44 protein-coding genes, 3 tRNA genes and 1 pseudogene are annotated in these 51,343 nt (G+C 64.2%); 26 read left to right on the top strand and 22 right to left on the bottom strand.

The features are described from left to right. Window positions 1–195, top strand: a 195-nt coding sequence (locus CCR94_RS25675) for a hypothetical protein (protein ID WP_206605810.1), incomplete at its 5' end; no start/stop codon positions are given. After that, window positions 192–2,015, top strand: coding sequence for a DUF4422 domain-containing protein (locus tag CCR94_RS10120; protein WP_104507742.1), 1,824 nt, complete (start codon window positions 192–194; stop codon window positions 2,013–2,015). The genes CCR94_RS25675 and CCR94_RS10120, both read left to right, overlap by 4 nt. 66 nt (window positions 2,016–2,081) lie before the next feature. Here CCR94_RS10120 and CCR94_RS10115 read toward each other — a convergent pair whose 3' ends face one another. Genes CCR94_RS10115 through CCR94_RS10105 form a run of 3 tightly spaced genes read right to left on the bottom strand, consistent with a single transcriptional unit; the run spans window position 2,082 to window position 4,596 of the window. After that, window positions 2,082–2,891, bottom strand: coding sequence for a glycosyltransferase family 2 protein (locus tag CCR94_RS10115; RefSeq protein WP_104507741.1), 810 nt, complete (start codon window positions 2,889–2,891; stop codon window positions 2,082–2,084). A gap of 5 nt (window positions 2,892–2,896) precedes the next feature. After that, window positions 2,897–3,802, bottom strand: coding sequence for a hypothetical protein (locus CCR94_RS10110; RefSeq protein ID WP_104507740.1), 906 nt, complete (start codon window positions 3,800–3,802; stop codon window positions 2,897–2,899). Next, a complete protein-coding gene (locus CCR94_RS10105; RefSeq protein ID WP_104507739.1) occupies window positions 3,802–4,596 on the bottom strand; it encodes a glycosyltransferase family 25 protein in 795 nt (264 codons plus the stop codon). The genes CCR94_RS10110 and CCR94_RS10105 overlap by 1 nt, the downstream gene beginning before the upstream one ends. A 265-nt stretch (window positions 4,597–4,861) precedes the next feature. Between CCR94_RS10105 and CCR94_RS10100 the strand changes: the two genes are divergently transcribed. Beyond that, a complete protein-coding gene (locus CCR94_RS10100) occupies window positions 4,862–5,605 on the top strand; it encodes a glycosyltransferase family 25 protein (RefSeq protein ID WP_158254701.1) in 744 nt (247 codons plus the stop codon). 75 nt (window positions 5,606–5,680) lie between these two features. Here CCR94_RS10100 and CCR94_RS10095 read toward each other — a convergent pair whose 3' ends face one another. Then, on the bottom strand, window positions 5,681–6,544 hold the full coding sequence (locus CCR94_RS10095; RefSeq protein WP_158254700.1) for a lysophospholipid acyltransferase family protein: 864 nt from the start codon (window positions 6,542–6,544) through the stop codon (window positions 5,681–5,683). Window positions 6,545–6,897: 353 nt separating this feature from the next. On the opposite strand from CCR94_RS10095, the gene CCR94_RS10090 reads away from it, so the two are divergent. The 6 genes from CCR94_RS10090 to CCR94_RS24520 all read left to right on the top strand — a co-directional run bounded on the left by CCR94_RS10090 (window position 6,898) and on the right by CCR94_RS24520 (window position 18,012). Beyond that, complete coding sequence (locus CCR94_RS10090) at window positions 6,898–8,433, top strand: efflux transporter outer membrane subunit (protein ID WP_104507736.1); 1,536 nt, start codon at window positions 6,898–6,900, stop codon at window positions 8,431–8,433. Between the two features lie 52 nt (window positions 8,434–8,485). Further along, the gene (locus tag CCR94_RS10085; RefSeq protein WP_104507735.1) at window positions 8,486–9,871 is read left to right on the top strand and encodes an efflux RND transporter periplasmic adaptor subunit; all 1,386 of its coding nucleotides are present in this window, start codon (window positions 8,486–8,488) and stop codon (window positions 9,869–9,871) included. Between the two features lie 8 nt (window positions 9,872–9,879). Continuing rightward, a complete protein-coding gene (locus CCR94_RS10080; protein ID WP_104507734.1) occupies window positions 9,880–13,005 on the top strand; it encodes a multidrug efflux RND transporter permease subunit in 3,126 nt (1,041 codons plus the stop codon). A gap of 217 nt (window positions 13,006–13,222) precedes the next feature. After that, window positions 13,223–16,525: an efflux RND transporter permease subunit gene (locus CCR94_RS10070; protein WP_104507748.1), complete on the top strand. Its 3,303-nt coding sequence runs from the start codon at window positions 13,223–13,225 to the stop codon at window positions 16,523–16,525. Window positions 16,526–16,618: 93 nt separating this feature from the next. Then, window positions 16,619–16,708: transfer RNA gene (locus tag CCR94_RS10065), tRNA-Ser, on the top strand. 296 nt (window positions 16,709–17,004) lie between these two features. Further along, window positions 17,005–18,012, top strand: a complete 1,008-nt coding sequence (locus CCR94_RS24520) for a hypothetical protein (protein WP_146089944.1) — start codon at window positions 17,005–17,007, stop codon at window positions 18,010–18,012. 232 nt (window positions 18,013–18,244) lie between these two features. On the opposite strand, the pseudogene CCR94_RS10060 reads toward CCR94_RS24520, so the two are convergent. Both CCR94_RS10060 and CCR94_RS10055 read right to left on the bottom strand, forming a co-directional pair. Next, a pseudogene (locus CCR94_RS10060) lies at window positions 18,245–18,535 on the bottom strand (transposase); the annotation flags it as partial. A gap of 201 nt (window positions 18,536–18,736) precedes the next feature. Beyond that, window positions 18,737–18,810: transfer RNA gene (locus CCR94_RS10055), tRNA-Cys, on the bottom strand. A 169-nt stretch (window positions 18,811–18,979) separates the two neighbouring features. On the opposite strand from CCR94_RS10055, the gene CCR94_RS10050 reads away from it, so the two are divergent. The 7 genes from CCR94_RS10050 to CCR94_RS10020 all read left to right on the top strand — a co-directional run bounded on the left by CCR94_RS10050 (window position 18,980) and on the right by CCR94_RS10020 (window position 27,576). Next, a tRNA-Asn gene (locus CCR94_RS10050) sits at window positions 18,980–19,055 on the top strand. Between the two features lie 513 nt (window positions 19,056–19,568). Next, complete coding sequence (gene kdpF / locus CCR94_RS10045) at window positions 19,569–19,670, top strand: K(+)-transporting ATPase subunit F (RefSeq protein ID WP_193938424.1); 102 nt, start codon at window positions 19,569–19,571, stop codon at window positions 19,668–19,670. A gap of 18 nt (window positions 19,671–19,688) precedes the next feature. Beyond that, window positions 19,689–21,398, top strand: a complete 1,710-nt coding sequence (gene kdpA / locus CCR94_RS10040; protein WP_104507731.1) for a potassium-transporting ATPase subunit KdpA — start codon at window positions 19,689–19,691, stop codon at window positions 21,396–21,398. A gap of 9 nt (window positions 21,399–21,407) precedes the next feature. Then, complete coding sequence (gene kdpB / locus CCR94_RS10035) at window positions 21,408–23,531, top strand: potassium-transporting ATPase subunit KdpB (RefSeq protein WP_104507730.1); 2,124 nt, start codon at window positions 21,408–21,410, stop codon at window positions 23,529–23,531. Window positions 23,532–23,602: 71 nt separating this feature from the next. After that, a complete protein-coding gene (gene kdpC, locus CCR94_RS10030) occupies window positions 23,603–24,202 on the top strand; it encodes a potassium-transporting ATPase subunit KdpC (RefSeq protein ID WP_104507729.1) in 600 nt (199 codons plus the stop codon). A gap of 3 nt (window positions 24,203–24,205) precedes the next feature. Beyond that, window positions 24,206–26,890 (top strand): sensor histidine kinase, encoded by a 2,685-nt coding sequence (locus tag CCR94_RS10025; RefSeq protein WP_104507728.1) that lies wholly within the window; start codon window positions 24,206–24,208, stop codon window positions 26,888–26,890. Beyond that, window positions 26,887–27,576 carry a response regulator gene (locus tag CCR94_RS10020; RefSeq protein WP_104507727.1) on the top strand — a complete coding sequence of 230 codons (690 nt, stop codon included), beginning with the start codon at window positions 26,887–26,889 and terminating at the stop codon, window positions 27,574–27,576. The genes CCR94_RS10025 and CCR94_RS10020 overlap by 4 nt, the downstream gene beginning before the upstream one ends. Window positions 27,577–27,632: 56 nt before the next feature. On the opposite strand, the gene CCR94_RS10015 is transcribed toward CCR94_RS10020, so the two are convergent. The 4 genes from CCR94_RS10015 to CCR94_RS10000 form a co-directional block, all read right to left on the bottom strand. After that, window positions 27,633–28,271 (bottom strand): NrsF family protein, encoded by a 639-nt coding sequence (locus tag CCR94_RS10015; protein WP_104507726.1) that lies wholly within the window; start codon window positions 28,269–28,271, stop codon window positions 27,633–27,635. Further along, a complete protein-coding gene (locus tag CCR94_RS10010; RefSeq protein WP_104507725.1) occupies window positions 28,268–28,840 on the bottom strand; it encodes a sigma-70 family RNA polymerase sigma factor in 573 nt (190 codons plus the stop codon). The genes CCR94_RS10015 and CCR94_RS10010 overlap by 4 nt, the downstream gene beginning before the upstream one ends. A gap of 286 nt (window positions 28,841–29,126) precedes the next feature. Beyond that, the gene (locus CCR94_RS10005) at window positions 29,127–29,969 is read right to left on the bottom strand and encodes an SDR family oxidoreductase (RefSeq protein WP_104507724.1); all 843 of its coding nucleotides are present in this window, start codon (window positions 29,967–29,969) and stop codon (window positions 29,127–29,129) included. A 17-nt stretch (window positions 29,970–29,986) separates the two neighbouring features. Continuing rightward, window positions 29,987–30,772, bottom strand: coding sequence for a DODA-type extradiol aromatic ring-opening family dioxygenase (locus tag CCR94_RS10000; RefSeq protein WP_104507723.1), 786 nt, complete (start codon window positions 30,770–30,772; stop codon window positions 29,987–29,989). A 97-nt stretch (window positions 30,773–30,869) separates the two neighbouring features. On the opposite strand from CCR94_RS10000, the gene CCR94_RS09995 reads away from it, so the two are divergent. Then, entirely contained in the window at window positions 30,870–31,778 is a 909-nt protein-coding gene (locus CCR94_RS09995; RefSeq protein ID WP_104507722.1) for a LysR family transcriptional regulator, read from the top strand. 189 nt (window positions 31,779–31,967) lie between these two features. Here CCR94_RS09995 and CCR94_RS09990 read toward each other — a convergent pair whose 3' ends face one another. Then, window positions 31,968–32,837, bottom strand: coding sequence for a polysaccharide deacetylase family protein (locus CCR94_RS09990; RefSeq protein ID WP_104507721.1), 870 nt, complete (start codon window positions 32,835–32,837; stop codon window positions 31,968–31,970). 182 nt (window positions 32,838–33,019) lie between these two features. Here CCR94_RS09990 and CCR94_RS09985 point away from each other — a divergent pair, with 182 nt between their 5' ends. The 3 genes from CCR94_RS09985 (at window position 33,020) to CCR94_RS09975 (ending at window position 35,060) form a co-directional block, all read left to right on the top strand. After that, the gene (locus tag CCR94_RS09985; RefSeq protein ID WP_104507747.1) at window positions 33,020–33,865 is read left to right on the top strand and encodes a glycoside hydrolase family 25 protein; all 846 of its coding nucleotides are present in this window, start codon (window positions 33,020–33,022) and stop codon (window positions 33,863–33,865) included. Between the two features lie 335 nt (window positions 33,866–34,200). Beyond that, window positions 34,201–34,434 carry a hypothetical protein gene (locus CCR94_RS09980; protein ID WP_104507720.1) on the top strand — a complete coding sequence of 78 codons (234 nt, stop codon included), beginning with the start codon at window positions 34,201–34,203 and terminating at the stop codon, window positions 34,432–34,434. A gap of 182 nt (window positions 34,435–34,616) precedes the next feature. Beyond that, complete coding sequence (locus tag CCR94_RS09975) at window positions 34,617–35,060, top strand: nitrogen fixation protein (protein ID WP_146089943.1); 444 nt, start codon at window positions 34,617–34,619, stop codon at window positions 35,058–35,060. A 27-nt stretch (window positions 35,061–35,087) separates the two neighbouring features. Here CCR94_RS09975 and CCR94_RS09970 read toward each other — a convergent pair whose 3' ends face one another. Further along, entirely contained in the window at window positions 35,088–35,876 is a 789-nt protein-coding gene (locus CCR94_RS09970) for a YdcF family protein (protein ID WP_104507718.1), read from the bottom strand. A 5-nt stretch (window positions 35,877–35,881) separates the two neighbouring features. Continuing rightward, window positions 35,882–36,148: a DUF3253 domain-containing protein gene (locus CCR94_RS09965; RefSeq protein WP_104507717.1), complete on the bottom strand. Its 267-nt coding sequence runs from the start codon at window positions 36,146–36,148 to the stop codon at window positions 35,882–35,884. 151 nt (window positions 36,149–36,299) lie between these two features. On the opposite strand from CCR94_RS09965, the gene CCR94_RS09960 reads away from it, so the two are divergent. The 3 genes from CCR94_RS09960 (at window position 36,300) to fabI (ending at window position 38,495) form a co-directional block, all read left to right on the top strand. After that, on the top strand, window positions 36,300–36,716 hold the full coding sequence (locus CCR94_RS09960; protein WP_104507746.1) for a rhodanese-like domain-containing protein: 417 nt from the start codon (window positions 36,300–36,302) through the stop codon (window positions 36,714–36,716). A gap of 36 nt (window positions 36,717–36,752) precedes the next feature. After that, the gene (locus CCR94_RS09955; RefSeq protein ID WP_104507716.1) at window positions 36,753–37,421 is read left to right on the top strand and encodes a glutathione S-transferase family protein; all 669 of its coding nucleotides are present in this window, start codon (window positions 36,753–36,755) and stop codon (window positions 37,419–37,421) included. 246 nt (window positions 37,422–37,667) lie between these two features. After that, a complete protein-coding gene (gene fabI / locus CCR94_RS09950) occupies window positions 37,668–38,495 on the top strand; it encodes an enoyl-ACP reductase FabI (protein WP_184421275.1) in 828 nt (275 codons plus the stop codon). On the opposite strand, the gene CCR94_RS09945 is transcribed toward fabI, so the two are convergent. Beyond that, entirely contained in the window at window positions 38,496–38,699 is a 204-nt protein-coding gene (locus CCR94_RS09945) for a hypothetical protein (RefSeq protein WP_104507715.1), read from the bottom strand. 95 nt (window positions 38,700–38,794) lie between these two features. Then, window positions 38,795–40,168 (bottom strand): (Fe-S)-binding protein, encoded by a 1,374-nt coding sequence (locus tag CCR94_RS09940; protein ID WP_104507714.1) that lies wholly within the window; start codon window positions 40,166–40,168, stop codon window positions 38,795–38,797. Between the two features lie 102 nt (window positions 40,169–40,270). Between CCR94_RS09940 and CCR94_RS09935 the strand changes: the two genes are divergently transcribed. After that, window positions 40,271–41,389, top strand: a complete 1,119-nt coding sequence (locus CCR94_RS09935; RefSeq protein ID WP_104507713.1) for an Mrp/NBP35 family ATP-binding protein — start codon at window positions 40,271–40,273, stop codon at window positions 41,387–41,389. 48 nt (window positions 41,390–41,437) lie between these two features. On the opposite strand, the gene CCR94_RS09930 is transcribed toward CCR94_RS09935, so the two are convergent. The 6 genes from CCR94_RS09930 to clpS all read right to left on the bottom strand — a co-directional run bounded on the left by CCR94_RS09930 (window position 41,438) and on the right by clpS (window position 48,954). Next, window positions 41,438–41,659: a DUF6489 family protein gene (locus CCR94_RS09930; RefSeq protein ID WP_146089942.1), complete on the bottom strand. Its 222-nt coding sequence runs from the start codon at window positions 41,657–41,659 to the stop codon at window positions 41,438–41,440. 96 nt (window positions 41,660–41,755) lie between these two features. Beyond that, on the bottom strand, window positions 41,756–43,501 hold the full coding sequence (locus CCR94_RS09925) for an acyl-CoA dehydrogenase family protein (RefSeq protein WP_104507711.1): 1,746 nt from the start codon (window positions 43,499–43,501) through the stop codon (window positions 41,756–41,758). A gap of 144 nt (window positions 43,502–43,645) precedes the next feature. Further along, window positions 43,646–45,280, bottom strand: a complete 1,635-nt coding sequence (locus tag CCR94_RS09920; RefSeq protein WP_104507744.1) for an acyl-CoA synthetase — start codon at window positions 45,278–45,280, stop codon at window positions 43,646–43,648. A 122-nt stretch (window positions 45,281–45,402) separates the two neighbouring features. Then, window positions 45,403–46,038, bottom strand: coding sequence for a hypothetical protein (locus CCR94_RS09915; protein WP_146089941.1), 636 nt, complete (start codon window positions 46,036–46,038; stop codon window positions 45,403–45,405). A 170-nt stretch (window positions 46,039–46,208) separates the two neighbouring features. Continuing rightward, window positions 46,209–48,596, bottom strand: a complete 2,388-nt coding sequence (gene clpA / locus CCR94_RS09910; protein ID WP_104507709.1) for an ATP-dependent Clp protease ATP-binding subunit ClpA — start codon at window positions 48,594–48,596, stop codon at window positions 46,209–46,211. Between the two features lie 10 nt (window positions 48,597–48,606). Further along, window positions 48,607–48,954, bottom strand: a complete 348-nt coding sequence (gene clpS / locus CCR94_RS09905) for an ATP-dependent Clp protease adapter ClpS (protein WP_244594021.1) — start codon at window positions 48,952–48,954, stop codon at window positions 48,607–48,609. Window positions 48,955–49,334: 380 nt separating this feature from the next. Between clpS and CCR94_RS25670 the strand changes: the two genes are divergently transcribed. Next, entirely contained in the window at window positions 49,335–49,541 is a 207-nt protein-coding gene (locus CCR94_RS25670) for a hypothetical protein (RefSeq protein WP_146089940.1), read from the top strand. Between the two features lie 105 nt (window positions 49,542–49,646). Here CCR94_RS25670 and CCR94_RS09900 read toward each other — a convergent pair whose 3' ends face one another. Then, window positions 49,647–49,994 carry a phasin family protein gene (locus tag CCR94_RS09900; protein ID WP_104507708.1) on the bottom strand — a complete coding sequence of 116 codons (348 nt, stop codon included), beginning with the start codon at window positions 49,992–49,994 and terminating at the stop codon, window positions 49,647–49,649. Window positions 49,995–50,328: 334 nt separating this feature from the next. Between CCR94_RS09900 and CCR94_RS09895 the strand changes: the two genes are divergently transcribed. Beyond that, a partial coding sequence (locus CCR94_RS09895; protein ID WP_146089939.1) for a D-alanyl-D-alanine carboxypeptidase family protein occupies window positions 50,329–51,343 on the top strand: 1,015 nt, incomplete at its 3' end.

Here is a 51,343-nt window from a genome sequence, read left to right as displayed (position 1 = left end):
GGCGGGCGGGCTCCTCCTCGTGTGTGGCGCCGACAGGACATGCAGCGCGAAGACAATTTCTATTCATCTGGGTTGTTGCTTTACACCGACCGCGTTAGATCATTGCTCGGCAAACAACACCCGCGAAAATTGATTGGTGGGGCCGCCCCTGATATGGACATAAGCCTTACGTATTATTGGGATAAACATAGATGATTGACGCAACAACTCGTAAGTATGCGTTTTTCGTTTGTCATCATAAATCAGGTCAGATTTATCGTGACGACATATTTAGACCCATACATGTCGGAGCCGCCACGGCATCGCGTGAGCTCGCCGACTGCGTGCGCGACGATACCGGCGAAAACATATCGCAAAAGAACGCATCCTTCTGCGAACTTACTGCGCTTTATTGGATGTGGAAGAATGTCGACGCCCAATATTATGGGCTTTTTCATTATAGACGACTGTTAAATTTCAAGAGGCTCCATTCGCGCACCCTGCACTTCCACGATTTCTCGTCGAAGCAACTGGAAGAGCTCGGCTGGAACGATTCCGCGATCTCGGCGATATGCGGGAAATACGACATTGTGACCTCGCCGCGATGGAACGTGCATCCCGTCGGCCTCAATCGCATGATCATGACCAATTACGAATTTTACGCCAGGGAGCATCATATTGGCGATCTCGACATTGTCCTTGAACTTGTCAAGGAACAGTCGCCAGACGTCTATCCTTACGTATTGCGCTACGTTCACGGCAAACAATGCACGTTCGCCAACATCGCGGTCATGCGCAAGGATTACTTCGAGCAATATGCCAGTTGGCTGTTCCCCATTCTGTTCGCCGCCGAACAAAAGATCGACACCTCCTCTTATGATCCCCATCAGAAACGCGTCTTCGGCTTCCTGTCTGAGCGTCTATGTGGAGCCTATATCGATTATCTCCAAGCAACGCAAAACGCGCGCGTGACCCAACTCGGCGTCGCGTTCGGCGCGTTCGCCAAGCCTGTCACGGATGGCGCTTTGGTGCTGAACACTATCGCCGAGCAGGTCGCGCGGGCGCAAGAGCTTCTGATTGCCGAGCGGGTGCATGTCACCTTCGCGATCGACAACAATTACGCGCCGCACTGCGGCGCGGCCATCGCTTCCCTGATCGGCGCCATTCATCCGCGACAGCCGTTGACGATACATATCCTGCACGACGACAGCCTGTCCGAGAAGAACCAGCTCCGGCTCGCGTCCCTGACGAGGGAGACGGCGGCGACCGTCGAATTCGTCGATGTTGATTCGCGCAGCCTCGAAATCTTTCCCGACAATCGCGCGCATATCTCGCGCGCGACCTATTTTCGCCTCATGCTCCACAAGCTTTTGCCGGAAACCGTGGAAAAGACCATCTATATCGACGCGGACGTGATCCTCGCGGATAACATCTGCAAAATCTGGCTCGACCTGGACGATCGCTTCGCCGCCGCCTGCGCTGACGAGGGCGGGGTGTTGCAGTCGCGCCGGCTGGGCTTGCCGATAACGCACAGCTACTTCAACGCCGGCGTCTGCGTTTTCAACCTCAAGAAATTGCGCGGCATCGACGCCGATGCGCTCTACCTGACGGCCTATCTTGACAACAAGGCGTTGATCACCCTGCAGGATCAGGACATCCTGAACATCGCATTCCGCAACAGCGCCCTTGAGCTGCCCTTGCGCTGGAACGCCAATGCGCGCCTCTACCGGTGGAACGACCTGGACTACCGCTATTCCGAGGAGGAGGCTCAAGCGGCCGCGCTCAAGCCCGGCTTGATCCACTTCACCGATTCGTCCAAGCCGTGGCATTCGCATTGCCAACACCCGCTGGCGCCGCTCTACTGGCAATGGCGCCAAACGACACCCTGGGCGCGCCGGGGCGTTCAGAACATCAGACTGTTTTCCGTCCGGGCGATGATTGACAGGATTCTGTCCGCCGGTCGGCGGTTGGAGCAAGATTTCCGGCCCTATCTCAAGGCGCTGAAACTCCGGTTCCAGGAAAAGCAAAGACGTTGAAGCAAAATCGCTAAACCCTTGGGGAGCCGGAATACTTCGAGGCGATCCGGTCGCACCCGAGCCTCGTCAAACTGGAAACGCTTTTTTTGAATTTTTCTTCTTTTCCCGCGCCATCTGGAAATGCAGGGCCTCGGCGATGAAGGAATAGATCGCGCCCGTCAGGGCGTGGATGAAGCCCGGCGCGCCACACAGATAGACCCGCCGCAACACGAAAATCCGGAAGAAATACATCGGCGGATTGAACACCAGCTTCAGCACGCTCGGCTTCTTGCCGGCGGCGATGCGCTGCTCCGCCTTGAGCCGGGCGTAGAGAATTTCCTTGGGCAGTTGCGCGTCGAGACGCAGACCGCGCTCATGGCGCAGCAGGCCGTTTTGGGCGTCGCGGATTTCGCCCTCGACCACCAACCCCTCATGCACCAGCACGGACTCGTCGAATCGCGCCCGGCCGCCTCGCACCAGCCGCAAAATATGATCGGGTTTGACGGCGGGCGGCGGCGGTTCGGTCTCGCCATAGAGCGTCAGCACGCGCGGCAGCCGCCAACCCCCGACCTCGGGCGGCGCTTCGAGAAGACGCGGCAGGTCGGCGCGCAGGTCGGCGTCGAGCCATTCGTCGGCGTCAATGCTGAGCACCCAGTCCTGTCGGGCCTGTTCAAGCGCAAATTGCTTCTGTCTGGCGTAGCCGGGCCAGTCGCGCCGAATCAGGTTGACGGGAAAGCCCCGGGCGGCAAAATCCTCGACGATCGCCAGCGTCCGGTCATTGGAGCCGGAATCGACCACCACGATCTCCGCGCAATCGGCGAGGCTGGCGAGACAGGCGCCGATGCAGTCCTCTTCATTCTTGCAGATGATGGTCGCTGTGACCGGCAGTGCCAGCATCGTCTCTACTCATGTCCGGCGGAATCCGCCACGCGGCGCAGTTGCGACAATTGCGGTCGCAGCATCAGTTGCCGCCGGATGATCTTGAATATGTTGCCGAAGGGGGGTTCCTGCATGCGCAGCTTGCGGTGAATGCGCATATACGCCCACGCCATGCGCAAGGCCAGCGGGCCGAGCCCTTCAATTCGACGCCCCTGATCGTCGATCGCCGCGTAAAACAGCGGACGATGCCGCCCGGTGAGGCCATAACAGGCGCGCAGCCGCTGTTCCTCGTCCTTGGCGCCCACGCCTTGTTTGGCCATATGGCCGCGCAAAACCCGGCCGATCGGGCGGGTGTGGCGGATGGGGATGCTGTCGAGGATGGCGGCGCGCCGGCGCGGGTCCTCCGAGAGCCGGCACCAGACGTAATCGAGACCGAAGCCGCTCATGGTGTGGGCGAATTCGGGCAGGATTTTCTCCAGCACCTCGCGGCGCAGGCAGGGGGCCATGATCTCGACGAAATTCACATAGCGCAGCGTGAAGCCGGGGCAGGCCAGCACCGAGAAATGCGAGAAATAGCTGTCCCAGCTCAGCGCGGGCTGCGCCACGTCGAGGTCGTGGCGGCGCATGGCGGCGAAAATCGCCTCGATATCCTGGCCGGTCATGTCGAGATCGTCGTCGGGCAGCAGGATATAGTCGTAGCCGTCGAGCGCGCCCTCCTCCGCCAGCACGGCGTGGAGGCCGTCCCATTTGCCGCCGGGGCGCAGCACGGCGCGCACGTCGGGGCCGTGGTCGAACACGGCTTCGGCATCGTAGAGACTGACGATCAGATCCCAGTTGCGCGACTCCGCGCCGGCGAGCCAGCGCGGATGCAAGGAGGTTTTCCCCGCGCGCACCACCACGAGGTTGTTTCGTCCCGTGGGCGAGGACATCAGCCGTGGCCCGTCATCTGCTCGCGAAGCCGGCGCACGGCGCGGCGACCGTCGGCGCGCGCCTGGAACAATTGCACATTGTAGTCGAACTGGTAGCGCAGATTGGCCATCAGCCGGTCAACGGGGCCGACATTGGCCTGCGCCGCCGCCGCCTGCCGCGATGGGCTGATGCAAGAGCGATGGCCGAGTTCTCCGATGCGCAGCGGCGGCGGATCGACCACCAGCACGGGCAGGCCGAATTCCCACCAATGCTTGATGTCCATGTCGAGCGGACGGCTGAACGGCAGCGCGTTGGCGAGCAGCATTTCGGCGGCGGTGCGGTCGAGCGCGTAGCCCAGCGTCAGTCCGGGCACCCGGTTGGGGGCGACCAGCCGCCGCTCCCCGCGCATCGACGCCACGGTGACGCCCATCACCGGCTTGCGGGAGAACAGTTTGACCAGCGCGCCGGAGGGAGGGGCGGACTGGATCTCCTCCACGACCTGCTTGAAGTCATCGTCGGCGTCGAAATCATCCTCGAGAATCACGGCGCCGTCGAGGTTCTGCTCGACGATACGCGTCCACAGCGCGTGATGACTGAGATAGCAGCCGATTTCCGGGAGGGAGAGCGGGCGCTTGTACTGGCGGGCGTTCCTTTCGGAATCATAGACCGCCGCGACAACCGCCGCGCCGAGGCGCGTTCCATCGATCGCATCGAAAAACGCGAAGGGCATATTCATTGAGTCGAGCTCACGCTCGCAGGCCGCGCGGCGCTGCGCCGCACGTTGAAGCGAAATGACGTAAACTGGCCAAGCCAAAAGCCTTACTCCAAACGCCGTTCGCCCTTAACACTCCGCCACACGACACAACCGTCCTGTGGAAAAGCCTTGGGTCATACGTCGTTCATACATCAAATCGCGCGCGCGCGCCACTGGCGGACGCCCGATTGACCGAAGCCGCGAATCTGTTTTGACCTTACGTCATCAATGGTATCCAAAAGGTTGATTGTCAAGCTTCGCTCGTCCCCCCGTGACAAATATTCAACCCACAGCTACAACGGAAAAAAATCAACGGGGCGCGTTCTTGTCCGACTGCAAGGCCTTCATACTGCATCTCGAACGGGCGCGCCCAAGGCGGGCTCAGGTGGAGAAGCTTTGCGCCGCGCTTCCCATGCCGGCCGAGATCCTGCAGGCGGTGGACGGCTCCTCGCTGAGCGAGGCCGAAGTCTCCCGCATCTACGCCCGACATATTCACGCGCCCCGGTTTTATTTCGGCCTGAACCGAGCCGAGATCGGCGCCTTCCTCTCGCACCGCGCCGCCTGGCGGCGCATTGTCGATGAGGGACTGGATTACGCCGTCGTATTCGAGGACGACGCCGGCGTCGATCCGGCGCAATTCGCGCGCACCTGCGCCTTCGCCAAGGCCTCGCGGGCGCAGTGGGATTATGTGCTGGCGCCGGCGATGAATCGCGGCTTGCTCCGCACGCGGTCCGCGGGCCAGAGGGTCGCGCTGCACCATCCCAGCGCGCCGCCGCTGCGGGCGCTGGCGCAATTCGTCTCCAACGCCGCCGCGCGGCGGCTGCTGGCCGCGACAGAGCAATTCGACCGGCCCATCGACACCTTCCTGCAAATGAGTTGGGTGACGGGCGTGGAATTGCTCACGTTTCAGCCGTCGGGCGTGCATGACGCCTCCGGCGCGCTCGGCGGCTCAACCATCCAGCGGCCCAGCAAATCGACGCGGGAAAAGATCTGGCGCGAGCTTTCGCGCCCGCTTTATCGCGCGCAGGTGCGGCTGTATTACGCCCTGGCGCCCCGGCCGTCCGACTGATCGCGACTCTCGCGCAGCAAGCCGCCGAAGCGGAGCATCCGGCGGCCAAATTGCGCCATGCCGCGCCCGACCCGCTCACTTCCAGCGGTCGTGCGTCCACATCCATTGTTCCGGATGTTCGCGGATGGTGCGCTCCAGTCCCGCCTGCATGGCCGCGGTGGCGGCGAAAATGTCGGCGTTGCGGTCATTGGTGTGCGGTACGTCGATGGTCCGCGAACGCACGCGAAAATGCACGCCGGGCAGGCGCTCGGCCATGATCAGCAACAACGGAATGCCGCATTGCCGCGCCACCATGGCCGGAAAGGGCGTGCTCTGCGCGGGACGGCCGAAGAATGGCGTCTGCAAGCCCATATGCACCTGCTGGTCGACCAGGAAGGCGATGCAGCCGCCCTGGCGCGCATAGCGAATCATCGCCAGCGGCGTTTCCGGATCGCGCTTGGCCATCAGGCCGCCCGCGTAATATTTCAGCCTTTTGTCCAGCATATGGCGATCGACCAGCGCATTGCTGAACGGATGATAGACCCCGAGCGGCTTGAAGCCGAACTCCGTCAGAACGGCGCCTGCGCCCTCCCAATTGGCGTAATGCGCGCTGCACAACACCACGCCCTTGCCGGAATGGGCCAGGGCGCGCAGACCCTCGGGATCGCTCACCTCGACGCGGTCGCGGGCGATTTCCTCGAGATGGAAGAATTCGCCGAGCACGAAGCCGAGATTGCGCCAAACCTCGACCGCGAGCTTTTCCGCCTCTGATTCGCTCAATTCCGGCAGCGCGGTCCGAATGTTGCGCAACAGGCGGGGATGGCGCTTCTTCGATTTCGGCCCGAGCCACGCGACCAGCGCGCCGCCGAATTTCGACGCGGCTTCCACCGGGAGGACCGAAAACAGCAGGCCCATCACGCGAAAACCGGCGAATTCGAGCCAATGGCGAATCTGACGCATTCTTGTTGCCATTGCGCCATGCTCTCCTTGATTGGAGCGACGGCACCGTCGCCGACGCGCGTCCGCCGCCGACAGGAGATGTCCCGGACGATTGCGAACCCGCCTCTAGTCCATCGTCCGCGCGGGCGTCAAGCCGTGTCATCGACGCGGGCGCAGTTCGTCGTCCGCGTGAGCGCAACGACGCAGTTGCGATGGTGGATCTGGATTTTTGTTAATTTTCCGTTCATGTCCGGCCCGAAATAAGATGATATGAGTCGGCGCGACAACCGAGTCCCGCGCCGACTCGCTTTCAGGCATGTCCCGGGCTAAGGAACATTTCGTGTCCGCGGCGGCGGACGGATAAGGAAATTCGAATGGCCGCGCGCGCGCCGAGAGACGATGCCGACCCAACCGCCTTCGCGACGCGCCGAGGCGGGATCTTCGGGTTTGCGGTCAAAAGTCTCGCGTTGCTGGCGGCGGCGGGCGTGTCGGCTTGCACCGTCGGCCCGGATTACCTGCGCCCGGAGGCGCCCGTTTCGGCTGGTTTCAAGGAACTGAAGGGCTGGAAGCCGGCGCATCCGAGCGACGCCATGGAAAAGGGCCGCTGGTGGGCGATCTTCCGCGATCCCGAACTGGACCGGCTGGCCTCCCAGGTCGAAGTCACCAACCAGAACGTCGCGTCGCAACTCGCCGCCTACGAACAGGCCCAGGCGCTGGTGCGCGAATCGCAGGCCAGCCTGTTTCCCTCGCTGTCGGCGACCTGGAGCGGCCAGCGCAGCGGCGATGGCAAGGCGCTCTCGGGCGTGGGCCGGACCTTGGCCTCGGGCGTGTCCTATCCGCAGGGAAACGTCAGCTGGACGCTGGATGTCTGGGGCAAGGTGCGCCGCCAGATCGAGAACAGCGCGGCGAGCGCGCAATCCGATCTCGCCACGCTGGAAAACGCCAAGCTTTCCGCCCAGGCCCAGCTCGCCATCGCCTATTTCAACCTGCGCACCCAGGACATGCTGCGCGCGCTGCTCGCCCGCACCATCACGGCCTACCAGGAAACGCAGCGGATCACCCGCAACCAGTACAACAGCGGCACGGTGTCCCAGGCCGACCTGATCACCGCCGAGACGCAGGTGCTGGCCGTCCAGGCGCAATATGAAGCCGCCGCCGTCAGCCGGGCGCAATACGAGCACGCCATCGCCGCCCTGATCGGCCGCCCGCCCGCCGATCTCACCATAAAGACCGGCGGGTTGCCGCATCTGCCGCCCGCCGTTCCCGCCACCCTGCCCTCGACCCTGCTCGAACGCCGGCCCGACATCGCCGCGGCCGAGCGAACCATGCAGGCGCAGAACGCCTTGGTGGGCGTGGCCGTCGCGGCTTATTATCCCGAGATCAGCTTCAGCGCCGGCGGCGGGTTCCAGGGCGCCAACGCCTTTCCTTTCACCGCCGCCCATCTGATCTGGTCGATCGGCGCGCAGGCGACCGACCCGATCTTCGACGGCGGGCTGCGCGCCGCCCAGACCGAGGCCGCCCAGGCCTCCTACCGCATGGCCGTCGCCAATTACCGCCAGACCGTCCTGACCGCCTTCCAGCAGGTCGAGGACGAACTGGTGGCGCTGCGGCTGATGGCCCGGGAGCTGAAACTCCAGGAACAGGCGCGCGACAAGGCGGCCGAGGCGGTCAAGGTCTATCTCAACCAGTATCGGGCGGGCACGGTGGCCTTCACCACGGTGGTGGTGGCGGAGGCGACCCTGCTGTCCGACGAGGAATCGGTTCTGACCACACGGCAGTCGCTTTTTAACGCCACCGTCTATCTGATCGAATATCTTGGCGGCGGTTTCGACGCATCCGAACTGCTCGCGGAACAGCCGCCGCCGCTCACGGAGGCGGTGGCCCGATCGCTGCCGATTCCGCCGCAATGACGCGCCGCCTCCGCGCGACCAGGGCGGCGGCCTGCGAAACGGGAATTTATATATGACGACCGAAGGTCTGGACCAAAATCTCGCGCCCGAACGCAAGGGGTACCCTGGCGTAGACGCGCCGGTCAAACCGCAGCCGGCCCGCGTGGGCCGGCGCCTGCGCGTCCTCCTGGTCGGGATCGTCGTGCTGGCGGGGCTGGCGTTGGGCCTGCGCTCCTGGCTGGGATCCCGAAACAGCCAGCCCCCCGCTGCTATCGACGCCGCGCAGACCTCCAGGAAAGGCGACCGCGGCGCCGCGCAGCCCGTCGGGGTCGCGACCGTCGTCCGGCGCGATGTCCACGTCACCCTCAACGCGCTGGGAACGGTGACGCCGCTCGCCACGGTCACCGTGGTCAGCCAGATTTCCGGCGTGTTGCAGGAGGTCGGCTTCGTCGAGGGCCAGAAGGTGAAGAAGGGCGACTTCCTCGCCCAGATCGACGACCGGCCCTATCGCGCCCAGAAAGCGCAATACGAGGGCCAACTCGCCCATGACCAGGGCCTTCTTGCACAAGCGCGCTCCGACGACGCGCGCTACCAGCAATTGCTCAAGCAGAAATCCATCGCCAGCCAGACCGCCGAGAACCAGAAATTCGTGGTCAGTCAATATGAGGGCACGGTGGCTTCCGATCAGGCGCTGATCGACGCCCAGGCGCTCAACATCGCCTATTGCCATATCGTCGCGCCGGTGGAGGGCCGCGTCGGCCTGCGCCAGGTCGATCCCGGCAATTACGTGACGGCCGGAGCCTCCTCGTCGAGCACGGGTCTGGTGGTGGTGACGCAGACCCAGCCGATGTCGGTGCTGTTTTCCATCCCCGAGGATTCGCTGCGCCGCGTCGCCCCGCAATTGCGGGCCGGGCAGACCCTTTCCACCGAGATCTACGACCGCGCCAACACAAAACTGCTGGCGAAGGGCGAAACCCGCGCCATCGACAATCAGGTCGATTCCACCACCGGCATGGTGAAATTGCGCGCGGTCTTCGACAATGGCGACGAATCGCTGTTCGCCAACCAGTTCGTCAATGTGCGGCTGCTCGCCAGCACGCTGACGCAGGCGCTGGCGGCGCCGATCTCGGGCATTCAGCACGGCGCGCCCGGCGATTACGCCTGGGTGGTCTCGCCCGAGGGCGCGGTCTCCGTCCACACCGTCAAGCTCGGCCAGGCGGACGGCGATGTGGTGCAAATTCTGACCGGCCTGAACGAGGGCGACCGCATCGTGGTCGATGGCGCCGACCGTCTGCGCGACGGCGGCCAGGTCCGCGTGGTCGCCGGCGATGAAGCCGCCGCGCCGGCGCAAAAGGCTGGCGAGCCGGACGGTGCCGGCGAGGAGCGGCGCAAGAAGGGACGCGAGCGAAAGACCCAGCAGGGGGCCGACTCGCCGACTCCCGCTGCGACAAAACCGTAAGGCGCGGGATGAACGTCTCCGAACCCTTCATCCGCCGGCCGGTGGCGACCACGCTTCTGATGATCGCCATCATTCTGGCGGGTCTATCGGCCTTCCGCTTCCTGCCGCTGTCCACCCTGCCCTCGGTCGATTATCCGACCATCCAGGTGCAGACCTTTTATCCCGGCGCCAGCCCGGAGGTGATGACCTCGGCTGTGACGGCGCCGCTGGAGCGGCAATTGGGGCAAATGCCCGGCCTCGCCGAAATGACCTCGTCGAGTTCGGCGGGCGCCTCGATCATCACCCTGCAATTTGGCCTGTCGCTGGCGCTGGACGTGGCCGAGCAGGAGGTGCAGGCGGCCATCAACGCCGCCAACAGCCTGCTGCCCTCCGACCTGCCGGCGCCGCCGATCTACGCCAAGGTCAATCCGGCCGACGCGCCGGTGCTGACGCTGGCGGTCACGTCGAAAACCCTGGCGCTGACCACGCTGCGCGACATCAGCGAGACAAGGCTGGCGCAAAAGATTTCGCAACAGTCGGGCGTCGGCCTCGTCAGCATCGCCGGGGGCCAAAGACCCGCCGTGCGGGTAAAACTCAACCCGTCGGCGCTGGCGGCTTACGGCCTCAATGTCGATGACATCAGGACCATTCTCGCCAACGCCAATGTCAACACGCCCAAGGGCAGTTTTGACGGGCCGGCGCAAAGCTCGACCATCATGGCCAACGACCAGATCACCGACGCCGCGCAATATGGCGAAGTGGTGGTCGCCTACCGCAATGGCGCGCCGGTCAGGGTCAAGGACATAGCCACCGTCGTCAACGGGACGGAAAACACCAGGCTCGCCGCCTGGGCCGACCGCACGCCCGCCATCCTGCTCAACATCCAGCGCCAGCCCGGCGCCAATGTCATCGCCACCGTCGAATCGGTGCGGCAACTGCTGCCCAAACTGCTGGCGGACCTGCCGGCGGGCATGGACGTGGCCGTGCTGACCGACCGCACCACCACCATCCGCGCCTCCGTCGCCGATGTCGAATTCGAGCTGATCCTGGCGGTGGCGCTGGTGGTGGCGGTGATCTTCCTGTTCCTGCGCACCCTGCCGGCCACGCTGATTCCCTCGCTGTCCGTGCCGCTGTCGCTGATCGGCACGTTCGGCGTGATGTATCTGCTCGGGTTCAGCCTGGACAATCTCTCGCTGATGGCGCTGACCATTTCGACCGGATTCGTCGTCGACGACGCCATCGTGATGATCGAGAACATCGCGCGCTACGTCGAGCGCGGCGACAGCCCGATGGAGGCGGCGCTGAAGGGCTCGGCGCAGATCGGCTTCACCATCATTTCGCTGACCGTGTCGCTGATCGCCGTGCTGATTCCGCTGCTGTTCATGCAGGAGGTGGTCGGCCGGCTGTTCCATGAATTCGCGCTCACGCTGGCCGTCACCATCATCATTTCGGCGATCGTGTCGCTGACGCTGGTGCCGATGCTGTGCGCCCGGCTGATCCGGCACAAGCCCGATTCGGAGCGCACGCGTTTCGATCTGGCGGCGGAGGGATTTTTCAACCGGACGATCGCCGGCTACGGGCGGCTGCTCGACGTGGTGCTGCGCCACCAGTTCGCGACCCTGATGGTGGCGCTGGCGACGATGGCCATCACCTTCGGCCTTTACGTCGCCATCCCCAAGGGCTTCTTTCCGTCGCAGGACACCGGCGTGATCCAGGCCATGTCGGAGGGGCCGCAGGACGTCTCCTTCCCCGAAATGGTCCGGTTGCAGGGCCAGCTGGCGGAAATCCTGCTCAATGACGGGGATGTGGCCTCGGTGTCCTCGTTCGTGGGGGTCGACGGCGACAATCTCACGCTCAATTCCGGCCGATTCCTGATCAATCTGAAACCGCGGGCGCAGCGCGGCGACGACATCGGCGAGATCATCCGCCGGCTGACCAAAGCCGCCGCCGAACTGCCGGACGCAAGGCTCTACATGCAGCCGGCGCAGGACCTCACCATCGACGCCAGCGTCACCCGGGCGCAGTACAAATTCGTGCTGGAAAACGCCAATTCAAAACTGTTCGCCGAATGGGCGCCAAAACTCACGGAACGCCTGCGCCGGGCGCCCGAACTGGCGGATGTCGCCAATGACATGCAGCAAGGCGGCGCGGCGCTCGATCTCGTCATCGACCGCGACACCGCCGCGCGCTTCGGCGTGACCACCGCGAGCATCGACAATGCGCTCTACGACCTGTTCGGCCAGCGCATCGTCTCCACCATTTACAGTCAGTCCAACCAATACCGGGTGATCCTCGAAGGCGACGAGTCCGTGCGCGGCTCCATCAAGGGGCTCGATCAGGTTTACCTGCCCTCCAACGCCTCCTCGACCAACCGGCAGACGCCGCTGTCCGCGCTGGTGACGCTGAAGAAACGCAACGGGCCGCTGGTGGTGACGCATCTCGCCCAGTTCCCCGCCACCACCATTTCATTCAACCTCGCCAAGGGGGTTTCGCTCGGCGAGGCCGTGACGGCGGTGGACAACGCCGCCAAGGACATCGGCCTGCCCGAGTCCTTCCTGGTGGCGTGGCAGGGCGCGGCCAGCGCGTTCAAGTCGAACCTGACCAACCAGTTGCTGCTGATCGCGGCGGCCATCGCCACCATGTATATCGTGCTCGGCGTGCTCTACGAGAGTTTCGTTCACCCGGTGACGATCCTCTCCACCCTGCCCACGGCCAGCGTCGGCGCGCTGTGGACCCTGCTGCTGTTTGGCTACGACCTCGACATCATCGCGGTCATCGGCATCATTCTGTTAATCGGCATTGTGAAGAAGAACGCGATCATGATGATCGATTTCGCGCTGGAGGCCGAACGCGAGGAGGGTTTGCCGCCGGTGCAGGCGATCCGGCAGGCCTGCCTGTTGCGCTTCCGCCCGATCCTGATGACCACCATGGCCGCCATTCTCGGCGCGCTGCCGCTGATGCTCGGGTCGGGCGTCGGCCATGAACTGCGCCAACCGCTCGGCTACGCCATCGTCGGCGGCCTCGTGGTGAGTCAGGTGCTCACCCTGTTCACCACGCCGGTGATCTACCTCTATTTCGACCGGCTGGCGCACCGACTCGGCGGCGGTTCGCGCCACGAACCGAGCGCGCGCGCGCTGCCGGAGCCTTTGGCATGATCAGGGAGCTTGACGCCGGCGCCGATGGCCGCGCGCACGTTCGGGGCGCCTGCCTTCTCCCCTTGCGGGAGAAGGTGGCTCGCGCCCGACAGGGCGCGAGACGGATGAGGGACTCGTCGCCCGGAGGCGCCCCCTCATCCGGCGCGCTTCGCGCGCCACCTTCTCCCGCAAGGGGAGAAGGAAGCCACGCCGCACGGATCGAGTGGGCGCGGCGCCCATGAACATATCCGCGCCCTTCATCCGCCGTCCCGTCGCGACCATCCTGCTCACGCTGGGCATCGCGCTGGCGGGCGCCATCGCCTTTTATCTGCTGCCGGTGGCGCCGCTGCCGCAGTTCAACATCCCCACCATCACCGTCAACGCCTCCCTGCCCGGTGCCAGCCCGGAAACGGTCGCCAACAGCGTCGCCTCGCCGCTGGAGCGTCACCTCGGCCAGATCGCCGACGTCACCGACATCGTCTCGCAATCGAGCCTCGGTCAGGCGCGCGTCACGCTGCAATTCAAGCTCAGCCGCGACCCCGACGGCGCCTCGCGCGACGTCCAGGCCGGCATCAACGCGGCGCGCGCCGACCTGCCGACCAGCCTGCGCTCCAATCCCACCTATCGAAAATTCAATCCCGCCGACGCGCCGATCCTGATTCTCAGCCTGACGTCGAAAACCCTTACACGCGGCCAACTCTACGACATGGCGTCGAATGTGCTGCAGCAGCGCATTTCGCAAATTCCCGGCATTGGCCAGGTGATGATCGGCGGATCGGCGCTCCCGGCCGTGCGGGTGGAGCTGAATCCGCAAGCCTTGTTCAAATATGGCGTCGGGCTGGAGGACGTGCGCGCCGCGCTGGCCTCGGCCAACGCCAACGCGCCCAAGGGGGTGATCGAGCAGGGCGAGCGCGCCTACCAGATCTACACCAACGATCAGGCCTCCCATGCCGAGGATTACCGGCCGCTGGTGATCGCCTATCGTAACGGCAATGCCGTCAGGCTGTCCGATGTGGCCAATGTGGAGGATTCGGTCGAGGATTTGCGCAACGCCGGCTTCGCCAATGGCGAGCCGTCCATTCTCGCCATCCTGACGGCGGAGCCCGGCGCCAACATCATTTCCACCGTCGATGCGGTGAGGGCAGAATTGCCTCACCTCGAAGCCGCGCTGTCGGGCGATGTGGAATTCCGCTCGGCGATGGACCGCTCGATCACCATCCGCGCCTCGCTGCGCGATACCGAAATCACGCTGGTCATTTCGGTTATCCTTGTCACCTTCGTCGTCTTTTTCTTCTTGCAGAACGCCCGCGCCACGGTGATCCCGAGCATAGCCGTTCCCGTGTCGATCATCGGCACCTTCGGCGCCATGTACATGCTGGGCTACAGCCTCAACCTGCTGTCGCTGATGGCGCTGACCGTCGCCACCGGTTTCGTCGTCGATGACGCCATTGTGGTGCTGGAAAACATCGAGCGTCACCTCGACGAGGGCATGACGCCGCCACAGGCGGCGCTGCTCGGGGCGCGCGAGGTCGGCTTCACCGTTCTCTCCATCACCGCTTCGCTGGTGGCGGTGTTCGCGCCGATCCTGTTCATGCCCGGCATCATCGGGGCGTTCTTCCGCGAATTCTCGATGACGCTGACGGTGGCCATTGTCATTTCGCTGGCGATCTCGCTGACCACCACGCCCATGCTGTGCGCGCTGCTGCTGCGCCGGCGCCAGCCGGCGCGCGCGGGGGCGGTCTCGCGCGCCCTGCGGCAGGCCTTCGCATCGACTCAGGCCCTTTACGGCCGCACATTGAAAGTGGCGCTGGGCCATCCCGTGCTGACGCTGCTCAGCCTGGTCCTGGTGATCGTGGCCAACGTCCAGCTTTACAAGCACATTCAAAAAGACCTGTTCCCGCAGCAGGACTCAGGCCGACTAATGGGCAAGCTGGAAGCCGACCAGAGCACGTCCTTCAGCGCGATGAGCGTGAAGCTGGAGGAGTTGATCCGCGTGGTGAAGGAGGACCCGGACATGGAAACCGTGGTCGGCTTCACCGGCTCCGGCAGCGGCGGCGGCTTTGGCTCGACCAACACCGCCACCGTGTTCGCGGCGCTGAAACCGCTTGGGCAACGCCACGCCACCGCGGAGCAGGTGATCGCGCGTCTGCGGCCCAAACTCGCCCATGTGCCCGGCGGACGGCTGCTGTTCTTCGCGGCGCAGGATCTTTCGCGCGGGCCGCGCAGCTCCTCGTCGCAATTCCAGTACACGCTGGGCGCCGACGACACCGCCCTGCTCCAGGACTGGTCGCGCAAGCTGGTGGACCAGTTGCAGAAGCGCAACCGGCTCAAGGACGTCACCTCCGACCAGCAGACGCAGGCGCTGGAAACCGATCTGGTGATCGACCGCGACGCGGCCTCGCGGTTCGGAATCACCCCGGCGATGATCGACAACACGCTCTACGACGCCTTCGGCCAGCGTCAGGTCTCGGTGATCTTCGCCGCCATCAACCAGTACCATGTCGTGATGGAGATCGACCCGCGCTACACCCAGCGCCCGTCCATGCTGGATGAAATCTACATCTCGACCTCGGGCGGCGGCGCCAATGGCACGGCGACGACCAACATGCCCTCGGGCGCGGTGACCAAAGCCGGGAAGACGACGACGACCGCCGGCTCGGCGAGCCTCGATTCGGCGCGCAACGCCGCCACCAACGCGCTCGCCGCCTCCGGCCGAAGCTCGGCCTCCTCGGGCGCGGCCGTCTCCACCGCGCGGGAGACCATGATTCCGCTCTCGGCCATCGCCCATTACGAGCGCGGCAACACGCCGCTTTCGGTCAACCACCAGGGCGGTTTCGTCACGACGACCATCAGCTACAATCTCGACATCGGCGACAGCGAATCGGGCGCGGCCGAGGAGATTCGCGCGGCCTCGGCGGAAATCGGCATGCCCTCGGGCGTCCATGAGGTGACGAACGGCGGCAACGCCATGTTCGCCGAGAGCTTTTCCAACATGCCGCTGCTGCTGGTGATCGCGATTCTCTCGATCTATATCGTGCTGGGCGTGCTCTACGAGAGCGCGATTCATCCCATCACCATTCTCTCGACCCTGCCCTCGGCGGGCCTGGGCGCCCTGCTCGGCCAGATGGCGTTCGGCATCAAATTCACGGTGATCTCGGCCATCGCCGTGGTGCTGCTGGTCGGCATCGTCAAGAAGAACGCGATCCTGATGGTGGATTTCGCCATAGACGCGCGGCGCGCGCGCGGGCTGTCGCCGTTCGACGCCATTTATGAAGCGTGCCTGATGCGCTTCCGCCCGATCATGATGACGACCTTCGCCGCCGTGCTCGGCGCCGTGCCGCTGGCGATCGGCTTTGGCGACGGCGGCGAGGTGCGCCAGCCGCTCGGCGTCTCCATCGTGGGCGGCCTGCTGGTGTCGCAACTGCTGACGCTCTACACGACGCCGGTGGTCTATCTCTATCTCGACCGGTTCAGCCTGTGGATGGAGCGCAAGCGGTCGCGCTGGGGTCGCCGGCGCGCGCCGGCGGCGGAGACCGCGTGAAGGCGCCAGTTTTTGGAACAAGGCTCTTGCGCGGCCATGCGTGCGACCTTTATAGGCGAAGGTCCGCAGCCGGCGCTTGAGCGGTGGCGGCGTGGAAGGGTGGCCGAGTGGTTTAAGGCAGCGGTCTTGAAAACCGCCGTGGGCGCAAGTCTACCGTGGGTTCGAATCCCACCCCTTCCGCCATTTTATTTCTTCGAACCCTCGGAGAGTTAGAAAATTCTAAGCAGAAAGCTTAGCTTTTCTGGCATTTTGATTTTTTAGAGATGTGCCTCTTTGGTTGGTTTTTTGGCAAAATAAATCGTTTTTTCTCCAAGCATGTTTCCTAGGAGATTTCAGGCGCCTTAAAAATATCATTATTTTTCAATGATCCGTTTTTTGGCATTACGAATTTAGATTGGGTGACCAATTGCAATCTACAAATAATCTCTTTGGAAAAGATTTTGATAAGGCTAATTAAATCAAAAGACAGGATAGAAAATATGAGAGAAGCTTTTTTAAAAATTGGCAAAGGCCTTATAAAAAGCGCTCTCATTCTTGCGCTAGTTTGTGCACTCCTTGTAGGGCTTCCAATTTTGGCGTTCGTTGGCTTTCATATAGCCAATGAGAAATGCGAAGTTAAGACGGTGGGGACATCAGATTCACCCAATGGTCAATGGAAATTAGTGCGCGTGCAAAAATTCTGTACGAGTGACGAAGCTGTACCCCCAGAACAATTTGCACTGCTAAAACCCGGCCAAACTTTTAGCAAAAGCTCTGTCTTTTTTGTGGGAAGTTCTGATCCTGATTTTGATCATCATACTATTCTTGGTAAGTGGCAAGATGCCTCTAATATTCTAATTTCTTCTCCTGCATCGTATGATTTTAAAGCTGCACCTAAAGAATTCAACGGGATCAATATCCATTACGATGTGTATTCACATAGTCCGGAGATAGCACGAAATACGCAATCACATCATGTAATAAACAAGCCTATCACTCTTCAATTTCGGTTAGAAAAAAACGATGGAATTGGGCAACCTGGATTAGGTTGTGATCTTTGGGCTGAAGGAAATGATGGCGATTATCTCGGAAAATTATCCCTTCGCTTGTCTTCAAGTAAGGTATTTGCGGCAAAAGCATGGAAAGGGGCACAACTTGTTCCTACACCTGAATTTGAGAGCAGCGGGGCACTTATAACTGCCGATAAGGAAATCAAGAAAACCACTAGTTATGTAACGAGCGCTCAAGTTGAGAATTTTTCTCTAGATCATAGGGAAGGTTGGGAGCGTGATGATAATTACAATCACGCATGGCAGCTACTAAACCGGATAGAACCAACAGATATTCAGACAGCAATTACAAAACTAAAAGCCGGAGGGCTAAAAATTAAAGTTGGCTTTTGGCTCGACAATATAGAAGTAATTTACACTAGTGTACCCACTAAGGATTTAAAGCCCATTCAAGATTTTGAGCAATGTTTGGCAGTACAAAAAAATTCCACTCATTGACCGGTTGTAAGTTAACTTTGTAATTACCTATAAAAGTAGGTGGCGTGAAGTAAGAAGCTAGGAATTCTGCGCCGGAGACACTTCCGGCAGTCCACACATCTGCTCCGCCAGATAGCTTGTGACAAACCGTCTCACAGCGTCTCAACTCAACAACCACCGGCTAAAGCCGGTGGTTGAGTTTTACGGACTGAAAGGCTGGATACGCGTCGCCTAAACGACGCGTCTGCTCCGGCTCCATCTTGAAGTTATCGTTCGGATTTGGCGCGAAGCGATGCTCTAGACGTTGTTTGATCATCTCGTCCGTCATCTGGCCAACCGTCGCACAAATGCGCCCCCGCGCCCAAAAATGCCGGCCCCGGCACCTCTTCTTCAGATGCGGAAACTCGTCGAATCGCTTGCTGGCCGTTCGCCCCGTGATCCGCCTCATAATCTCGCTCGGCGCCGTCTCCGGCGGAGCGCTGACCAGTTCACGAACTCGTACAGCAACATCTCCAGTCAGAACTTCATAGCGATATTTCTCAATTCAAACAAAATGATACGCGATATGAAATACCGTGTGGCCGCCGAATCGATAGTCCATCGGCGACCCCTCCAGGCCGCATCTTGAGGCTAAAGCTGACCGGCTGAAAGCCATTGGTTTGAACCCTGGGATGGCGAATCACTGGCAAACCCTGAAGACGATTGCTCCAGAGCTTTACCTAACCCTTTGAAATTATGGATTTTTTGGAGGCCTCGCCCGGAATCGAACCGGGGTGCAAGGATTTGCAGTCCTCTGCGTAGCCACTCCGCCACGAGGCCGCCGTGCGGCATGACCGCGCGGACGCATCGCCTATATCAGCAGATGCCTCCGCGCCGCAAGCCATGGAAGGCGTTTCCCTACACTTTCTCCGCGCTGTCGTGAAAAGTTCGTTTGGGGGGTTTTCAATCCGATTTCACGCTGCTATACGCCCTTCACCGCGAGGCGTGATCCCTGATAGCTCAGTTGGTAGAGCAAGCGACTGTTAATCGCTTTGTCGCAGGTTCGAGTCCTGCTCAGGGAGCCACTTTCTTTCAAGGGCTTGGCGCGAAAATTCGCGACTCTCGCGGTTTTCGTTTTTTCGTCAGGGCAAGGTATCGGGCGACGCTTTTGCGTTTCACATCCCCACCCTGAAAGTCTTCGGCGCGGACGCAAAAGACGGCGGCGCAAGCCGGCCGGCGTAAAACAGCGACGCTCGCCAGAAATCTCCCACCGGAACACTAAGAATCGCCCGCCAGGGACAAGCTGACGGGCGTTTCATCGATTCGCGTCGGGACCGGTTCGTCCCAAGCGTGAGCCGACCGCTCCGGTCGATGACCAGGCGACAGGTCCGTCCGCGAACGTCCGGTCGGCTTCGTGGTCTTTACGGTTTCCTTATGCCCGACGGGGGCCTTCCGAATGGAAGCCTTATGCCGTTTTGCCCCACTCCTGGCTCCAGCAATCCACGAAGGAGCAAAACCATGTTGGACGTTGTCTTCATTGTTCTCGGCTTGAGCCTGATCGGCGTCATGGCGCTGTACGCCCATGTTCTGACGCGCGCTTGAGGGAGGCGGCCATGTTCGAACCGCTTGCCGGTCTTCTCGTCGCCCTGGGCCTGGGCGCCTATCTCGTCGTCGCGCTGCTCAAGCCCGAAAAATTCTAATTCCTCGGGAGTTCTCCCATGACCTTGAATGGATGGCTGCAAATCAGCCTCGTCCTCGGCCTCGTGCTCGTCGCGATCAGGCCGCTCGGACTCTACATGGCCGCCGTGTTCGACGGCCACCGCACCTTCGCGTCGGTTGTGCTCGGGCCGGTGGAGCGCGGTTTCTACCGACTCGCCGGCGTTTCTCCGGACAAGGAGCAGAACTGGCTGGCCTATACGCTGGCCATGCTGATGTTTTCCGCGCTGGGCTTCGCCTCGCTCTACGCGATCCTGCGGCTGCAAGCCTTTCTGCCGCTCAACCCGCAGGGTTTTGACGGCGTGCCGCCGGATCTCGCCTTCAACACCACCATCAGCTTCCTGACCAACACCAACTGGCAGGCCTATGGCGGCGAAACCACCATGAGCCATTTCTCGCAAATGGCCGGGCTCGCGGTGCACAACTTCCTGTCGGCGGCGACCGGCATCGCCCTGGCCCTAGCGGTAACGCGCGCGTTCTCGCGAGCGAGCGCGGCGACGATCGGCAATTTCTGGGTCGATCTCACCCGCTCCACGCTCTATGTGCTGCTGCCGCTGGCGGTCGTCGTGGCGCTGCTGTTCGTCGCCTCCGGCGTGCCGCAGACGCTCGACGGTTCGGTGGACGCCACCACGCTGGAAGGCGCCAAGCAATCCATCGCCCTGGGGCCGCTGGCGAGCCAGGAGGCGATCAAGCAGCTTGGGACCAACGGCGGCGGCTTCTTCAACGCCAATGCGGCGCATCCGTTCGAAAATCCCAACGCCTTCTCCAACATCCTGCAAATCTGGTCGATGCTGACGGTTTCCGCCGCCTTGCTCGTCATGTTCGGCAAGATGGTGGGGTCGGAGCGGCAGGGCTGGGCGCTGTGCGGCGCCGTCGGGGCGATCCTGCTGGGCGGCGTCGCGATCATCTATGCCTCGGAGACCGCCGGCAATCCGCTGCTCACCGCGCTGGGGCTCGATCCGGCGCAAGGCAATCTCGAAGGCAAGGAAATCCGCTTCGGCCAGGCGCTGACCGCGCTTTATGTCGCGGTCACCACCGGCCTGTCGTGCGGCGCGGTCAACGCCATGCACGATTCGCTGACGCCATTGGGCGGCATGATTCCCCTGATCCTGATGCAGCTTGGCGAAGTGCTGCCGGGCGGCGTCGGCTCCGGGCTCTATGGCATGGTGGTGTTCGCCATCCTGTCGGTGTTCATCGCCGGGCTGATGGTCGGCCGCACGCCGGAATTTCTCGGCAAGAAAATCGAGGCGCGCGAGATCAAGCTCGCCGTGCTCGCGGTGCTGATCCTGCCTTTGGCGATCCTCGGCTTTTCCGCCGTGGCCGCCGTGTTGCCCTCGGCGCTGAGCAGCCTCGCCAATAACGGCCCGCATGGCCTGTCGGAAATCCTCTACGCCTATACGTCGTCGGCCGGCAACAACGGCTCCGCCTTCGCCGGCCTCTCCGCCAATACGCCGTGGTGGAACACGACCACCGCCATAGCCATGACTCTGGGCCGCTTCGGCTATGTGGTTCCGGTCATGGCCATGGCCGGCTCCATCGCCGCCAAGAAGAAGGGCGCCGCCAGCGCCGGCACGTTCCCGACCGATGGCGGGCTGTTCGTCGGCCTGCTGGTCGGCGTCATCCTCATCGTCGGCGGTCTGCAATTCTTTCCCGCTCTCGCCCTCGGCCCCATCGTCGAGCACGTTCTGATGCTCGCGGGCAAGACGTTTTAGGAGCCTTCCATGTCCAAGAAATCGGAAACGCGCGGCTTGTTCGATCTCGCGCTCCTGCTCGCCGCGGCGGGCGATGCGGTGAAGAAACTCGCGCCAAGGCAATTGATGCGCAATCCCGTGATCTTCGTCACGGAAGTGGTCGCCGCGCTGGTGACGGTGCTGTGGCTGCGCGACCTCGTCAGGGGCGCCGGCGGCTCGCCCTACTTCTCCGGGCAGATCGCCGCCTGGCTGTGGTTCACCGTGCTGTTCGCCACTTTCGCCGAAGCCGTCGCCGAAGGGCGCGGCAAGGCGCAGGCGGCGGCGCTGCGCGCCACCCGCGGCGACACCATGGCGAAACGGCTGATCGACCCGCAGGGTCGCAGCCGCCTCGGCGCGGTGACGGAAAATGTCGGCGCGCTCTCGTTGCGCCCCGGAGACGTGGTGCTGGTCGAGGCCGGCGATCTCATCCCCTCCGACGGCGAAATCGTCGAGGGCGTGGCCTCCGTCAACGAAAGCGCCATCACCGGCGAATCCGCGCCGGTGATTCGCGAGGCCGGCGGCGACCGCTCGGCCGTGACCGGCGGCACCACCGTGCTGTCGGACTGGATCAAGGTGCGCATCACCGCGCAAGCCGGCGAAACTTTCATCGACCGCATGATCGCGCTGGTCGAGGGCGCCGAGCGGCAGAAGACCCCGAACGAACTGGCGCTTTCCGTGCTGCTCGCCGGCCTCACCCTGATCTTTCTGATCGCGGTGGTCACGCTTTACGGCCTTGCGGTCTATTCCGGCGCGGTTCCCTCCGTGGTGGTGCTGGTGGCGCTGCTGGTGACGCTGATCCCCACCACCATCGGCGGGCTGCTCTCGGCCATCGGCATAGCCGGCATGGACCGTCTGGTGCGCTTCAACGTGCTGGCCACCTCCGGCCGCGCCGTGGAGGCGGCGGGCGATGTGGACACGCTGCTGCTCGACAAGACCGGCACCATCACCTTCGGCAATCGCATGGCTTCGGAATTCGTCGCTTTGCCGGGCGTCGATCCGCGCCGGCTCGCGCAAGCGGCGCTGCTCGCCAGCCTCGCCGACGAGACGCCGGAGGGTCGCTCCATCGTCGCCCTGGCGAAAATCAGCTTCGGCCTCGCCGAGCCGGATCTTTCCGGCCAGGAGCCGAAAGTCATTCCGTTCGCGGCGCAGACCCGTCTGTCCGGCGTCGATTTTTTCGAACACGGCGTGCGCAAGGGCGCGACGGATTCGGTGCTGAAATTCGCCGGCCTTGCGCCGGAGCAGGCGCCGGAAGCCTTCCGCGCCGCCGTGGAGCGCATCGGCCGCGCCGGCGGCACGCCGCTGGCCGTGGTGGAATGGCGTGAGAGCGCGGCGCCGGCGCGGGCCGTCGGAGCCGACGCCGTGGCGATGCGCGACAGCGAATTGCTCGGCCTGATCCACCTCAAGGACGTGGTCAAGCCCGGCATCAAGGAGCGTTTCGCCGAGTTGCGCGCCATGGGCATCAAGACGGTGATGATCACCGGCGACAATCCGCTCACGGCCGCCGCCATCGCCACCGAGGCCGGCGTCGACGATTTCCTCGCCGAGGCCACGCCCGAGGACAAGCTGAAGTTCATCAGAAAGGAGCAAACCGGCGGGCGCCTCGTCGCCATGTGCGGCGACGGCACCAATGACGCGCCGGCGCTGGCGCAGGCCGATGTCGGCGTCGCCATGCAGACCGGCACGCAGGCCGCGCGCGAGGCCGGCAACATGGTCGATCTCGACAGCGACCCGACCAAGCTGATCGAGGTGGTGGAAATCGGCAAGCAGCTCCTGATGACGCGCGGCTCTCTGACGACCTTCTCCATCGCCAACGATGTGGCGAAATATTTCGCCATCCTGCCGGCCCTGTTCGCCGCCACCTATCCGGAACTGGGCGCGCTCAACGTGATGCACCTGGCCTCGCCGCAATCGGCGATCCTGTCGGCGGTGATCTTCAACGCGCTGATCATCGTCGGGCTGATCCCGCTGGCGCTCAAGGGCGTGGAATATCGCGCGGTCGGCGCGGCGGCGCTGCTGCGGCGCAACCTGCTGGTCTATGGCCTGGGCGGCCTGATCGCGCCCTTCATCGGCATCAAGCTGATCGACATGGCGGTCGCCGCCATCCATCTGGCGTGAGGCGCGCCCGCCTTCTCCCCTTGCGGGAGAAGGAAAGGCCCCCGCCCCCGTCCAACACTCTGGAGGATATCATGATCCAGCATTTCCGCCCTGCCCTGGTCCTGCTGTTGCTGTTCACGGCGCTGACCGGACTCGCCTATCCCTTTGCCATCGCCGGAGTCGCTTCGGTGGCGTTTCCCAGTCAGGCCGGCGGCAGCCTGATGGTTCACGACGGAACGGTGATCGGCTCCGCGCTGATCGGCCAGAACTTCGCTTCCGAAGTCTATTTCCAGCCGCGTCCCTCGGCGACCAACACGCCCGACCCCGCCGATTCCAGCAAGACCATCGACGCGCCCTACAATGCCGCGAACTCCTCCGGCTCCAATCTCGGCCCGACCTCCAAGGCTCTGGTTGATCGGGTCAAGGCGGCGGCGGAGGCCAAGCTCGCGGCCGGCTGGAAGGCGCCGCTGCCCGCCGATGCGTTCACGACCTCGGCTTCCGGCCTCGATCCCGAAATCTCGCCCCAGAACGCCCTGGCGCAGGTTCCGCTCGTCGCCGAGGCGCGCGGCCTGGACGAGGCGAAACTGCGCGCCCTGGTCGCCGCGCGGACGCATGGCCGCTGGCTCGGCCTGATCGGCGAGCCCCGCGTAAATGTTCTCGCGCTGAATATTGCGCTGGATGCGCTAGAATAAGGCATGAGCGACACGACTCGAGACCGCCGCCCCGATCCCGACGCGCTGCTGGCGCTGACGGATGAGGGGCGGCGTGGCCGCCTGAAAATCTTTCTCGGCGCCGCGCCCGGCGTCGGCAAGACTTTCGCCATGCTCGCCAACGCCCGCAGCCTCAAGGCCGAGGGACAGGACGTGCTGATCGGCCTGATCGAGACCCACGGCCGCGCCGAGACGGCGGCGCTGGTCGAAGGCCTCGACATGCTGCCCCGCCGCGAGGTGGCGTATCGCGGGCGAACAATCGAGGAATTCGATCTCGACGCGGCGCTCGCCCGCAAGCCGAAGCTGATCGTGGTGGACGAGCTCGCCCACACCAATGCGCCGGACAGCCGTCACCCCAAGCGCTGGCAGGATGTCGAGGACCTGCTCGACGCCGGCATCGACGTCTGGACCGCGCTCAACATCCAGCATCTCGAAAGCCTCGCCGATGTGGTCAGCCGCGTCACCGGCGTGAACGTGCGCGAAACCGTGCCCGACAGCGTGCTGCAAAAGGCGTGGGACGTGGTGCTGGTGGACATCCCGCCGGCGGAACTGATCCAGCGGCTCAACGAAGGCAAGATCTACCTGCCGGAAACGGCGCGGCGCGCGACGCAGAAATTTTTCACGCCCGGCAATCTCACGGCGCTGCGCGAACTGGCCCTGCGGCGCACCGCCGATCGCGTCGACGACCAGATGGTCGATTATCTGCGCCAGAACGCCATCGAGGGGCCGTGGGATACGTCGGACCATCTGCTGGTCTGCATCGGCGCGGACGAGGGCGCGGAGATGATGACGCGCGCCGCCGGGCGTCTCGCCACGCGGCTCAACGCCTCCTGGATCGTCGTCCACGCCGAACGGCCGGGCCATGAGGAGACCGATCCCGTCAGGCTGAAACGACTCGACGCGGCGCTGCATCTGGCCGAGCGTCTCGGCGCCGAGACGCGGCGGCTGATCGCGTCGGACATTGTCGGCGAGTTGCTGCGGCTCGCCCGCCGCGAAAACGTCACCCAGATCGTGGTCGGGCGCGCGCGCACCGGGCTTTGGCGGCGCCTGACCGGATCGGGCTTTGTCAGCGCGCTGGCGGCGCGGGCGCCGGACATCGCCCTGCACATCGTCAACACGCCCGAACAGCAGGAGCCGACGCGCGCCTTCAGACTGGCGGCGCGGCCGAAAAGACTCTGGCCCGGCCTCGCGGCGGCGGTGATCGGCGTGGCCGTGGCGGTCGGCGTCGGCGAAGCGCTCGCGCTCGCGCTCAACCTGCCCAATCTGTCGATGATTTTTCTGCTGGCGGTGCTCGGCTGCGCCGCGAGCTTCGGCCTGTGGTCGGCGGTCGCGGCCTCCTTCCTGTCCTTCCTGGCTTACAATTTTTTCTTCATTCCGCCGATCTACACCCTCACCATCGCCGAACCGCAGGAAGTGCTGTCGCTGCTGGTGTTCCTCATTGTCGCCGTGCTGACGGGATCGCTGGCGGGCCGGGTCCACGATCAGGCGGCGGCGGCGCGCCAGCGCGCCCAGAACGTCGAATCGCTTTACGATTTCTCCCGCAAGCTGGGCGCCGCGGCGCGGCTCGACGATGTGCTGTGGGCGTCCGTGACCCATCTCCACAAGGTTCAGGGCGACGCGGTCGCGCTGCTTCTGCCGGAGGACGGCGAGGTCAGGCTGAAAACCGCCTGGCCGCCCGACCGCGAACTCTCGGCCGGCGACATCAGCGCCGCGCAATGGTCGCTCGACAAGCAGGAGCTGGCCGGCTGGCGCACCAACACCCTGCCCAATCTCGCCATGCAGTTCCGTCCGCTGTTGAGCCCGCGCGGCGCGGTCGGGGTGTGCGGCTTCGTCCCCAAGACGCCGGACGCGCCGCTCGCGCCCGAGCAGGAGCGCGAACTCACGGCGCTGCTCGAACAGATGGCGCTGGCGATCGACCGCTCGCTGCTGATCGGCGAGGCCGTGCGCGCCGCCGCCCTGGAGGACAACGAGAAACTGCGGACCACGCTGTTGTCCTCGCTGTCGCACGATCTGCGCACGCCCCTGTCCTCCATCACCGGCGCGGTGACCACGCTCAGGCAGTTTGGCGGGCGGATGAAGGACGCGGACCGCGAAGACCTGCTGGCGTCGATCGAGGAGGAGGCCGCGCGGCTGTCGCGCTTCGTCGCCAATCTGCTGGACATGTCGCGCATCGAATCCGGCGCGATGAAATTGCGCCGCGACTATATCGAGCCGTCCGAGAGCATACGCGCGGCGGCCGAGCGCAGCCGAAAAACCTTTCCGGGCTTCAGGATCGAGACCAGCGTGGCGCGCGACCTGCCTTTCATTCAGGGCGACGCGCAAATGCTGGAGCAGGTGCTGTTCAACCTGCTCGACAACGCGCATAAATACGGCGGCGAGGCCGGCGCCGTCATTCATGCCCGCCAGGAGGGCGATACCGTGGTGATCAGCGTCACCGACGACGGACCCGGCGTCAAGCCGGCCGATCTCGCCCGCATTTTCGAGAAATTCTATCGCGGCGGGCGCGCCGACGGGCGCAAGGCCGGGACCGGCCTCGGCCTGTCGATCTGCAAGGGACTGGTGCAAGCCATGGATGGCGCGATCGAGGCGCAAAGCCCGGCGGCGCGCCGACGCGGCACGCGCATCCTGCTGCGCTTCCCGGCGGCGCGGATGAAAGTGGCGGCGACATGATGAACGCGCGCGTGCTGGTGATCGACGACGAGGCCCCGATCCAGCGGTTCCTGAAACCGGCGCTGGCCGCCAGCGGCTATGACGTGATCACGGCGGACAACGGGCGGCAGGCGCTGCATCTGATCGCCACCGCCGCGCCCGACATCATCGTGCTCGACCTGGGCCTGCCGGACATGGACGGCAAGGAGGTGTTGCGACAGGCGCGCGCGTTCTCGCGGGTTCCGGTCATCGTGCTGTCGGCGCGCGACCGCGAGGCGGAGAAGATCGCCGCGCTGGACCTCGGCGCCGACGATTACGTGGAAAAACCCTTCGCCATCGGCGAACTCATGGCGCGGCTGCGCGCCGCCCTGCGCCACGCCGCCAGGGACGAGAAGGCGAACGCCCGTTTCGAGGCGGGCGGCCTCAGCGTCGATCTCGCCAGCCGTCTGGTCAGCCGCGACGGCGTGGCCGTCAAACTGACGCCCAAGGAATTCGACCTGCTCGCGATACTGGTGCGCCACGCCGGCAAGGTCGTCACCCATCGGGAAATCCTGACGCGGGTCTGGGGACCGGCGCACACTGAGGACACGCAATATCTGCGTGTTTTCGTCGGCCAGCTTCGCGCCAAGATCGAGTCCGCTTCGGACGCCCCGCGCCTGATCCAGACCGAAGCGGGCGTCGGCTATCGCCTGTGCGGGGGCGATTAGAAAATTCCGCCAATGAGGCGGCGCCGCGGCGACGAAATGGCGCCCGCGATTGCATCTCACCAGCGCAGCCAGCGTCCGCCCGCGAGCCAGCCCAGCGCGACGACGAGCGCAGCCGCGATCATGTACCAGACGGCCAGGAAGAACGGCGAATCGTCGGGGCAATTCATGGCGTAAAGCGTGGCGGACAGGCCCGAGGCGGCCAGCGCCGCCGCAGCCCCGGCGCGGCGGCCGTCGCTCGGCGCGCCGTGCCGCAGCGCCGCGAACAGGCCCAGAAGCGGCGCCAGCGCCATCAGCGGAATCAGAATCAGGCAATGCAGGGCGTTATGGCCGATCATCCGCGCCGGCCACAGCGTCGCGGGCGTCGTGGCCATTTCGGCCAGGCTGGCGAGCGCGACCAGCGCCGGCGCGAGCAACAGAGTTTTCGCGGCCGGACCGGCGACGGCGCCCGGCCGCGACAGCCGCCACGCCAGGAACAACCCGCTCGCCGCCATGGTCAGGCTGAAGACGAATTTGAACAGGAAGCGCGGCTGTCCGAGCGAGGCGAAAAACGTGTCGCGCACGCCTAGCGTCGCGAAGAAGAACACCACGGACGCAGCCATGCCCAGGCCGAGAGCGACGGCGAAGGCCCGCGACAGCGGCGCGCCTCTGGTTGCGTTGTCCGCGCTCAGCGCGGCGATGAGGTCGTCGGTCTTCATTGGCTCTTCAACCTGTAGAGATCGGCCAGGGATTTCAGGCCGCGATGCACGGAGACGCGGAGCGCCCCCTCGCTGACGCCGAGGGCCTGCGCCGCGTCGCGCAGGCTTTGGCCGCGAATGGACACCGCCTCGATCGCCTCGCGCTGCCGCGCGCTCAACTGGTCGAGCAGGCGCAGCGCGTCGCGCCGGTCCAACTCGCGCTCGAAGGCGTCGGCGCCATCGGGCGCCGCGAGCACATCCTCGAAATCGGCGATGTCGGTCTCGACGCGACGCCCGCGCCGGCGCGCCGCGTCGATCGTCTTGTTGCGCGCGATCGCCGCGATCCACGGGGTGAGCGGCTGCGCCGGATCCCAGGTGTGGCGCTTGAGATGAAGCGCGAGCAGGGTTTCCTGCACGGCGTCCTCAACCTCGCTCGCGGGCGCGCCGATTCGCGCGCAAAATTTTGCGCAGACGCCGCGCAGAAAAGGCGCGAGCGCGCTCAGCAGGCGCTTGTACGCCAAGCTGTCGCCCGCCAAAGCGGCGCGCATGTCCGCGCTCCAGTCCCGATCCCGCGCTGTCCAGTCCGACATTCAATCCTTGTTCGCGCCACGGCTTCAGATTGTTACACCGGCAAGGGTCGGGAAAGATCCTTTTTGTCGCGACAATCGCGCCGCAGCGACCCTGGCCGCGCGCGCGATTCAGCAACCCGGCCTTGTCTTTCGTCAAGGCCTCGATGGGGGCGTCATGGATATTGGCGCGGGCCGCGGCTGGTCGACGCCCGGCGCCCCCGCCCGGCGCCGGCGCAGCCGAAGCCGAAGCCGAAACGGTCGCGCAAATGAAGCGATCGCCGGACAAGGCGGGCCGCCCCGCCCAAAATCAGGGGAGCGCGGCGCGCACAGCGACGGCGAGCGATATGGTCGGACGGCCGATCAGCGCCGAGAGCTGGCGTCCGTCGTCGAACAGGGCGCCGTGCGAGGCGTCTATATCCCAGGCGGCGAGCAGATCCGCGATGACAGGCGGCAGCCCGGCCTGCTTGAGGAGCGCGGCATAGGCCTCCTGCGGCAAATTCTTGTAGGGAATGTCGCGGCCGCTCTGGCGCCCGATCTCGGCGGCGAGATCGGCCAGCGTCACCGCCTTGTCGCCAGCGAGTTCGTAAATCTGTCCCGGCTGCCCCGCGCCCAGAGAGACCACCGCCGCCGCCTCCGCATAATCCGCCCGCGTCGCCAGCGACAAACGGCCCTCGCCGGCGCTGCCCACGAGCGCGCCATTGGCGAGGGCGGCGGGGACCGCCGCTGTGTAATTTTCCGTGTACCAGCCGTTGCGCAGGATCACGAAGGGAAGGCCGGAAGCAGCAATGTCGGCCTCGGTGGCGCGATGCTCCTGCGCGAGGCTGATCGGCGAGGTGTCGGCGTGGAGCAGGCTGGTATAGACCAGCCGCCGCACCCCGGCCGCCCCGGCCGCCGCGATGACATTCTTGTGCTGGGCGACGCGCTGGCCGATTTCGCTCGACGAGATCAGCAGCAGCGTCTCCACGCCCGCGAGCGCCGGCGCGAGATCCGCGCCGGCGTAATCGAAAGCGCGCGCCTCGACGCCGAGATCTCCGGCTTTTTCCGGCGAACGCGCGAGCGCGACGATTTTCGCGGCCGGCGCCTTGGCCTTGAGGCCGGCGATGACGAGGCGTCCGAGATGTCCGGTCGCGCCGGTGACAGCAATGCTCATGAAAAGTCCTTCCTCGATCAGGTGAAGCGGTATGCGGACAAAGCGGTGGCCAAAACCTCTTCGGCATAGACGCGCGCGCCGGGGTTTTCAGACGCGCCCGCCGCGACCATCAACGGCAGAAGATGCTCTTCGCGCGGATGCGCGAACCGGCCCGAAGGGGCCTCGCTCCACCGTTCCAGTTTTTGCGCGCGGGCCTCGCCATCGAGCGCCGCCGTCTCGGTCAACCAAAGGTCGAAATCGCGCGACGGGGCGGTGGCGCGCGGGTCGCCATAGGCCCGCATGTTGTGAAAACTCATGCCCGACCCCAGGATGAGAACGCCTTCGTCGCGCAGGCGCGACAGCGCCCGCCCCGCGCGCAGATGCAGCGCCGGGTCGAGGGCGCGGTCGAGCGACATTTCGACGACGGGAACATCGGCCTCGGGAAAGGCGACTTTCAGCGGAATGAAAACGCCGTGATCCAGGCCGCGCCCCGGATCGACGCCGGCCGCAAGCCCGTCCGCGCGCAAAAACTCCGCCGCCCGCGCGGCGAGACCGGGCGCGCCGGGGACGTCGTAACGCAATTGATAGGTGTGGGCGGGAAAGCCGGAATAGTCATAGATCAGCTCCGGCCTGTCCGCGCCGGAAAAGGTGAATCCATCGGTTTCCCAATGGCCGGAGACCATGACAATGGCTTTTGGCCGCGCCGGAAGCGCCGAGGGCAGGCCGCGCAGGAAATCGGCCATGCCTGTCCACACGCCGCGCGAGTCGTTCATGAAGAAACATGGGCCGCCGCCGTGAGGGATGTAATAGGTCGGAAACGTCATCGTCCCTCTCGGTTGATTGGCTGGGTCCAATATTAATTTCCTCCTCTTGAATGATAATACGCAGATTGATAGCTTCACCTTTTACCCAGAGTACGAAATGGCCGACCGTCTCACCGCGATGGAGGTTTTTGTGCGCGCCGTGCGGCTTGGCGGCCTGTCCGCCGCCGCGCGCGAGATGCGTATGTCTCCGGCCATGGCGGCAAGACATCTGGACGCGCTGGAAACGCGGCTCGGGACGACTCTGGTCCGCCGCACCACGCGGCGGCTGTCGCTGACCGAGGCGGGCGCCGATTTTCTGGACAAGGCCGAGCGCATCCTGATGGACATAGACGAGGCGGAGGCGGAGGCCTCGTCGCGCTCGGTCGCCATCGAGGGGCTGCTGCGCGTGAGCGCGCCGGCGACGTTCGGCGTGCTCCATATCGCGCCGCTCGCGGCGCGCTTCCACGCGCGCCATCCCGATGTGACCATCGAGTTCGGCTTCAACGATCGCTACGTCGATCTGCTCGAAGAACGTTGGGACATGGCGATCCGGATCGGCCGCCTCGCCGACAGCAGTCTGGTCGCGCGAAAACTCGCGCCGATGCGCACGGTGGTCTGCGCGGCGCCGGCCTATCTGGCGCGTCGCGGAACCCCGAAAATCCTGTCCGACCTCATCGCCCACGACTGCCTCGGCTACACGTTCACGGAGCAGGCGGGGACGTCCACATGGAGCTTTGGCCGCGACGGCGAGATCAAGGCGCCCGTGCGCGGCTCGCTGCGCGCCAACAACGGCGAGGCCCTTTTGCGCGCGGCCGTCGCCGGCCAGGGCCTGGTCTATGGCCCGCGCTATATCGCGGCGCAGGCCCTGGCCGAGGGCGCGCTGGTCGAGCTGACGCTCGACCAGCCGCCGCTGCCGGTCGGCGCCGTCCATGCGATCCTCCATCCCGACCGCCGGCCGGCGGCCAAGACGCGCGCCTGGATCGAATTCCTGGCCGAAACGCTGCCGCGCCTCGCGGCGGACTGGTAATATGGTTTCCGCTGGATCGCTTCGCGATTCGCGGAAACGGATCGCGCGAAAATCCTACAGCCGCAAGGCGGATTTCCGCGCGAGCGGAATACGGTTTCCGAACGGATCGTTCGGAAACCGTATAAGGCGGCCATTCATGAAACCCGGATATGGCTTCATGCGTTTCCTGCCGTTGCCGGTCCGAACGCTTCAATTGGTCGACGGCGCCGGACGCGCGGGCTGCGCGCCGTCCCCGAGCTTCTTGCTGTAAAACGCTTCCGTCTCCGAACTCCAGCCGGCCGGCGCGGCGCGCGTTTCCGGGGCTTTGGCGCCGGGGACGAAATGGACCAGCCGAAACCCTTCGGCGTGGAGCGTGCGCAGCAGCGCCGGAATCATGTCCGCCGTCTGCTTGTGGATGTCGTGCAGCAGGACGATTCCCCTGCCCGCCTTGCGCAGCCGCGCCATCACCAGATTCAGCTCGCGCTCGGGGGTCATCGGGTTCCAGTCCGAGGCCCAGAGATCGGTTGCGAACACCGGCATGTCGCGCTTGGCCACCGCCTCCAGCAGCGCCGGCGAATCGCCGAAACCCGGAAAACGCAGGAAGTGCGAAGCCTTGCCGCCGGAGGCCGCCTGCACGGCGCGATCGCCATGCTCGATCTCCTCGATCGCGGCGGCGAGGTTTTGCGCGCGCAGGCTCTTCGACGGATGCGACCAGGAATGGCTGCCAACCGTGTGGCCCTCCGCGATTTCGCGCCGCACCAGTTCGGGCATGGCTTCCGCATTGCGGCCGATCAGAAAAAAGGTGGCCTTGGCGCATTGCGCCGCCAGCGCGTCCAGAACCTTGCGCGTCGTCGGCGCGGGGCCGTCGTCGAAGGTCAACACCACTTCATGGTCTTCCAGCGCCAGGGTTCGCGGATAGGTTTTCAGGCCGATTTGCGGCGCGCCCCCGACCGCCAGCTCGCGCGACACGCCCAGAACGTCCGGGCCGCAGGTGGGCAGGCGCGACTGGGCGCGCGAAACGGCCGGCGACAGGGCGAAAGCCAGCGCAAGGCCGCAAATTAACCGCTTCTTGACCGTCATAGATAAAATCCCGTACGGTCCTGACAACGCGTGACGCGGGGGCATGCAGGGGGCGAATGCCGCAATTGGCGCGGAAAATCAAGCCTCGCGCTGGACAAGGATGAAAAACTGGTTTCAACTCGGAAGCGTTGCGGTTAATGCGCCTTAACGACTTTTTGCTCCTTCTGGGATATTGTGCCCGCATGAACAATCTGTCGAAACATTTTGCCCCGAAAGCCTTGGCCCCGAAGGCCTTGGCCCTTTTTGGGGCGGTCGGCGTGGCGCTGGCGCTCGCCGGCTGTGGCGGCCCCAGCCCGTTGTTGATGTCGGAGTCCACCGGCAAGCTGTCGGGACAGCGGCCCGGCTATTTCAAGGAAACCGAAGCGACCCGGCTGGCGCAGGATTTCCCGGTCCACGGCGTCGATGTTTCGAAATACCAGGGCAATGTCGACTGGATGGCGGTGGCCGAGGGCGGCGTGAATTTCGCCTATATCAAGGCCACCGAAGGCGGCGACCGGCTCGACCCCAAATTCTTCCAGAACTGGAACGGCGCGAAAGCCGCCGGCCTGCCGCATGGGGCTTACCATTTCGTTTATTGGTGTCGCCCCTGGCAGGAGGAAATGGCCTGGTTCGAACGCAATGTGCCGCGCGAGGCCGACGCCCTGCCCCCGGTGCTCGACGTCGAGGCGACGCCAACCTCGTCCACCTGCCCGCGCCGGCTGGAAAAGCAGCAGACGCTGCAAGAGATCCGCGCCATGCTGGCGGAGATGGAGCGCTTCTACGGCAAGAAGCCGATCATCTACACCACGGTCGATTTCCACGAGGCCATCTTCTCCGACGGCGAGCTTTCGGACTATCCGATGTGGATTCGCTCGACCAAGCATCACCCCAAGGTGAGATACGGCAACCGCGCCTGGCATTTCTGGCAGTACCAGTCCGACGCCTGGGTGCGCGGCATTCCCACCCGCGTCGACCGCAACGCCTTCTATGGCGATACCGTGGACTGGCGCAACTGGCTGAAAACCAACAGTTTCGCTTCCACGAAGTGATCGCGCCGACCGCGTAAGCGATGTTCGCGCTTGCGCTGTCAACCGCCACGCTTCGGTGAAATTCGGCCCCCGCGACGCCGATGCGCGCGCCGCTTTCTCCGCGTTGACCGCAACGCCTTTCCTCGTGGTCCGAGAACTGGTGAAATTGGCGGCGGAACAGCCGCTTAGCTTCCCGCTGACCGTTCGTCCAACATAAATGTGACACGCAAGCGTCAATGCAACCCTTGCGATATTGATCATGGATGCTATTGTTTACCAAGACGCTTCCCGAACGGAGGCGCCCAAAAACAAACATAAAAAAAACAACCATATTTCAATGGGGTGGGGAGGAAACAATGGCCAAGATCATCGGCATCGCCGAACTCACGTCCGCGGTCGAGAAAGCCGTCGCCAGCGTCAAGCTCAAGCCAGGACCGATCACCGTCGGCTTCGTCGCGCCTGAAATCGACGACCGCGACGCCACAATTTTCGCGCATGAAGCGGCCGGCTCCGCTGGCGCGACGACCGCAGAATCGGGACGCAAATTCGTCATGCCCACGAGCGATATCGTCGTGCGACTGGTGCATTAGGCGCTCCGGCATCGTTCCGGGAAGCGCAGACTTTTCGAAAAAGACCATGCGCCAAAACAAGGGACTGGAGTCCGTTCCGCTCCGATTATTCGGACCGGGGTTCCGGATTGTTATTTTGGCGCATTTTCTTGACGCGACCCGGCATCCACTTCGCTCGAAACTTGCTCCAAGTGGGAGCCCCAATGTCCCAAAGCGCGGAAACACGTCTCCTCTGCCCCAGCGCCCAGCCTGACATGGAAGACGCCGTCGTGTTCGGCGTCGTCTCCCAGGGCCAATGGGGTCCGAGCGTCGACTTCCTGGAGAAGACGACGCCGGTCACGCCGGACCTGATCGCCTTGACCGGCGACACGCCGCCGACCCAGGTGCTGCGAATCGCCGCCCGATGCCCGGAAAAAGCCTGTTCGCATTTCGACGGCGCCAATTGCCTGCTGGTGCGGCGGATCGTGCCGGCGCTCGACCGGGTCGGCGACGGGCGCTTTCCCTGCGCCATTCGCGGGGAGTGCCGATGGTTTCGGCAAAAGGATTTCGAGGCCTGCCGCTGCTGCTCGCAGCTCGCCACCCATTATGACAATCCCGATGCGGTGTTGCGGGAGGCGGCGCGGCCGCGCGTCTTCCCCTCGGAATAGCGATCCGTGTTCCCCGCCGGGCCTGTGTCACGGCGCGGGGAGCAGCGCGTCGGTCTTGCCGGTGAGGTCATAGGCGATCAGGCCGACCCATTCGCGCAGCGCCGTTTCGGTGTTGCGCGCGGCGAGCGAACCGTCGCCGGGCGGGCGCCAGTCCTCGTCTGTCCCAAAAGTGCGGAAATCGACGGGATAGGCGACCGGATTCATGCCCAGCGCGCGAAACACGCCCATGGCGCGCGGCATGTGCCAGGCCGAGGTCACCAGCAGCCAACGCTCCCCGGCGCCGGGATGGATCAGGTCTCGCGTGAACAGCGCGTTCTCGAATGTGTTGCGGGAGCGGTCCTCAAACATCATCTGGCTGTCGGGAATCCCCAACTCCCGCCAAAACTTTCGCGCCACATCGGACTCCGGCGCGCCCGGCGCGAGCAGCGCGCCGGAGCCGCCGGAAAACACCAGCTTCGCCTTGGGGAAGGCGCGGGCGAGCGCGACGCCGGCGGTCATGCGCTCGGCGGCCTCGTTGAGCTGGACTTGCCCACGCGCCAGCGAGATTCGCTCGTCCACGGCGCCGCCGAGCACGATAATGCCGTCGGGCGCAAGCATGTCGGCGGGCGGCCTCGGGAAACGGTCCTCCAACGGGCGCAGCAGCGCCGCGCCGAGCGGGAGGAGGGTCATGGCGGCGAGCAAGGCCAATCCCGCGCCGATGAAACCGGCGCCGCGCCGGCCCCGGATCAGGCGAAAAAGGCCGAAGGCGACGGCGAACAGGCTGAGATGCAGCGGCGAGGCGAGATACCAGAAGATCTTCGACGCTATGAAGAACATGCCCGTCAATCCGCGCGCGGGACGCCCAGCCGGTAGACGCCGCGAAAATCCTCGGGATCGACCGGCTTGCCCTTGCGATAGATGACGAGTCGGCCCTCCAGCGCCAGCGCCACCGCCTGGCGCCGCACCAGCGAGAGGTGGTTGCGCCAGCCGAGTTCGTCCTCGCCGCGCTTTTCGGCGAAGGCTTTGGCGGCGTCGGTCGGGCAAATGCTCTTGGCCGGACCGACGGCGTGGCAGAGTTCGAGAATCGTTTCGGACAGGGTGTCGCTCATGGCGCCATTGGACCACGCGCGGCGCGGCGGTCAAGCGGGCATGGGCGCAATATCCGGCGCGATGTCGCGCGAACCGGAGCGGCGCGACCGAGACCTTCGCACGGTTGACCCGGACGCGCGGCTGCGCTCCAATCTCCGGCGGAGGAACGCAATGCCGTCGAATATCACCTTTGGCTATCAGGACATGCTCGACGAGGCGCTGGCGGCGATCCGCACGCTGACCATCGCGGAGGCGCGCGCGCTGTTCGAGCGCGAGGACGTGCTGTTCGTCGATCTGCGCGAAACGCGTGAGCTTGAGCGCGAGGGACGCATCCCCGGCGCCTTCCATTGCCCTCGCGGCATGCTGGAATTCTGGATCGATCCGGCCAGCCCCTACGCCAAACCTCAGTTCCAGCAGGATAAGACATTTGTGTTCTTCTGCGCCGCCGGCTGGCGCTCGGCGCTTTCGACTTTTCAGGCGCAACGCATGGGGCTGGACCCGGTCGCCCATATCGATGGCGGCTTTTCCGCCTGGAAAAAATCGGGCGCGACCGTGGAGGGGGGGACAACCGACAAGAAAGCCGGGTAGAATTGGCGCGAGTTGCTCAAAATGAGAGTGGAGCGCATGGATCTCACCCTGTTCATCGGCAACAAAGCCTATTCCTCCTGGTCGGCGCGGCCCTGGCTGCTGATGAAGGCGCTCGACATTCCCTTCGCCGAAAACGTCGTTCCCCTCTATCTGGAGGACTCGCGCGCGAAAATGCTTGTCGTGGCGCCGACCGGCAAGGTTCCGGCGCTGTCCGTGCGCCCGTCCGGGCGGTCGCGCGACGCCGACGGTTTCGCGGTCTGGGATTCGCTCGCCATCGTCGAGTTCTTGCACGAGCATTTTCCGGAAAAAAACATCTGGCCGCGAGATGCGGAACAGCGGGCGCGCGCCCGCTCGCTTTGCGCGGAAATGCATTCCGGTTTTCAGGGCCTGCGGCAGGCCTGCCCGACCAATTTCCGCCGCGCGCCGCGAACGACGCCGCTCGACATCGATGAGTCCGCGCGTGAAAATCTCGCCCGCATCGAGGCGATTTTTTCTCAAGCCGAAGGGCCTTTCCTGTTCGGGGCCTATGGCGCCGCCGACGCGTATTTCACGCCGATCGCCAGCCGCATCGCCACCTATCGCCTGCCGCTCGCGGAAAAGGCGCGGGCGACCTGCGACGCCCTGCTGGCCCATCCCGCTTTCGCCGCCTGGCGCGACGGCGCCGCCAAGGAGAGCTGGATCATCGAGCGTTGGGAAAATCTCTGAGCGACGAACCGCCGCCGCGCTTCCAATCCCAGAGTATTTTCAAGCGAAGTGGACACCGGTTCGCGTGAAGAAAATGCGACAAAACAATAAACCAGAGCCCCGATTTGATTCCAGCAAATCGGGGCTCTGGCGCACACTTCAAGCGCGCGTCACATTGCTTGCCTAATAGAAGTGACGCCGCGAGCAAGAACGCGGCATGAAATCGGCCATGGGACCGAACACTTCGTCATCATGCAGGAGGCTTCCATGGACGAACACCAGCGCAAGATCGACCCGCTGCAAAAGGTTTGGGACCCCGAGGACCGCATCGGCGACATGCTCAAGGGCAAGCGCGGGCTGGTGGTCGGCGTGTCCAACGAACACTCCATCGCCTATGGCTGCGCCGCGAAATTTCGCGGTTTCGGGGCCGAACTGGCGCTGACCTATCTCAACGAGAAGGCAAAGCCCTTCGTGGCGCCGCTCGCCGCGCAGATCGAGTCCAAGCTGCTGCTGCCGCTCGACGTGGAGCAACCGGGCGCGTTGGAGACGGTGTTCGAGGCGATTGCAAAGGAATGGGGTCGGCTCGATTTCGTGCTGCATTCCATCGCCTTCGCCCCCAGCGGCGACCTGCATGGGCGGCTGGTCGATTCCTCGCGCGAGGGTTTTGAACAGGCCATGCGCGTGTCCGTGCATTCCTTCATCGAAATGGCGCGCCTGGCCGAGCCGCTGATGACGGAGGGCGGCGCGCTGCTGACCATGAGCTATTACGGCGCGGAAAAAGTCGTGAACCATTACAATATGATGGGGCCGGTCAAGGCGGCGCTGGAATCCACCACGCGCTATCTTGCGGCCGAACTCGCGGCGAAGCACATCCGCGTCTACGCTTTGTCGCCCGGACCGATCCGCACCCGCGCCGCCGGCGGCATCGCCGATTTCAACGAACTCGTGGACATGGCGGAAAGCCGCGGACCCGGCAAGCGCCTGGTCGATATAGCCGAAATCGGCCGTGTCGCCGCCTTTCTCGTCGGCGGCGCGGCGTCGGGCATGACCGGCGACACGATTTACGTGGACGCCGGGCTGCACATTATGGCGTGATTATTCGGCCGCCATGGCGATGGTCGGCTCCGTGCTGTACTCGCCCATGTCCATGAGCGCGATTTGCAGGAAGGATTCGGCCTCCCGAACGTGGTCGAGCGCCCGGCGAATGGCGTCCTTGTCGCCGTGGGTGGAGACTTCCGCAAGGGCGTAACGAAGATTTATCGCCGCAATTTCCTTCATCGCGATAACAAACTGACACATGCTTCTTTCCCCACTTCTTATTTTTTTATCGACTTATCATAATAAACGCGCCCGAAGATTTCATGAATGCGATCTGGATCAAAACACCCTCACAATCAAAGGTCAAGCCCATGATCGCGGCCGTCTCGCCCCTCCAGCAGGCCCGCCAGCAGCACAGCCATATGCACCGGCTTTCGACCGGCGCCGTCGGCGATCTGGTGGCGGCAGGAAAAACCGTCGGCCACCACGGCGTCTTCGGGCGCCATGGCGCGCACGGCCGGCAGCAGCGCCAGTTCCGCCATTTTTCGCGCCGGCTCGAAATGTTCGGCCTCGTAGCCGAACGAACCGGCGCCGCCGCAGCAGCCGGTTTCGAGGATTTCGACCTCCTGGCCCTCGATCAGCGCCAGCGTCTTCTTCAGCGCCTTCATCACGCTGAACGCCTTCTGGTGGCAATGGCCGTGGACGACGACTTTTCCGTCTCGTTTCCTCAGCGGCAGTTTCAAGCCCTTGCGTTGGGCCTCGCGGGCGAGGAATTCCTCGAACAGATAGAGGTTCTTGTTGAGGCGGCTGACCTCGGCGCCGAGGCCGAGGCTGAAGAATTCGTCGCGCATCGACAGCAGGCAGGACGGCTCCAGCCCGATCACCGGCAGGCCCCGGTCAAAAGCCGGCGCCAGCGCCTTGAGAATGCGTTGCGCCTCGAACCGGGCTTTTTCCACCATGCCCATGGAGAGATAGGTGCGGCCGCAGCACAGACCGCGGTTCGGCTCGGGATCGTCCGGCGCCGGTCTGGCGATGGAAACGCGATAGCCGCCGGCGACCAGCACTTTGATCGCGCTTTCCGCGATGAGCGGATCGAAATGGCGGGCGAATGTGTCCACCAGCAGGACCACTTCGCCGCGTTCGCCGGAACCTTGCGGGGGCGGATCGACAAAGGGTTTGGCGGAGGGCGGCGGCAGCGGCCGTTTCGCCGTCAGCCCCAAAAGCTTTTCACCGGCCCAGGCGAGCGGCGGCAAGGCGTTGCGGGCGAGAGCCAGCAGGCGCAAGGCGCCGCGTCCGTGCGCCAGCCATTGCGGCAAGCCGCCCATCAGCCGATTGCGCAGGGGAATGCCCAAAACCTCGTTGCGCTGGGCCAGAAATTCGGTCTTGATCAGGACCATGTCCACGGCGCTCGGGCATTCCTTCTTGCAGGCTTTGCAGGAGACGCAGAGGTCCATCGACGCGCTGAGTTCAGGCGCCGCGAAGGCGTTGTCGCCGAAATCGCCGTTGAGCGCGGCCTTGAAGGCGGCGACGCGGGCCTCCGTCGAATGGGCGGGATCCCGCGTGATGCGCCAGGACGGGCACATCACGCCCCTGCCCTCGCGCTGGCATTCGCGGTTGTGCATGCACACCGCCACCGCCTTGGCGTAATTGCCGCCGCGCGTGGGAATGCCGGAATAGGCGTCGCCAATGCCGTAGGTGTCGTAGGATGACCAGTCGAGATGCGTCTTCATTGTGGCATTAACAATGCAAGAAAAACGCCAGAATGCGCGCGATCCATGTTGAATCCTCCGGGGAATACGACCAGATGGAGGACGCGGAACAAGGAAGACCAGATGTTCAACAATGACGATGTGATGGCGGCCCTCAACGGCGTGGCGGGACCGGATGGCCGGCCCTTGGCCGAAACCGGCGCGGTGTCCGGGGTGTCGATCCGGGGCGGCAAGGTGTTCGTGTCGATCGCCGTGGCGCCCGATCAGGCCAATGCCGCCGAGCCGATGCGCGTCGCCGCCGAGGCCGCGCTGCGCCGCCTGCCGGGCGTGGCCGGCGCGACGGTCGTGCTCACCGCCGAGCGTGCGCCGGGAAGCGGACAGGTCGCGAGCGGACCGGCCGCCGCGCCGGCCCGCCAGCCGGCGCATCCCGCCTCAAAAGGGCCGGGACTGGAGGGGGTGAAGCGCGTGATCGCCGTATCCTCAGGCAAGGGCGGCGTCGGCAAGTCCACCACCGCCGCGAATCTGGCCATCGGGCTGGCGCGGCTTGGGCTGAAGATCGGCCTGCTCGACGCCGATGTGTTCGGGCCTTCCGTGCCGAAACTGTTCGCGCTGGAGGAGAAGCCGGAGACCTCGGCCGATGGCAAGTCGATGATCCCGCTGGAAAAATACGGCGTGAAGCTGATGTCGATCGGCTTTCTGGTGGCGCAGGATCAGGCCGTGGTCTGGCGCGGGCCGATGGTGATGTCGGCGATTTCGCAATTGCTGCGCGACGTGACGTGGGGCGAACTCGACATTCTCGTCGTGGACATGCCGCCCGGCACCGGCGACGTGCAATTGAGCCTGGCGCAGAACGCCAGCCTGTCCGGCGCCATTGTGGTTTCGACGCCACAGGATCTGGCGCTGATCGACGCCCGGCGCGGCATCAACATGTTCAATCAGGTCAACGTGCCGATCCTCGGCGTGTTCGAGAACATGTCCTATTTCCTGTGCCCGCATTGCGGCGGGCGCACCGAGATTTTCGCCCATGGCGGGGCGAAGGCGGCGGCGGAACAGGCCGGCGTGCCGTTTTTGGGCGAGGCGCCGCTCGACATGGCGATACGCGAGGGGTCGGACGCCGGACGCCCGGTGATGGCTTTCGCGCCGGAATCGCCCCAGGCCGCGCCCTATCTGGCGCTGGCCGAAAAGGTGCGCGACGCCGTGGCGGCGGAGGCGCCGAAGGGGCCGAAAATCACGATCGGATAGTCTCCGAGCGTGGCGGCGCCCTCCGCCGCCGCGCTCCCTCCCCGGCGGCTATTTGGTCGCGCGGCGCAGCATGTCCTGGAACCATTCCGCGCTCAGAGCCGGCTGCATCCACATTTTCAGCAGCGTGTCCGGGGTGAAATGCTCCAATTGCTCCATCATCCGCTTTTCCATGACCTCCAGGGTGCGCTTCTGCATCGGCTCGAAATCCGGCAGGCCCATGAAGGCCCGCGCCTCGGCCGGCGTGCAGTCAATATCCACATTGATTTTCATGATGCCCACCCCAACCGACAACCCAAGACAAACGCCAACCTTTACATAAGCCTGTCGCGCCCGCGCCACCAGTGCGGGGCGAAAGCCTGAGAAAACTCAAATCGCGCCGGGGTCGAAGGCGTTGATCGTCTCATGCCCTTGCGTGATGGCCTGCGCCAGCGCCCCGGCCTGCGGCAGCACGTGATCGGCAAAATAGCTGGAGACCGCGATCTTGCCATGAAGGAAGGCCGCGTCGCCGCCGTTGAGCTTGGCCTTGGCCGCCCGCGCCTGCTTCTCCAGCAGGCAGGCGCCGATGACGATGCCCGCGAGGTTGAGCGCCGCGACGGCCGACGCCGCCGTGCGTTCGGGATGGGCCTTATGGGCGCCCGCGATCCAATCGACCACGGCCTCAAGAATTTTGAGCGCGGCGGCGAGCGTTGCGGTGTCGCCGACCTCGGTTTTCAGATCGGCGATCAGGAGTTTCGCGACCGCGCCGCCGTCGCGGGCGATCTTGCGGCCAACGAAATCATTGGCCTGGATGCCGGTCGTGCCCTCGTAAATCGGGGTGATGCGGGCGTCGCGCAAATGCTGGGCGGCGCCGGTCTCCTCGACATAGCCCATGCCGCCGTGGACCTGGATGCCGGTCGAGGCGATCATGACCGAGCTTTCGGTGGAAAACCCCTTGACCACCGGCACCAGCAGATCGACCAGTCCTTGCGCCTTTTCCGCCGTCGCGGGATCGGGCGATTTGGCCGCGACATCCATGCGGCCGGCGGTGAAATAGGCGACAGCGCGTAACGCCTCGACACGGGCTTTCATGTCGAGCAGCATGCGCTTGACGTCGGGGTGGTAGGCGATCGGCTTGCCGGCCTCGCAGCCGATGGGGCGCCCCTGCACGCGGTCGAGCGCGTAGCGGAACGCCTGCTGCGTGGCGCGCTCGGCGATGGCGACGCCTTCGAGGCCGACGCTGAAGCGGGCGTGGTTCATCATGGTGAACATATATTCGAGGCCGCGATTGGCCTCGCCGACCAGATAGCCGATGGCGCCGCCCTTTTCGCCGAACGCCATCACCGCCGTGGGGCTGGCGTGGATGCCGAGCTTGTGCTCCAGCGAGGCGCAGACCAGATCGTTGCGCGCGCCCAGCGAGCCGTCGGGATTGACCAGAAACTTCGGCGCGACGAACAGCGAGATGCCCTTGACGCCGGGCGGGGCGTCGGGAAGCCGCGCCAGCACCAGATGGACGATGTTTTCGGCGACGTCGTGCTCGCCCCAGGTGATGAAGATTTTGGTGCCGGTGATGCGGTAATGGTCGCCTTCCGGGACCGCTTTTGTGCGGACGGCGGCCAGATCGGAACCCGCTTGCGGTTCCGTCAAATTCATGGTGCCGGTCCATTCGCCGGAGGTCATTTTCGGCAGGTACAACGCCTTCATTGCGTCCGAACCGTGATGCTCTATGGCCGAGATCGCGCCGATGGTCAGCATCTGGCACAGCGAAAACGCCAGATTCGACGCCGTCCACATTTCAATGACCGGCGTGTTGACCAGTTGCGGCAGGCCCTGCCCGCCCCAATGCGCGGCGGCCGGCATGGCGTGCCAGCCGTTTTCGCAAAAGGCGGCGAAAGCCGATTTGAAACCATCCGGGGTCGTCACCGCGCCGTCCTTGCAGACGCAGCCGACCTTGTCGCCGATTTGGTTGAGCGGGGCCAGCACGTCGCCGGCGAATTTGGCGGCTTCCTCGAAAATGGCCTCGATCAGGTCGTCCGAGACCTCCTCATGGCCCGGAAGGGCGGCGACTTCGTCCAACCCGCCGACGGCGCGCATGGTAAAGAGCATGTCGCGGACAGGCGCGCAATAAATGGTCATGACGGCTCCCAGAATTCCTGAAGTTACCAGAGCTTTCTCACGTTTCGCCGAAACATGAGAAAACCCACCTCGTATATTGTTTTAACGTAGTTTTCTTATCACATCGCCTTCACACCAGCCTGGTCTGCTTCGCTTGAAAATGCTCTAGATCGCTTCGGCGGATTTGGCTTTTTCGCGCAAGATGAATTTCTGGATTTTTCCGGTCGAGGTTTTCGGCAGCGCGCCGAAGACGAACAATTTCGGCACCTTGAACCGGGCCAGATGCGTGCGGCAATGGTCGAGCAACTCATCCTGCGTCGGCTCCGCGCCCTCGCGCAATTCGATGAAGGCGCAGGGGACCTCGCCCCATTTGTCGTCGGGCGTGGCCACGACGGCGGCCGCCAGCACGTCCTTGTGGCGGTAGAGCACGTCCTCCACCTCCAGCGAGGAAATGTTCTCGCCGCCGGAAATGATGATGTCCTTGGAGCGGTCCTTGATCTTGACATAGCCGTCCGGCTCGATCACCGCGAGGTCGCCGGTGCGGAACCAGCCGCCGGCGAAGCACTCCTGCGTCGCGCGCAGGTTCTTGAGATAGCCCTTCATCACGATATTGCCGCGAAACACGATCTCGCCCATGGTCTGGCCGTCGTGCGGCACCGGCTTGAACGCGACGAGATCGACCACGTCAATGTCCTCTTGCAGCAGGCTGGTGACGCCCTGGCGGCCGTTCAGTTCGGCGCGGCGGGCCAGCGGCTCGGCGTCCCATTCGGCCTGCTTGGCGCAGACGGAAGCTGGGCCGTAGGTTTCGGTCAGGCCGTAGACATGGGTGATGGAAATGCCGATTTTTTCGGCGCCCTCGATGATCGCCGCCGGTGGGGCCGCGCCCGCGATCAGGCCTTCCACCTTGTGGTCGATGCCGACATGGTCTTTTGGATCGGCGTTGATCATCATGCCATAGACGATCGGCGCGCCGCACATATGCGTGACTTTTTCGGTGCGGATCAGCTCGAAGATCGTCTTGGGATCGACGCGGCGCAGGCAGACGTTGACCCCGGCGTTGGCGGCCGTGGTCCAGGGGAAGCACCAGCCGTTGCAATGGAACATCGGCAGGGTCCACAGATAGACCGCGTGCGGCGGCATGCCCCAGGACACGATGTTGTTGACGCCGTTCAGATAGGCGCCGCGATGGTGATAGACCACGCCCTTGGGATTGCCGGTGGTGCCCGACGTGTAGTTCAGCGCGATGGCGTCCCACTCGTCAGCGAGTTTTTCCGGCTGGAAGCTTTCGTCGCCCTCGGCGAGGAAGGTTTCATATTCGATTTCGCCCAGGAACGCGCCGCCGGAAAAGGTCGCATCATCCACGTCGATCACCAGCGGCTTCTGGCCGCTCATCAGCGTGAGCGCCTTGCCGACGATTTTTGAAAACTCGCGGTCGGTGAGCAGGATTTTCGCCTCGCCGTGGTCGAGCATGAAGGCGATGGCCTCGGCGTCGAGGCGGGTGTTGAGCGCGTTCAGCACAGCGCCGGCCATGGGAATGCCGAAATGGGCCTCATACAGCGCGGGAATGTTGGGCAGCATTACCGCGACGGTGTCGTTCTTGCCGATCCCCCTTTTGCGCAGCGCCGAGGCGAGGCGCCGGCAGCGCGCGGCGGTTTCCTTCCAGGTGAACCGGCGCGCGCCATAGACCACGGACGGTTTTTCGGGGAACACGAAAGCGGCGCGGTTGAGAAAACTGATTGGGGTAAGCGGGGCGAAATTGGCGTCGTTGCGATCAAGACCGATGGAAAAAGCGTCACTCATCAAATCGTCTCCCTCCGCCGGAACGGGCCCGGCGTTTTCATTGAGGGAGGACATTAAACATGTCGCCCCGGCTTGCAAACCGGGGCGGACTTGGTCTTTTGGCGAAATCCCGGGCGGGCCGATCAGTTTGAAGCGCCGGACATTTCCCCGGCGGCGCTTTCGGCCACGCCAACCTCCAGCCGCAGGAACAGCAAGCCGAGCACGCGATCGTCGTCAAAACCGTCGTCGCGCGGCGAGCGCGTCTTCGGGCAAGCGAATCGCAGCACTGTCGGGCCGCGCTCCGCGCGCGGCGGCAATTCGCCCCGCGCGACGAATCCGCCGACGCGCTGGGGCTCCAAGGCGACGGCGATCTCGACGCCATCGACCTCGGCGCGCAGGGCCAGCGGCTTGCTCGGCGCGTAAAATTTCAGGAAGCGCAGCGCGAACGGCGCGGCGGTTTCGCGCGCGACCGTGAATTCGAACTGGAACTCCGCGCCCGGCCCGGTCCAGCGCATGGGGAGGCCGTCGCCGGAAAGCTCAAGTTGATGGAAGCCTTGCATGGCGGAGAAATCCCGTTCCGCGTCCAGGGCAACGAAGCGCGGCGCCTCGGGCGGCGGCGCGACGGCGCCGGCCTCGATCGCCGCCAGCCTGTCGTTGCACAGGGCGACCGCCTCGTGCGCCCGAGCGATTTCGGCGGCGATCGACCTCAGCAGCTTGTCCGGCGACGACCGATCGAGGCGCTTGAGAACCTCATCCACGAGACCAACATCACCAGTCATCACGCAAAAATCCAACATTCCGGGAGTGCGCCGCCGCGCGGCGCGGTTTCGCATTTTCTTAACGCGAAACGGCATCCGCTTCGCGAGAAAATTGCTCAAGGTCTAACCCATCCAAAGCTTAACGAAAAGGCGCCCGGACTGCCGGGCGCCTGGTCATGTCGCGGATGGTTTTACTCGGCCATCTTCTCGGGCTCGGTCGCGCCCTTGCCCTTGCGCGTGGTCTTGCGCGCCTCGATCTCCTTGTCGGGACGCGGCAGCACCGGGCCGTCGGGATAGACGAAGGCGAGTTCCGCATCCACGCCCTCGCCGGACACCACCACCCGCACCGTGCCGCCATGCTTGAGCCGGCCGAACAGCACTTCGTCGGCGAGCGGCGTCTTGATGTGGGTCTGGATCACCCGCGCCATCGGGCGGGCGCCCATGGCCTCGTCATAGCCGCGCTCCACCAGCCAGGCGCGCGCCTCGTCGGAGAGTTCGATCGCGACATGGCGGTCGGCGAGTTGCGCCTCCAGCTGGATCACGAACTTGTCCACCACCTTGGCGATGACCTCGGCCGGCAGGCGGCCGAACGGCACGACCGCGTCGAGACGGTTGCGGAATTCCGGCGCGAACATGCGGTTGATCGCGTCGATATCCTCGCCTTCGCGCTTGGAGCGGGTGAAGCCGAAGGCGGATTTCGCCATTTCAGCCGCGCCGGCATTGGTGGTCATGATCAAAATGACGTTGCGGAAGTTGATCTGCTTGCCATTGTGATCGGTGAGCTTGCCGTGGTCCATCACCTGCAACAGGATGTTGTAGAGATCCGGGTGGGCCTTCTCGATCTCGTCGAGCAGCAGCACGCAATGGGGATGCTGGTCGATGGCGTCGGTCAGCAACCCGCCCTGCTCGAAGCCGACATAGCCGGGAGGCGCCCCGAGCAGGCGCGACACGGTGTGGCGCTCCATATATTCCGACATGTCGAAGCGCACCATTTCGACGCCGAGCGACTTGGCGAGTTGGTTGGCGACTTCGGTCTTGCCGACGCCGGTCGGGCCGGAGAACAGATAGCAGCCGATCGGCTTCTCGCCGTCGCGCAGGCCGGCGCGGGAGAGTTTTATCGCCGAGGTCAGAACCTTGATCGCGGTGTTCTGGCCATAGACCACCCGGCCGAGCGAGGTTTCGAGGTTTTGCAGAACCTCGGCGTCGTCCTTGGACACACTCTTGGGTGGAATCCGCGCCATGGTGGCGACCGTCGCCTCGATCTCCTTGACGCCGATGATGCGCTTGCGCTTGGCCTCGGTGACGAGCATCTGCGAGGCGCCGGTCTCGTCGATCACGTCGATCGCCTTGTCCGGCAGCTTGCGGTCGTGGATGTAGCGGGCCGACAGCTCCACCGCCGCCTTGATGGCGTCATTGGTGTAGCGCAGCTTGTGGAACTCCTCGAAATAGGGCTTGAGGCCCTTGAGGATTTCGATCGTGTCGGGGATCGTCGGCTCGTTGACGTCGATCTTCTGGAAGCGGCGGACCAGCGCGCGGTCCTTCTCGAAATATTGCCGGAATTCCTTGTAGGTGGTCGAGCCGATGCAGCGCAGGCCGCCCTGGGCCAGCGCGGGCTTGAGCAGGTTGGAGGCGTCCATCGAGCCGCCGGAGGTGGCGCCGGCGCCGATCACCGTATGGATTTCGTCGATGAACAGGATCGCCTTCTTGTGCTGCTCGATCTCCTTCATCACCTGCTTGAGGCGCTCCTCGAAATCGCCGCGGTAGCGCGTGCCGGCCAGCAGCGCGCCCATGTCGAGCGAATAGACGGTGGCGCCGAGCAGCACTTCCGGCGTCTCGCCCTTGACGATTTTCCGCGCCAAACCTTCGGCGATGGCGGTCTTGCCGACGCCGGGATCGCCGACCAGCAGCGGGTTGTTCTTATGCCGACGGCAGAGAACCTGTATGGCGCGTAAAACCTCGGATTCGCGGCCGATCAGCGGATCGATGCGGCCGTCGCGCGCCTTGTTGTTGAGGTTGATGCAATAGGCCTCGAGCGCGGTTTCCTTCTTCTTTTCGTGGTCCTTCGGCGCGTCGCTGGCGCGCTCGACCTTTTCCTCTTCCTCGACGCCGCGCGGGGTTTTCGACGCGTCGTTCATGCCCGGCCGCTTGGCGATGCCGTGGCTGATGTAATTGACCGCGTCATAGCGGGTCATGTCCTGCTCTTGCAGGAAATAGGCGGCGTGGCTCTCGCGCTCGGCGAAGATGGCGACCAGCACATTGGCGCCGGTGACCTCCTCGCGGCCCGAGGACTGGACATGGATCACGGCGCGCTGGATCACGCGCTGGAAGCCCGAGGTCGGTTTGGGATCCTCGTGCAGGTCGGTGGCGAGATTGGCGAGTTCGTGCTCGATATAGGTGACCAGGCTCTTGCGCAGCACGTCGAGGTCGACCGAACAGGCGCGCATGACCGCCGCCGCGTCGGCGTCGTCGAGCAGGCTCAGGAGGAGGTGTTCGAGCGTCGCATATTCGTGGCGGCGCTCGGAAGCGGCCGCCAGGGCCCGATGAAGAGTCTGTTCAAGATTGCGCGAGAAGGACGGCATAGGCTGGACCTCACTTCTTTTCCATGACGCATTGCAGCGGATGCTGATGCTTGCGCGCGTGATCCATGACCTGCGTCACCTTGGTGTCGGCGACCTCATAGGTATAGACTCCGCATTCCCCGACGCCGTTAGTGTGGACCTGCCACATGATCCGCTCGGCGTCCTCGAGCGTCTTGTGGAAAAAAGTGCAGAGCACGCCGACCACGAATTCCATCGGCGTGTAGTCATCGTTCAGCAGCAGAACCCGGTACATCGAGGGTCGTTGCGTCTGAGACTTGCTCCGGGTGATGACCGCAGTCCCGGAGCCGGAACCGGCGCCCTCGCCCGGGTTTTTTCGTCCGCCCTTACCGGCTCCCATGGGGCGCCGGTCCATTTCAACCAGACCGGCGGAGCTCGGAGCCCGGTCGTCCCGCAAAAGGTCGCTTCCGGCCGAAAGCCGGGCGGCGATGCTCGAACGGGAGGTCAGAACTGTCACGGTATTCCTCTCCAACACGCCGCATACCCACTTCATCTCGCGTGGCGCCGCGCGCCGCCTCCGGGTTACTCCTGAACGGCAAAGTCGCTCAGCCGTTACACCCTGACTAGCAATTTATGCGCCGTGTCGCGCCGCCGCCAGAGGTTTGAAAAACATTTTCGGCCATCCCCCCGTGCAACCGAACAAGCCCCCGCGCATTCGCAAGGGTCGAGGATCCCTCCGGGGCCTTGTCCGAAGCAGGACGCGGCGCGGGACGGGCGCGATTGAGGGCCGGCGCCTGCCCAAGTTTTGGGCGTTTTGAACATCAATTGCGTGAGCATGAATTGCGAACTTGGCGAAAAGCGGACCTCAGCGAGCATTCTTTGGCGCGCCAACGAATGTTTGCTGAGACTTCGCTGTTTGAGCAGGATTCTAATCCGAAAACCGGCGGCCACTTTTCGGAAATCCTGCTCAGGCCGAAAATTGGCTGAAAACCCCGCGCCAAATAAAACGCCCGGCCCGACAACACGTCGAACCGGGCGCTTCAGACCTCACCCGCCCTCGACCCCCAAGGGGTCTCGTGGCGGAAACGCGGATTACGACGTGGAGACGGTGGACTGAACCTTGGAGATGGCGCCTTCAATCGGCTTGTAGGCTTCCTTGGCGACATTGGCATAGAGCTCGCCGAGCTTGGTCGCCTGCGCGACAAAGCCTTCGTAGGAGGCCTTGGCGTAATCCTGCTGCAACGCCAGCGCGTCTTCGAACTTGGTCACGCCGAGCAGCTTCTCAACGAAGGCCGAACCATGTTCGAGAGTCTTCTTGGCGAATTCGGTGTTTTCGGCGGCGATCGCCTGGATCTGCTTGGAAACTTCGACGGCGGAAGCCTGAAGGGCTTCCAACTGTTCCTTGCTCGTCTTCTGGTAGTCTTCGAAGTTGATAGCCATTTGGACACCCATCGTTTTGCGGCTTGTAAATTTGACGAGAACGCGGTTCCCGTGCTCTCGATAAAGTTTTATATGCACTGCACAAATTTGTCAATAATTAATTGTGCGCTGCACCATTTCTGTTCCTGCGACTTTCGTCTGATGCAAGTTAACCATTCAGTCATTTTCGCTGCACAGAAGTTAACCTTCTGTTCATTTCCGCCACGCTGAAGTTAACCTTCTCTTCAGCAAGCCCCTTAACCGGCAAGTAACTGCATTGGGGATAATTTGACTTAAGTTGTCGTCCACCCTCTTGCAGGCGGGCGTTGCGTCAGTTCAGTACCGGGATTGGTGTATGTTCCAGAGTTCATTCGGCGGCCCGCGCTTCCTCTCCCGCGCGGCTCTCTCCGGCTTCCTTATCGCCCTCCTCGCCAGTGCGATCTCCACCGAAGCTGAAGCCCGTCATCATCATCACGGCGGGCATCGCGTTCACGCCAACCTGCATGCCGCGCGTCACCATGGTCCTCACAACCACGCCGCCGTCGCGGGCAGCGCGACCGCGGCTATCGTCGTGGACGGCGGCTCCGGCCATGTGCTCTGGTCGATGAACGAGCACGCCCCCCGCCATCCCGCCTCCATCACAAAGGTGATGACGCTTTACCTGCTGTTCGAGCAGTTGGAAAAGGGCAAGCTGTCGCTCGACGACCAAATCCCGATTTCCGCCCACGCCGCCGCGCAATCGCCCTCGAAACTGGGCCTGCGGCCGGGTTCGACCATCCGCGTCGAGGACGCCATCAAGGCTGTCGTCACCAAATCGGCCAATGACATCGCCGTCGCCATCGCCGAAGCGGTCGGCGGCAACGAAAGCGACTTCGCCGAGGAGATGACGCGCAAGGCCCATGCGCTCGGCATGACGCACACGCTCTATCGCAACGCCTCCGGCCTGCCCAACAACGAGCAGATCACCACGGCCTACGACCTCGCCATCCTCGGCCGCGAGATCCAGGCGCGCTTCCCGCGCTATTATCGCTATTTCTCGCTGCACGAATTCGCCTTCCACGGCCAGCGCATCCACACCCACAACCATCTGATGGACCGGGTCGAGGGCATGGACGGCATCAAGACCGGCTATACCGCCGCCTCCGGCTTCAACCTGCTGTCATCGGTCAAGCGCGACGGTCACTATCTCATCAGCGTGGTGATGGGCGGCAAGAGCGCGCCCTCCCGCGACGCCTATATGGAACGGCTGATCGAGGCCCATATCGACGAAGCCGGGGGGCGCGGCGCGACTCAGGTCGCCGGGCGCGAGTCCGACGAGGAGGCCGCGCCGGCCCCGCGCGCCGAACCGGCGCCGGTCGTTCGCGCCGAAG

Source organism: Rhodoblastus sphagnicola (assembly GCF_002937075.1).
GTDB classification, from domain to species: Bacteria; Pseudomonadota; Alphaproteobacteria; order Rhizobiales; family Beijerinckiaceae; genus Rhodoblastus; species Rhodoblastus sphagnicola.
This window is presented reverse-complemented; position numbering and strand designations above follow the sequence as displayed.

Excerpts from the sequence above, each read along its gene's own strand:
- CCR94_RS10120 (WP_104507742.1), top strand. The coding sequence starts at position 192 with ATGATTGACGCAACAACTCGTAAGTATGCGTTTTTCGTTTGTCATCAT.
- CCR94_RS10115 (WP_104507741.1), bottom strand. The coding sequence starts at position 2,891 with ATGCTGGCACTGCCGGTCACAGCGACCATCATCTGCAAGAATGAAGAG.
- CCR94_RS10110 (WP_104507740.1), bottom strand. The coding sequence starts at position 3,802 with ATGTCCTCGCCCACGGGACGAAACAACCTCGTGGTGGTGCGCGCGGGG.
- CCR94_RS10095 (WP_158254700.1), bottom strand. The coding sequence starts at position 6,544 with ATGCGTCAGATTCGCCATTGGCTCGAATTCGCCGGTTTTCGCGTGATG.
- CCR94_RS10090 (WP_104507736.1), top strand. The coding sequence starts at position 6,898 with ATGGCCGCGCGCGCGCCGAGAGACGATGCCGACCCAACCGCCTTCGCG.
- CCR94_RS10085 (WP_104507735.1), top strand. The coding sequence starts at position 8,486 with ATGACGACCGAAGGTCTGGACCAAAATCTCGCGCCCGAACGCAAGGGG.
- CCR94_RS10080 (WP_104507734.1), top strand. The coding sequence starts at position 9,880 with ATGAACGTCTCCGAACCCTTCATCCGCCGGCCGGTGGCGACCACGCTT.
- CCR94_RS10070 (WP_104507748.1), top strand. The coding sequence starts at position 13,223 with ATGAACATATCCGCGCCCTTCATCCGCCGTCCCGTCGCGACCATCCTG.
- CCR94_RS24520 (WP_146089944.1), top strand. The coding sequence starts at position 17,005 with ATGAGAGAAGCTTTTTTAAAAATTGGCAAAGGCCTTATAAAAAGCGCT.
- kdpA (WP_104507731.1), top strand. The coding sequence starts at position 19,689 with ATGACCTTGAATGGATGGCTGCAAATCAGCCTCGTCCTCGGCCTCGTG.
- kdpB (WP_104507730.1), top strand. The coding sequence starts at position 21,408 with ATGTCCAAGAAATCGGAAACGCGCGGCTTGTTCGATCTCGCGCTCCTG.
- kdpC (WP_104507729.1), top strand. The coding sequence starts at position 23,603 with ATGATCCAGCATTTCCGCCCTGCCCTGGTCCTGCTGTTGCTGTTCACG.
- CCR94_RS10025 (WP_104507728.1), top strand. The coding sequence starts at position 24,206 with ATGAGCGACACGACTCGAGACCGCCGCCCCGATCCCGACGCGCTGCTG.
- CCR94_RS10020 (WP_104507727.1), top strand. The coding sequence starts at position 26,887 with ATGATGAACGCGCGCGTGCTGGTGATCGACGACGAGGCCCCGATCCAG.
- CCR94_RS10015 (WP_104507726.1), bottom strand. The coding sequence starts at position 28,271 with ATGAAGACCGACGACCTCATCGCCGCGCTGAGCGCGGACAACGCAACC.
- CCR94_RS10010 (WP_104507725.1), bottom strand. The coding sequence starts at position 28,840 with ATGTCGGACTGGACAGCGCGGGATCGGGACTGGAGCGCGGACATGCGC.
- CCR94_RS10005 (WP_104507724.1), bottom strand. The coding sequence starts at position 29,969 with ATGAGCATTGCTGTCACCGGCGCGACCGGACATCTCGGACGCCTCGTC.
- CCR94_RS10000 (WP_104507723.1), bottom strand. The coding sequence starts at position 30,772 with ATGACGTTTCCGACCTATTACATCCCTCACGGCGGCGGCCCATGTTTC.
- CCR94_RS09995 (WP_104507722.1), top strand. The coding sequence starts at position 30,870 with ATGGCCGACCGTCTCACCGCGATGGAGGTTTTTGTGCGCGCCGTGCGG.
- CCR94_RS09990 (WP_104507721.1), bottom strand. The coding sequence starts at position 32,837 with ATGACGGTCAAGAAGCGGTTAATTTGCGGCCTTGCGCTGGCTTTCGCC.
- CCR94_RS09985 (WP_104507747.1), top strand. The coding sequence starts at position 33,020 with ATGAACAATCTGTCGAAACATTTTGCCCCGAAAGCCTTGGCCCCGAAG.
- CCR94_RS09980 (WP_104507720.1), top strand. The coding sequence starts at position 34,201 with ATGGCCAAGATCATCGGCATCGCCGAACTCACGTCCGCGGTCGAGAAA.
- CCR94_RS09975 (WP_146089943.1), top strand. The coding sequence starts at position 34,617 with ATGTCCCAAAGCGCGGAAACACGTCTCCTCTGCCCCAGCGCCCAGCCT.
- CCR94_RS09970 (WP_104507718.1), bottom strand. The coding sequence starts at position 35,876 with ATGTTCTTCATAGCGTCGAAGATCTTCTGGTATCTCGCCTCGCCGCTG.
- CCR94_RS09965 (WP_104507717.1), bottom strand. The coding sequence starts at position 36,148 with ATGAGCGACACCCTGTCCGAAACGATTCTCGAACTCTGCCACGCCGTC.
- CCR94_RS09960 (WP_104507746.1), top strand. The coding sequence starts at position 36,300 with ATGCCGTCGAATATCACCTTTGGCTATCAGGACATGCTCGACGAGGCG.
- CCR94_RS09955 (WP_104507716.1), top strand. The coding sequence starts at position 36,753 with ATGGATCTCACCCTGTTCATCGGCAACAAAGCCTATTCCTCCTGGTCG.
- fabI (WP_184421275.1), top strand. The coding sequence starts at position 37,668 with ATGGACGAACACCAGCGCAAGATCGACCCGCTGCAAAAGGTTTGGGAC.
- CCR94_RS09945 (WP_104507715.1), bottom strand. The coding sequence starts at position 38,699 with ATGTGTCAGTTTGTTATCGCGATGAAGGAAATTGCGGCGATAAATCTT.
- CCR94_RS09940 (WP_104507714.1), bottom strand. The coding sequence starts at position 40,168 with ATGAAGACGCATCTCGACTGGTCATCCTACGACACCTACGGCATTGGC.
- CCR94_RS09935 (WP_104507713.1), top strand. The coding sequence starts at position 40,271 with ATGTTCAACAATGACGATGTGATGGCGGCCCTCAACGGCGTGGCGGGA.
- CCR94_RS09930 (WP_146089942.1), bottom strand. The coding sequence starts at position 41,659 with ATGAAAATCAATGTGGATATTGACTGCACGCCGGCCGAGGCGCGGGCC.
- CCR94_RS09925 (WP_104507711.1), bottom strand. The coding sequence starts at position 43,501 with ATGACCATTTATTGCGCGCCTGTCCGCGACATGCTCTTTACCATGCGC.
- CCR94_RS09920 (WP_104507744.1), bottom strand. The coding sequence starts at position 45,280 with ATGAGTGACGCTTTTTCCATCGGTCTTGATCGCAACGACGCCAATTTC.
- CCR94_RS09915 (WP_146089941.1), bottom strand. The coding sequence starts at position 46,038 with ATGACTGGTGATGTTGGTCTCGTGGATGAGGTTCTCAAGCGCCTCGAT.
- clpA (WP_104507709.1), bottom strand. The coding sequence starts at position 48,596 with ATGCCGTCCTTCTCGCGCAATCTTGAACAGACTCTTCATCGGGCCCTG.
- clpS (WP_244594021.1), bottom strand. The coding sequence starts at position 48,954 with ATGGGAGCCGGTAAGGGCGGACGAAAAAACCCGGGCGAGGGCGCCGGT.
- CCR94_RS09900 (WP_104507708.1), bottom strand. The coding sequence starts at position 49,994 with ATGGCTATCAACTTCGAAGACTACCAGAAGACGAGCAAGGAACAGTTG.